The sequence below is a fragment of the Paraburkholderia sp. GAS348 genome, from assembly GCF_050434205.1.
Taxonomy (GTDB): domain Bacteria; phylum Pseudomonadota; class Gammaproteobacteria; order Burkholderiales; family Burkholderiaceae; genus Paraburkholderia.
Genome location: NZ_JBNPVT010000031.1, coordinates 1 through 56,519, shown reverse-complemented (window position 1 = coordinate 56,519; position 56,519 = coordinate 1). Strand labels below are relative to the sequence as shown.

At 61.9% G+C, this 56,519-nt stretch carries 44 protein-coding genes and 4 pseudogenes; 34 read left to right on the top strand and 14 right to left on the bottom strand.

Annotated elements, in window-relative coordinates; genetic code table 11:
* A pseudogene (locus tag P3T22_RS30420) lies at positions 1-198 on the top strand (RND transporter); the annotation flags it as partial.
* A gap of 72 nt (positions 199-270) precedes the next feature.
* On the top strand, positions 271-1,344 hold the full coding sequence (locus P3T22_RS30415) for a zinc-binding dehydrogenase (protein ID WP_429326963.1): 1,074 nt from the start codon (positions 271-273) through the stop codon (positions 1,342-1,344).
* A 51-nt stretch (positions 1,345-1,395) separates the two neighbouring features.
* Here the strand turns inward: P3T22_RS30415 and P3T22_RS30410 are convergent, their stop codons facing one another.
* Entirely contained in the window at positions 1,396-1,980 is a 585-nt protein-coding gene (locus tag P3T22_RS30410) for a hypothetical protein (RefSeq protein ID WP_429326962.1), read from the bottom strand.
* Between the two features lie 13 nt (positions 1,981-1,993).
* On the opposite strand from P3T22_RS30410, the gene P3T22_RS30405 reads away from it, so the two are divergent.
* The 6 genes and pseudogenes from P3T22_RS30405 to P3T22_RS30380 all read left to right on the top strand — a co-directional run bounded on the left by P3T22_RS30405 (position 1,994) and on the right by P3T22_RS30380 (position 6,633).
* Positions 1,994-2,152, top strand: a complete 159-nt coding sequence (locus P3T22_RS30405; RefSeq protein ID WP_158515338.1) for a hypothetical protein — start codon at positions 1,994-1,996, stop codon at positions 2,150-2,152.
* A gap of 79 nt (positions 2,153-2,231) precedes the next feature.
* A pseudogene (locus P3T22_RS30400) lies at positions 2,232-2,456 on the top strand (IS6 family transposase); the annotation flags it as partial.
* 593 nt (positions 2,457-3,049) lie between these two features.
* The gene (locus P3T22_RS30395; protein WP_063499304.1) at positions 3,050-4,234 is read left to right on the top strand and encodes an acetyl-CoA C-acyltransferase; all 1,185 of its coding nucleotides are present in this window, start codon (positions 3,050-3,052) and stop codon (positions 4,232-4,234) included.
* A gap of 34 nt (positions 4,235-4,268) precedes the next feature.
* A complete protein-coding gene (locus P3T22_RS30390) occupies positions 4,269-5,243 on the top strand; it encodes an NAD(P)H-dependent flavin oxidoreductase (RefSeq protein WP_063499303.1) in 975 nt (324 codons plus the stop codon).
* 170 nt (positions 5,244-5,413) lie between these two features.
* Positions 5,414-5,860 (top strand): MaoC family dehydratase, encoded by a 447-nt coding sequence (locus P3T22_RS30385; RefSeq protein WP_063499302.1) that lies wholly within the window; start codon positions 5,414-5,416, stop codon positions 5,858-5,860.
* A gap of 56 nt (positions 5,861-5,916) precedes the next feature.
* Positions 5,917-6,633, top strand: coding sequence for a hypothetical protein (locus tag P3T22_RS30380; RefSeq protein WP_063499301.1), 717 nt, complete (start codon positions 5,917-5,919; stop codon positions 6,631-6,633).
* A gap of 146 nt (positions 6,634-6,779) precedes the next feature.
* Here P3T22_RS30380 and P3T22_RS30375 read toward each other — a convergent pair whose 3' ends face one another.
* The gene (locus P3T22_RS30375) at positions 6,780-7,349 is read right to left on the bottom strand and encodes a TetR/AcrR family transcriptional regulator (RefSeq protein WP_063499300.1); all 570 of its coding nucleotides are present in this window, start codon (positions 7,347-7,349) and stop codon (positions 6,780-6,782) included.
* 230 nt (positions 7,350-7,579) lie between these two features.
* Here P3T22_RS30375 and P3T22_RS30370 point away from each other — a divergent pair, with 230 nt between their 5' ends.
* From P3T22_RS30370 to P3T22_RS30355, 4 genes are all read left to right on the top strand, one after another.
* Positions 7,580-8,323, top strand: coding sequence for an SDR family oxidoreductase (locus P3T22_RS30370; RefSeq protein WP_063499299.1), 744 nt, complete (start codon positions 7,580-7,582; stop codon positions 8,321-8,323).
* A 50-nt stretch (positions 8,324-8,373) separates the two neighbouring features.
* Positions 8,374-8,970, top strand: a complete 597-nt coding sequence (locus P3T22_RS30365; RefSeq protein WP_063499298.1) for a 2-hydroxychromene-2-carboxylate isomerase — start codon at positions 8,374-8,376, stop codon at positions 8,968-8,970.
* 144 nt (positions 8,971-9,114) lie between these two features.
* Positions 9,115-10,764, top strand: a complete 1,650-nt coding sequence (locus P3T22_RS30360) for an AMP-binding protein (protein ID WP_063499297.1) — start codon at positions 9,115-9,117, stop codon at positions 10,762-10,764.
* Between the two features lie 34 nt (positions 10,765-10,798).
* Positions 10,799-12,586 carry an acyl-CoA dehydrogenase C-terminal domain-containing protein gene (locus P3T22_RS30355; protein WP_429326961.1) on the top strand — a complete coding sequence of 596 codons (1,788 nt, stop codon included), beginning with the start codon at positions 10,799-10,801 and terminating at the stop codon, positions 12,584-12,586.
* Between the two features lie 1,154 nt (positions 12,587-13,740).
* Here the strand turns inward: P3T22_RS30355 and phaP are convergent.
* A complete protein-coding gene (gene phaP / locus P3T22_RS30350) occupies positions 13,741-14,316 on the bottom strand; it encodes a TIGR01841 family phasin (protein WP_063499295.1) in 576 nt (191 codons plus the stop codon).
* 893 nt (positions 14,317-15,209) lie between these two features.
* Between phaP and P3T22_RS30345 the strand changes: the two genes are divergently transcribed.
* The 8 genes from P3T22_RS30345 (at position 15,210) to P3T22_RS30310 (ending at position 22,767) form a co-directional block, all read left to right on the top strand.
* Positions 15,210-15,482, top strand: a complete 273-nt coding sequence (locus P3T22_RS30345; protein WP_063499293.1) for a helix-turn-helix domain-containing protein — start codon at positions 15,210-15,212, stop codon at positions 15,480-15,482.
* Between the two features lie 451 nt (positions 15,483-15,933).
* On the top strand, positions 15,934-16,674 hold the full coding sequence (locus P3T22_RS30340; RefSeq protein ID WP_063499292.1) for a 3-ketoacyl-ACP reductase: 741 nt from the start codon (positions 15,934-15,936) through the stop codon (positions 16,672-16,674).
* 488 nt (positions 16,675-17,162) lie between these two features.
* Positions 17,163-18,017 (top strand): MurR/RpiR family transcriptional regulator, encoded by an 855-nt coding sequence (locus P3T22_RS30335; RefSeq protein WP_429326960.1) that lies wholly within the window; start codon positions 17,163-17,165, stop codon positions 18,015-18,017.
* Between the two features lie 306 nt (positions 18,018-18,323).
* Positions 18,324-19,652: an aspartate aminotransferase family protein gene (locus tag P3T22_RS30330; RefSeq protein ID WP_429326959.1), complete on the top strand. Its 1,329-nt coding sequence runs from the start codon at positions 18,324-18,326 to the stop codon at positions 19,650-19,652.
* Between the two features lie 28 nt (positions 19,653-19,680).
* Positions 19,681-20,235 (top strand): carboxymuconolactone decarboxylase family protein, encoded by a 555-nt coding sequence (locus P3T22_RS30325; protein WP_429326958.1) that lies wholly within the window; start codon positions 19,681-19,683, stop codon positions 20,233-20,235.
* Positions 20,236-20,494: 259 nt separating this feature from the next.
* Positions 20,495-20,920 (top strand): OsmC family protein, encoded by a 426-nt coding sequence (locus P3T22_RS30320; protein WP_063499288.1) that lies wholly within the window; start codon positions 20,495-20,497, stop codon positions 20,918-20,920.
* A gap of 213 nt (positions 20,921-21,133) precedes the next feature.
* Positions 21,134-21,988 (top strand): isocitrate lyase/PEP mutase family protein, encoded by an 855-nt coding sequence (locus tag P3T22_RS30315; protein WP_063499287.1) that lies wholly within the window; start codon positions 21,134-21,136, stop codon positions 21,986-21,988.
* A 503-nt stretch (positions 21,989-22,491) separates the two neighbouring features.
* Positions 22,492-22,767: a YodC family protein gene (locus tag P3T22_RS30310; protein WP_429326964.1), complete on the top strand. Its 276-nt coding sequence runs from the start codon at positions 22,492-22,494 to the stop codon at positions 22,765-22,767.
* Positions 22,768-22,780: 13 nt separating this feature from the next.
* On the opposite strand, the gene P3T22_RS30305 is transcribed toward P3T22_RS30310, so the two are convergent.
* The gene (locus P3T22_RS30305) at positions 22,781-23,092 is read right to left on the bottom strand and encodes a superinfection immunity protein (protein WP_429326957.1); all 312 of its coding nucleotides are present in this window, start codon (positions 23,090-23,092) and stop codon (positions 22,781-22,783) included.
* Positions 23,093-23,267: 175 nt separating this feature from the next.
* Between P3T22_RS30305 and P3T22_RS30300 the strand changes: the two genes are divergently transcribed.
* Both P3T22_RS30300 and P3T22_RS30295 read left to right on the top strand, forming a co-directional pair.
* Positions 23,268-24,731: a M20 family metallopeptidase gene (locus P3T22_RS30300; protein WP_063499284.1), complete on the top strand. Its 1,464-nt coding sequence runs from the start codon at positions 23,268-23,270 to the stop codon at positions 24,729-24,731.
* A gap of 474 nt (positions 24,732-25,205) precedes the next feature.
* Entirely contained in the window at positions 25,206-26,093 is an 888-nt protein-coding gene (locus P3T22_RS30295) for a crotonase/enoyl-CoA hydratase family protein (protein WP_063499283.1), read from the top strand.
* Between the two features lie 144 nt (positions 26,094-26,237).
* Here the strand turns inward: P3T22_RS30295 and pdeR are convergent, their stop codons facing one another.
* Positions 26,238-28,241: a cyclic di-GMP phosphodiesterase gene (pdeR, locus tag P3T22_RS30290; RefSeq protein WP_429326956.1), complete on the bottom strand. Its 2,004-nt coding sequence runs from the start codon at positions 28,239-28,241 to the stop codon at positions 26,238-26,240.
* 209 nt (positions 28,242-28,450) lie between these two features.
* Positions 28,451-32,998 (bottom strand): DEAD/DEAH box helicase, encoded by a 4,548-nt coding sequence (locus tag P3T22_RS30285; RefSeq protein ID WP_429326955.1) that lies wholly within the window; start codon positions 32,996-32,998, stop codon positions 28,451-28,453.
* A gap of 321 nt (positions 32,999-33,319) precedes the next feature.
* On the opposite strand from P3T22_RS30285, the gene P3T22_RS30280 reads away from it, so the two are divergent.
* Positions 33,320-34,369: an aldo/keto reductase gene (locus P3T22_RS30280; RefSeq protein ID WP_429326954.1), complete on the top strand. Its 1,050-nt coding sequence runs from the start codon at positions 33,320-33,322 to the stop codon at positions 34,367-34,369.
* 109 nt (positions 34,370-34,478) lie between these two features.
* On the opposite strand, the gene P3T22_RS30275 is transcribed toward P3T22_RS30280, so the two are convergent.
* Together P3T22_RS30275 and P3T22_RS30270 are read right to left on the bottom strand one after the other, a co-directional pair.
* Positions 34,479-35,798 (bottom strand): cation:proton antiporter, encoded by a 1,320-nt coding sequence (locus tag P3T22_RS30275; protein ID WP_063500741.1) that lies wholly within the window; start codon positions 35,796-35,798, stop codon positions 34,479-34,481.
* A 95-nt stretch (positions 35,799-35,893) separates the two neighbouring features.
* On the bottom strand, positions 35,894-36,349 hold the full coding sequence (locus P3T22_RS30270; RefSeq protein ID WP_429326953.1) for a PRC-barrel domain-containing protein: 456 nt from the start codon (positions 36,347-36,349) through the stop codon (positions 35,894-35,896).
* Between the two features lie 303 nt (positions 36,350-36,652).
* On the opposite strand from P3T22_RS30270, the gene P3T22_RS30265 reads away from it, so the two are divergent.
* The 3 genes from P3T22_RS30265 to P3T22_RS30255 all read left to right on the top strand — a co-directional run bounded on the left by P3T22_RS30265 (position 36,653) and on the right by P3T22_RS30255 (position 38,259).
* Positions 36,653-37,216 carry a DUF4142 domain-containing protein gene (locus P3T22_RS30265; protein WP_429326952.1) on the top strand — a complete coding sequence of 188 codons (564 nt, stop codon included), beginning with the start codon at positions 36,653-36,655 and terminating at the stop codon, positions 37,214-37,216.
* Positions 37,213-37,557, top strand: a complete 345-nt coding sequence (locus P3T22_RS30260) for a DUF1488 domain-containing protein (protein ID WP_429326951.1) — start codon at positions 37,213-37,215, stop codon at positions 37,555-37,557. The genes P3T22_RS30265 and P3T22_RS30260 overlap by 4 nt, the downstream gene beginning before the upstream one ends.
* 96 nt (positions 37,558-37,653) lie before the next feature.
* The gene (locus P3T22_RS30255) at positions 37,654-38,259 is read left to right on the top strand and encodes a hypothetical protein (RefSeq protein WP_429326950.1); all 606 of its coding nucleotides are present in this window, start codon (positions 37,654-37,656) and stop codon (positions 38,257-38,259) included.
* A 104-nt stretch (positions 38,260-38,363) separates the two neighbouring features.
* Here P3T22_RS30255 and P3T22_RS30250 read toward each other — a convergent pair whose 3' ends face one another.
* Positions 38,364-38,702 carry a BON domain-containing protein gene (locus P3T22_RS30250; RefSeq protein WP_063499276.1) on the bottom strand — a complete coding sequence of 113 codons (339 nt, stop codon included), beginning with the start codon at positions 38,700-38,702 and terminating at the stop codon, positions 38,364-38,366.
* A gap of 382 nt (positions 38,703-39,084) precedes the next feature.
* Between P3T22_RS30250 and P3T22_RS30245 the strand changes: the two genes are divergently transcribed.
* The 8 genes and pseudogenes from P3T22_RS30245 to P3T22_RS30210 all read left to right on the top strand — a co-directional run bounded on the left by P3T22_RS30245 (position 39,085) and on the right by P3T22_RS30210 (position 48,723).
* Positions 39,085-40,566: an RNA polymerase factor sigma-54 gene (locus tag P3T22_RS30245; RefSeq protein ID WP_063499275.1), complete on the top strand. Its 1,482-nt coding sequence runs from the start codon at positions 39,085-39,087 to the stop codon at positions 40,564-40,566.
* Between the two features lie 187 nt (positions 40,567-40,753).
* Positions 40,754-40,894: pseudogene (locus P3T22_RS30240) on the top strand (arginine--pyruvate aminotransferase AruH); the annotation flags it as partial.
* A gap of 113 nt (positions 40,895-41,007) precedes the next feature.
* Entirely contained in the window at positions 41,008-42,795 is a 1,788-nt protein-coding gene (locus tag P3T22_RS30235) for a S10 family serine carboxypeptidase-like protein (RefSeq protein ID WP_063499273.1), read from the top strand.
* A gap of 74 nt (positions 42,796-42,869) precedes the next feature.
* A pseudogene (locus P3T22_RS30230) lies at positions 42,870-43,118 on the top strand (hypothetical protein); the annotation flags it as partial.
* 79 nt (positions 43,119-43,197) lie between these two features.
* Positions 43,198-43,623, top strand: coding sequence for a type IV toxin-antitoxin system AbiEi family antitoxin domain-containing protein (locus tag P3T22_RS30225; protein WP_063499271.1), 426 nt, complete (start codon positions 43,198-43,200; stop codon positions 43,621-43,623).
* Entirely contained in the window at positions 43,586-44,542 is a 957-nt protein-coding gene (locus P3T22_RS30220) for a nucleotidyl transferase AbiEii/AbiGii toxin family protein (RefSeq protein ID WP_063499270.1), read from the top strand. The genes P3T22_RS30225 and P3T22_RS30220 overlap by 38 nt, the downstream gene beginning before the upstream one ends.
* Positions 44,543-44,647: 105 nt before the next feature.
* The gene (locus P3T22_RS30215) at positions 44,648-46,450 is read left to right on the top strand and encodes a VRR-NUC domain-containing protein (RefSeq protein WP_429326949.1); all 1,803 of its coding nucleotides are present in this window, start codon (positions 44,648-44,650) and stop codon (positions 46,448-46,450) included.
* The gene (locus P3T22_RS30210; RefSeq protein ID WP_429326948.1) at positions 46,447-48,723 is read left to right on the top strand and encodes an ATP-dependent DNA helicase; all 2,277 of its coding nucleotides are present in this window, start codon (positions 46,447-46,449) and stop codon (positions 48,721-48,723) included. The genes P3T22_RS30215 and P3T22_RS30210 overlap by 4 nt, the downstream gene beginning before the upstream one ends.
* 22 nt (positions 48,724-48,745) lie before the next feature.
* Here the strand turns inward: P3T22_RS30210 and P3T22_RS30205 are convergent, their stop codons facing one another.
* The 5 genes from P3T22_RS30205 to P3T22_RS30185 all read right to left on the bottom strand — a co-directional run bounded on the left by P3T22_RS30205 (position 48,746) and on the right by P3T22_RS30185 (position 55,647).
* Complete coding sequence (locus P3T22_RS30205) at positions 48,746-51,310, bottom strand: mechanosensitive ion channel domain-containing protein (protein ID WP_429326947.1); 2,565 nt, start codon at positions 51,308-51,310, stop codon at positions 48,746-48,748.
* A gap of 208 nt (positions 51,311-51,518) precedes the next feature.
* Entirely contained in the window at positions 51,519-51,869 is a 351-nt protein-coding gene (locus P3T22_RS30200) for an NIPSNAP family protein (RefSeq protein ID WP_063499266.1), read from the bottom strand.
* Between the two features lie 116 nt (positions 51,870-51,985).
* The gene (locus P3T22_RS30195) at positions 51,986-53,647 is read right to left on the bottom strand and encodes an MFS transporter (RefSeq protein WP_429326946.1); all 1,662 of its coding nucleotides are present in this window, start codon (positions 53,645-53,647) and stop codon (positions 51,986-51,988) included.
* A 144-nt stretch (positions 53,648-53,791) separates the two neighbouring features.
* Complete coding sequence (locus P3T22_RS30190) at positions 53,792-55,228, bottom strand: sigma-54-dependent transcriptional regulator (protein ID WP_063499264.1); 1,437 nt, start codon at positions 55,226-55,228, stop codon at positions 53,792-53,794.
* 248 nt (positions 55,229-55,476) lie between these two features.
* Positions 55,477-55,647, bottom strand: coding sequence for a hypothetical protein (locus tag P3T22_RS30185; protein WP_158515337.1), 171 nt, complete (start codon positions 55,645-55,647; stop codon positions 55,477-55,479).
* Positions 55,648-56,519: the final 872 nt, after the last annotated feature.

Here is a 56,519-nt window from a genome sequence, read left to right as displayed (position 1 = left end):
ACCCAGTACAAGGACGGCGCCGTCAATTATCTCGACGTGATTGACGCCGAACGTACGGTACTTCAGTCGCAAACGACGGCGGTCCAGCTTTCCGGTGTTCAGGCGGCTGCTACCGTGAACCTGATTCGCGCGCTGGGCGGTGGATGGGGTGATGCGGTAACCGTCGGATCCGCCGGTCCGCAACCACAGACCAGGTAGGTTCCGGGTTGAGTGTGCGCGCGGTGTATCAGGCATGCATGGCGCACATGGCGTTTTTAATCAGGAGATGCGATGTCATCAGATCAGAAAGAAGCGGCAAATGTGGGCGTTTTCACGGCGATCGAACATGCGGAATATGGTCACCCCGCTTCGGTCCTGCGCCTTGTAGAGCGTCCGATGTCCGAGGTTGAACCCGGACCGCACGACGCACTGGTACGCGTCTCAAAGCGCCCAATCCATCCGGGAGACCTGCTGATGATTGCCGGCGACAAACGCGGCGGAAGGGCGGCCCCGATCCCGGCGGGCGCGCCCCGTACGCCGGGTTTTGAAGGCGTTGGCGTGATCGAAAAGCTGGGGAGCAATGCCGCGCATCAAGGGCAGTTTGCTGTTGGGCAACGAGTGATGTTCCTTTCCGGAACGGGGCGAACATGGGCAACATATTCAAAGGTTCCTGTCACTTCGCTGGTCGCGGTTCCGGACGAAGTGAGCGACGCCGTAGCGGCGCAAATTCTCATCAACACCATGACCGCCCAGGTCGTGCTTCGCGCCGGGCACAACGCGTTGCCGGTCCCCGAATTGCCCGTTACGGTAATCCAGACGGCGGCAGGCTCATCGGTGATGCGTATCGTGACGGCCCTGGGGCAGAAGATCGGCCTGACCATGATCCGGCTTGTCCGGACACGGGCGGGCGCCGAACTTCTTGAGGCGTCTTTGCCAGGCACGCCGGTGATCGCGACAGAGGCGAGCGGGTGGCAGGAACAGGTGCGCTCCGCGATGGGGTCCAGGCCGGTGCACGTCATCTTCGACGCGGTCGGCGCAGCGCTGGTCGATGACCTGACATCGCTTCTTTCGGATGGCGGAACGGTTGTCAACTTTGGCTGGCTGGGGACGGGCGCGCCGGATCTGTCCGGGTTTGCGCCGAGAGGCCTGGCGTTTAAAGGCGTGGTCTTTACCGAATGGATGAACTTCTCTTTGGCGGAGCAGAAGCAACATCGCGATATGGCCATGCAACTCGCTAAAGAAGCGCCTCATGTTTTCGCGATTGCGGGCGAGTATCCTCTTGCTGATTTCAGAAAAGCAATCGAACATGCGAGTGGGCCCGGGAAGAATGGTGTGGTTCTTCTGACGAGCCAGGTCGGACTATAGCCCGATGCGATTGGCAGGCTGCCTGGCCTGCTAGAACTTATCGCATGAGCTTCAGGGATTGCGGTCATGAGTGTGACTGTCGTCGTCGACCCGTTTGCCTATTCCACGCGGCACGATACATCGTGAAAAATCGATGGAAACCAGCAGCGGGTTGTCGACCTTTTGACCCGAGTCGTCGTACGCGTACACACGACGTTCCGTTGGGACGATGATTCCTCCGATGTCACGGTAGTTCGACGCATAGTTTGCCCCACTCGCGCCGCCCATTACATCTACCGTATAGTCGTGCCGACGCAACAGACCGTCTTCCCCGAAGTAGGAAATCTGTTCGCGGCTATGGATGACAATCGATTCGGGGAAAGTGACCTTCAGCCTTCGCCAGACCTGGCCGTCTTCTTCCCATTCGGGCAGCTCCTCAGTCTTGAAACCTGGGAGAGTGTAGAGAAAAGGGATCGTGGCGCCGGAGATATCGAGCGTCGCGCAAACGCTCCGAAACTTGTTCCAGTTGTCGATCCCGCCATGGGCCAGAACGGCTTTCTCTAGTAACGTACTAATTGTTTCGTGATCCAAATGAATTAAGGTTTTGCGGCGCGTGTTGGCGCTCGTGCTGAAAGGTGTCGCTGAACGCGTCGGCACTCGAAAAGTTGCTGTGTCGACCCTGTACCAGGACGAAGGCGTTGCTGGCGATGATCATCCCGTACTCAAGGCCCACACTGGCAAGCATGCATACGTGGTCGAATGGCCACCCAGAGCCCAGCGAAACATGTCGATTACGCCGGATGTGGGGTTCGGCCGCGGACTGCTCTGAATAGTTTAGTCATTTTTGTTGGCCAGGTTGCCCAAAGTGTCGAGAGCGAGCGCGTCGAAGGGGGCGTTCTACGGCCATTATCGACTTCCTGCTGTGCGCCCATCGTGACGAGACTGCAGCCCTGCGTTACCTTGAAAATCGATCGCCCAGAAGGGCGTCCCCGAGAGGGTGACCATCGACAAGCGCGGCGCCAATTTCGCCGCGCTTGAAGCGATCAATGCTGATCGTGAAACGCCTATCGATGAAGTGCGCACGCGGAACTCATCCGTCCGCCGCTGATCAATTCTATGATCTAGAAATATAGGCAGCGCTTCGCATTTCGATCTCGTTCCTCACTCGATCCCTATCGCGACAGAACCTTCATGCCCCATCTTCGGCAGGCGAAGCCTTTGCAACGCTGCGGCCGTTACGTCGATACCTACTGGCCCATTTCATACCTCAGATCCTGCGCAGGTTGAGCGCGCGCAACGCTTGCAGGAGCGCAGGTATTACGCACCGGCCGTCCGGATATCGATGAGGGTTTTCCCATGGTCGCCAAGGGTAAGTCAATGTTCAGTAACGTTAACGGGGACTTTGGTCGTGCCGTGACATGGGTTCGCTCGTCTTGACACGTCCTGGAGGTTGGCATAAGGTTATAGACAAACGTTCGTTTATTAAAAGAGTGTGCGCGGAGCAGGCGAATAACTGCATTGGAAGGCGACTCTGCCAGCCGGCAAGTGTACTGGCGGCGCTGTTCGTATGACTGCACGGTACGTTGCTGCTGGGCCGACATGCTTATGTTGGCTGGTTGTCACCGTTACCGTGAGGTCATCAGCCCGACGCGATCTTGTTCGTTGAGCATTTTTTTGACACCTGCGGGCTATCACCGCCCGCCTCCTGGAGGAACTGATACACATCATGAGAGAAGCTGTCATCGTTTCTACGGCTCGCACGGGAATCGGCCGGGCCTACAAGGGATCGCTGAACATGACGAAATCACCGGCTATGGTCGGCCACGTGGTTTCGCATGCTGTCCAAAGAGCCGGAGTCGACCCGAGCGAGGTCGATGATGTGGTAATCGGTACGTCGATGGCCGCAGGTACCTCTGGCATGAACGTCGCGCGTTTGGGAGCGCTTGCAGCGGATCTGCCGTTGACCGTTGCGGGTCAGACTGTCGATCGACAGTGCGCCTCCGGCCTCATGGCGGTATCGATCGCCGCCAAGCAGATTATTGTCGACGGTATGGATGTCGTTGTTGCTGGCGGACAGGAGAGTATTTCGCTGGTACAGAACAAGTTCGTAGACTGGGTCGGCGCTGACGCCGACAGCGCGTTGGTCGAGCGTGTGCCTAACGCTTACATCCCGATGCTTCAGACAGCAGAGATCGTTTCAAGGAAATATGGCGTGTCTCGGGAGGCGCAGGACATCTACGCTGCGGAGTCGCAACGTCGTACTGCTGTGGCGCAACGTGAAGGGCGTTTCAGTAAGGAAATTGTCCCGATGAAGGTCACCATGGCAGTCGCCGACAAGGAAACTGGGACGATTGGCTATCGCGAGGTGACGTTGGATCGCGACGAAGGAAATCGTCCGGACACCACAGTAGACACGTTGGCACAGGTCAGACCTGCCATTCCTGACGGGGTCACGACTGGCGGAAACGCAAGCCAGTTATCCGACGGTGCATCAGCCAGCGTCTTGATGGACAGCAGGTTGGCGCAGCGGCGTGGCCTGCAACCGTTGGGTGTGTATCGCGGTATTGCAGTGGCGGGATGCGCACCGGAGGAAATGGGTGTCGGGCCCGTCTTTGCCGTGCCCAAACTGCTGGCGCGTCACGGACTGAAAATCGACGACATAGGTCTCTGGGAATTGAACGAAGCGTTTGCGTGTCAGGTGATCTATTGCCGGGACAGATTGGGTATCGATCCGGAGAAGCTGAACGTGAATGGTGGTGGCATTTCAATCGGCCATCCCTATGGCATGACCGGGGCGCGCCTGGTGGGTCACGCCCTGCTCGAGGGGAAGCGTCGCGGCGAAAAATATGTCGTTGTCACCATGTGCATCGGAGGCGGTATGGGTGCCGCCGGCCTGTTCGAAGTTGTTTGAAATTCAAGTCACGTTTGCATCAAAGGAAACCCTCATGAAGACACGTATCACCGAGCTGTTTGGCATTGCGCATCCGATTATCCAGGGCGGCATGCACTTTGTCGGCCTGGCAGAGCTGGCGTCAGCGGTCTCGAACGCAGGCGGTCTTGGGCTGATCACTGCGTTGACACAGAAGACCCCGGAGCTGCTTTCCAAAGAGATTGCGAAGTGTCGCGAGATGACAGACAAGCCCTTCGGCGTGAACGTCACATTCCTTCCTACATTCTCGTCGCCCCCCTATCCGGAATACATTGCTGCGATCGCGGAAGGGGGAGTGAGGATCGTCGAAACGGCGGGACGCAGTCCTGAACAATATATGCCGCTGTTCAAAGCCGCGGGCATCAAGGTGATCCACAAATGCACGTCTGTTCGCCATGCGCTCAAGGCGGAAAAGATCGGTTGCGACGCCGTCAGCGTGGACGGATTTGAATGCGGCGGACATCCGGGCGAGGACGACGTGCCCAATATGATCCTTCTCCCGCGCGCAGCAGACGAACTCAAGGTTCCGTTTGTGGCATCGGGAGGCATGGCAGACGCTCGCAGTCTCGTCGCCGCGCTCGCAATGGGAGCCGATGGGATGAACATGGGCACGCGCTTCGTTGCGACCAAAGAAGCGCCCGTGCACGAAAACGTCAAGAAGGCGATCGTGGCTGCGACGGAGCTGGATACGCGGCTGGTCATGCGCAGCCTGAGAAATACCGAGCGCGTCCTGAAGAATACCGGCGTCGATCGCCTGCTCGAAATCGAACGGGAGAGAGGCGGCGACCTGCAGATCGAGGACATCGTCGAACAGGTTTCCGGTGTCTATCCCAAGGTCATGCTCGATGGCGAAATGGATGCAGGCGCGTGGAGCTGCGGGATGGTGGCGGGTCTGATCGACGACATTCCTACTGTGAAAGAACTGATCGATCGCATCATGTCCGACGCCACGAGGCTGATCCATGGGCGGCTGGGACAACTGCTCGGCTGATCGAGGCGGCAATGGTCGGTTAGTACCCGGTCTGCGTGTTTCGCGCGCGGGCATTTTTCAAAACGTGGGGCACGCCGATGTCGAAATGACGACATCGGCGCTGTCGGTCGCCTATCCGCAGTCCGGGGAGGCTTGCCGCCGTTATCGCAGGTACAACGGGATTGATGAATATGGAGCTACTTTATCTGGAAGACCTCTCTGCCGGGATGCGCTTCGAATCCGGCTCCTTTGCCGTTGACGAAGAAGACATGAAGCGATTCGCTCAACAGTTCGATCCGCAGCCCTTCCACCTTGACGAGGAGGCCGGACGCTCGACGTTCTTCGGCGGACTCGTCGCCAGCGGCTGGTATACCGCTGCGATCACAATGCGACTCTGGACTTCGGGTGGTCTTCCGTTCGCCTGCGGCGTCATTGGCATGGGTGGCGAAATCGGTTGGCTGAAGCCGGTCAGGGCGGGGGATGTGCTGCGTGTCGTCAGCACGATCGTTGATGTGACGACGTCGAAGTCGAAGCAGGACCGAGGCATTGTCGCCGTATCCGCCGATACGCTGAATGAGGCGGGTGACGTGGTGTTCAATGCTCGTCCGAGATTTTTGGTGTTCGCTCGTCCGCGTTGAGCGCACGAGCTACGAACGAATTCGAATCACTATCCGAGGAAACAGGAGTTTTTTCGATGAATCAATTACTGGCATCCGTCCTTCGGGCGCATGGCGGGGTTGAGCGCTGGAATAGCTTTAGCAACGTTGCCGCGACGATTGTCAGCGGTGGTCAATTGCTCGATCGCAAAGCGCCACAAGCTCCTGAGCCACGCCGTGTGATGGTTTCCACGCACCGGCAAGCGAGTTCGATCACACCGTTTGGCACGGCAGACAGGCTTGCGCGCTTCACGCCGAACCGCGTGACCGTGGAGACGCTCGATGGCGACATGCTGAGCGAGCGGACGAATCCGCGCGAGCACTTTGCTGGGCACGATCTGGATACGGCGTGGGATCCATTGGACCGGGCGTATTTTGGCGGCTATACGCAGTGGATCTATCTCAACGCGCCGTTCATGTTTACGTTACCCGGGGTGACGGTCGAGGAAGGGGCTCCGCTTCGACATGGAGACGAGACGTGGCGTGCGCTGCGCGTGACCCTCCCGCCGGATATCGTCAGCCATAGCGCCGTCCAGACGTTCTACTTTGGCGATGACTTCCTGCTGCGCCGCCAGGACTACACGCTGGATATTGCTGGAGGTTGTAACGTTGCGCATTACACGTCCGATTTAGCGGAATCGAACGGCCTGCTGATTCCGAATCGAAGAAGGGCCTATCTCTGTGACGACAACTACAATGTCCTGGAAGATCGGCTCCTGATCTGGATCGACTATACGGACATTCAAATCAGCTAGGACTGTAGCAAGTCGGGAACCGGCCGTCGCCAGGAAGATGACGACGTCGGTTTGTCGATATGGAGGCGGCGAAGATGGCTGGCGAATGTATCTACGCCTTGGGTGGCGACGAGTGGAAATATCCGCCGACATCTCACCGCCGCCACTCAGCGCAGCGAATCCATCGCGAGGGCTTTGGCCAGAAATCGGCGGCTGGCCGCCAGGATCTCCTTTCGTGTGCGCTCGGTCTCGACGGCACGCGCGAGCACCAACGCCCCCACACACTGAGCGATGAGTGCCCACGCCGCGTCGGAATCGCCGGTGCGATTGCTCCAGCTCTTCTGGATGCGTTTGACTGCGTCCTCAACGGCCTCGCGCACATCGGGTGCTGCGCGGGCGATCTCCGGCCCGAGCGTGGGAAGGACGCAGCCTTCCTCGGGGTGCAATGCGTGAAAGGAGCTCAAGTAGTTTCGTAGGCACTTGGCTACATGATCGACAGGGGAGGTGCCGTCGCCAGCGAGCATCTCGGTGCTCTTTTCAACTTCCTCGGCAACCAGGGCCTCGAAGAGCGCATCCTTGGACGGGAAGTGGTTGTAGAAAGCACCGCCAGTGAGCCCGATCGATCCCATCAGCGCATCGACGCCCGTGGTTGCGAACCCGCCGCGCTTCGCAATGGCTTTGCTGCTGGCTATGAGTCTTTGGCGGGTTTCTGCCTTGTGGGTACTGGAGTAACGCATGTTGAGGCTCCGCTAAATTCCCTCGGTGACAATCCTTACAGGATAGCATAACCGTCGTTTACCAATCATTCAAGCCCGAGTTTCTCCGGGTCTGCCGACGTCGCGCTATATCGCCCCAATCCCTTCGATCTCTCGGTCGTTGTGTGAAAGCGATACTAGGGTAATCAATGACTAGGCATATTCGCGGTGTCGATTTATAAATGAACGTGCGTTAATTAAAGGAGATGAGCATGGCAGGTGAAACAACAAATAAGCGGCCGGCGGCACTGGTGATCGGCGCGGGCGATGCAACCGGAGGGACAATTGCCCGCAGGTTCGCGCGCGAGGGCATGGTTGCTTGCGTGGTGCGTCGGCAGGCCGAAAAACTCGAACCCTTGATCAAGCAGATCGAGGCGGAGGGGGGCACGGCGGTGGGGTTCGGGTCCGACGCTCGCAAGGAGGAAGACGTCATCGATGTCGTGTCGAGGATCGAGCAGGAGATTGGTCCGATTGAGGTGATGGTGTTCAACATCGGCGCGAACGTTCCCTGCAGCATTCTTGAGGAGACCGCACGCAAGTACTTCAAGATCTGGGAGATGGCCTGCTTCAGTGGATTCCTGTACGGGCGGGAAGTGGCCAAACGCATGGTCGCCCGACAGCGGGGAACGATTATCTTTACCGGGGCGACTGCGGCGATTCGCGGATCCGCCAATTTTGCAGCCTTTGCGGGAGCGAAGCACGCGCTGCGTGCCTTGGCTCAGAGCATGGCGCGTGAGCTCGGGCCAAAGAATATCCACGTCGCACACGTGGTTGTGGATGGTGCGATTGACACGGACTTCATCCGGGAGAATTTTCCGGAGCGGTACGCGACAAAAAGCGACGACGGCATTCTTAATCCGGAGCATATCGCGGATAACTATTGGCATCTCTACACCCAGTCGCGTGACGCCTGGACGCACGAGCTCGACCTGCGTCCGTGGCGAGAGACGTGGTGACACGTGGCGAGAAGCGCTGCTCAACCCTATCTGTTATCCAGGAACCGCATATGTCCAAACGCATTGACTTCTACTTCGATTTCGGTAGCCCTACCGCATACCTTGCCTGGACGCAATTGCCGAAGATCGCCTCCGAGTATGGCGCGGAGCTTGCATTGAAGCCCGTACTGCTAGGCGCAATCCATAAGGCTACCAACAACGCGTCGCCGGCTACGGTTCCGGCAAAAGCTGCATGGATGCAGCGAGATCTGGCGCAGTTCGCGGCGAGTTACGGCGTCCGTTTCGAGCATAACCCGTACTTTCCGATTAACACGCTTGTCTTGATGCGCGGCGCAACGGGTACACGGATGCGCGACGAGGGATTGTTCGATCGCTATGTGGACGTGATCTTCCGGGCGATGTGGGAAACGCCCCACAACCTTGGGGACATGGAGACGCTGAAAGCGGTGCTGCGAAACGGAGATCTCGATCCGGAGCTGATCTTCGAAATCGTCCAGGATCCGGCAGTCAAGGAAAAGCTCAAGGCAGACACCGATGCGGCGGTTGCCAGAGGGCTCTTTGGCGCACCGACTATGTTTGTTGGTGAACAGATGTTCTTCGGGCAGGACCGCCTCAATTTCGTGCGGGATGCGTTGCAGTTCGATTGATGCGACTGCTGCGGCCGCAGCGGCTGCGCTTGTGCCGGCGTGTTTCGCGAGCCGGATGGCGCGGCTTCCGGCTGAGCAGCGGTAGCCGCCAATCCGGGCTGCGCAGCAGTTCATTACAGAAAATGCTAACAGGAGACGGGAAACATGGAGCGGATTTGGCAGCCGCAGTATCAGGATGGAGTTCCTTTTGAGATCGACATTGACGGATACCATTCAATCGTCGACTTCCTCGATCGGGCAAGTGCGGAACGCCCCGACCAGACCGCATTCGTATGCGTCGGATCGTCACTTAGCTTCAGGGAACTGGATACATTGAGTCGTGCTTTTGCGAGCTACTTGCTGAATGTTGAGGGACTCAGTGCCGGGGACCGTGTCGCAATCATGCTGCCGAACCTTCTGCACTATCCCATCGTCGTGTTCGGCGCATTGCGGGCCGGTCTGACGCTTGTCAACCTTAACCCGAACTACACGACTCGAGAGATACTCTTCCACATGCAGGACAGCGGTGCGAGCCTGCTGGTGGTTTCCGAGAAGTCGATCGCCGCTGTGCCAACGGAGATCGACGGCAAAGCTCGCAAGATCGTCGTGGTCGCGGCTGGCGAAATGCAGTCATTCAGGGAACTGGCAAAGGGCGTCGAAGCTCCTGACATCGATACGAAGGCTAGCCCCGTGGCGGCGGGAGAACGCCGCTTCATCGATGCGCTCACGATTGGGCGGCGCACGCCGCTTTCGGTGCCGACAGTCACGCTGGATATGATGGCCTTTCTGCAGTACACGGGGGGGACGACCGGCAAGCAAAAAGCGGCTGTGCTCACTCACCGGAACTTTGTCGCGAATATTCAAATGATGTCCGACTGGTTCCGGGCGGGCTTCGGGAAGGCAGACGAGTGCCTGGTGACCATTCTGCCGATGTATCACATCATGGGACTATCCATGGGCTGCATTTTTTCGGTCGCCATGGTACGCAAGAATGTACTTATCCCGAATCCTCGCGATCTTGAGCATTTCGTCAGCGAGCTTCGGGATCACCGCTTCACTTTTCTGCTCGGCGTGAACACGTTGTTTAACGCACTTCTGGAGTATGAGCCGTTCCGAAATCAGGATCTCAGCTGCCTCCGGCAAACTACCGGAGCGGGTGCTCAGGTGGAACCGGAAGTCGCGAAAAGATGGCGCGAACTGACGGGTTGTCGCCTTCAGGGGGCGTATGGGCTGACGGAGGCATCGCCGGGCGTTTGCGCGATGCCGCTTCATTCGGCAGGGCACGAAGGCAGTGTTGGCTTGCCGTTTGCGTCGACTGACCTTGTACTGCTCGACGATGAAGGGAACGAAGTCCCTGCCGGCGTGGCGGGCGAAATTGCGGTCAAGGGACCGCAAGTGATGAGTCGCTACTGGAACCGGCCGGAAGAGACGCAGGCGGCGTTCACTCCGGATGGTTTTCTGCGCACCGGCGATATCGGCATGGTCGATCCGGACGGTTTCCTCACAATCATCGACCGCAAGAAGGACGTCGTATTGGTGTCGGGCTTCAACGTATATCCGAACGAGATCGAGTCGGTCGTGAGTTCGCATCAAGGGGTTCTTGAGTGCGCGTGCATTGGCGTACCAGATGAAAAGACCGGCGAAGCACTCAAAGTATTTGTCGTAGCCCGCGATCGCATGCTTACGGAAGACGCCCTTCAGCAGTTTTCTCGCGAATTCCTGACTGCGTACAAGGTGCCCCGGCAATTCGAATTCATCGACGCCCTGCCGAAGTCGCCGGTAGGAAAAGTGCTCCGTCGCGCGTTGCGCGCCTGAATTGACAACCTAATGGGAAAACTCAGACACGACAATGGGTAAATATAATCCGCCAATACGCGACATGCATTTTGTTCTGCATGAATTGCTGAACGTCGAAGCACGCTTTGCGCAGATGCCGCCGTACCAGGACCTGGATGCAGCCACAATCGACCAGGTGCTCATAGAGGCCGGCAAGTTTTGCAGCGAGATCCTGCAGCCGTTGAATCTGTCTGGCGACCGCGAGGGCTGTACGCGTGAAAGCGCCGGAGAAGTCAGGACACCGTCTGGATTCAAGGAAGCATATCGTCAGTACATGGAAGGCGGGTGGCCGGCGCTCACGTGCTCGGCTGATTTCGGTGGGCAGGCGTTGCCGCAGGCGGTGGGCAACGCGGTTACCGAAATGATGTGCGCTGCGAATCAGGCATGGAGCGCGTATCCGATACTGTCGCACGGTGCATACAACTGCCTGCACGAGCACGCGAGTGACGAACTGAAGCGCTCGTATCTACCGAAGCTCGTTTCCGGTGAATGGGCCGGGACGATGTGCCTGACTGAAGCGCACTGCGGATCGGATCTGGGATTGTTGAGAACACGGGCCGAACCGTCCGAAGACGGCTCTTACCGTATTACCGGCACAAAGATCTTTATCTCGGGCGGCGAGCATGATCTGACCGACAATATCTTGCATCTGGTGCTCGCACGAATGCCAGACGCCCCGCCAGGTTCGAAAGGAATCTCGCTGTTCCTTGTTCCCAAGTTCCTGCTTGATGATCCTGGCAAACCCACGGTGCGCAATTCAGTGCAGTGTGGGGCGATCGAAGAGAAGATGGGAATACACGGAAACTCGACCTGCGTGATGAATTTCGACGGCGCGCGCGGATGGCTTGTCGGGGAGAAAAACAAGGGCTTGAACGCGATGTTCGTGATGATGAACGCATCGCGTCTCGCGGTTACCGTGCAGACGGTCGGCCTGAGTGACTTTGTGTACCAGCAGTCAGCGGCGTATGCAAAGGAGCGGCTCCAGATGAGAAGCGGATCCGGGCCAAAATTTCCGCAATATTCTGCCGATCCCATCATCGTGCATCCCGACGTGCGGCGCATGTTGCTGACTCAAAGGGCTTACACCGAGGGCGGTCGTGCATTGACCGCATGGATCGCCGTTCTCGCTGACGAGGAGGCCTCGCACGGCGACCGTGCAAGGCGTGCCGATGCCGCAGCTCGCGTGGCGCTGCTCACACCGGTGGCTAAAGCGTTTCTGACCGACAACGCCTTTGAAAGCACAAATTTGGGCATGCAGGTGTTCGGTGGTCACGGTTATATCGTCGAGTCCGGCATCGAGCAGTACGTCCGCGATGCCCGCATCAGCCAGCTATACGAAGGGACGAATGGGATTCAGGCATTGGATCTCGTCAATCGGAAAGTCGTGAAAGACGGTGCCACGGCATTGAACCGTTTGTTCGACGAGATTGAGGGCTTCGCGCTGGCGTGTTCGGCCGACGTGGATATGGCCCAATTCTCACGCTCGCTGCTGGTGGCGCTTGCACAAGCGCGAAGCGTGACGGGCATCATTCTCGATGGTGCATCGGAAAATCCGGATTCGGTCGGCGCGGCCGCCGTTCACTATGCGCGCGTAATCGGCCACCTGTTGCTCGGCTATCTATGGGCGCAGATGGCACGGATCGCGCTGGCGCAGACCGGATCATCGGACCGCTTTTACTCGACAAAGTTGGCAACAGCCCGCTTTTACTTTACGAGACTTCTGCCGGAAATCAGTTACCAGATTGAAATTATCGGTACGGGGCCGGAATGTCTGATGGAAGTTGACGGTGAATCGTTTTGATTTCCAAAGAGATTTCACGCGGGAATGGTGTCGCGACCCCGCTGCACGAAGCGGGGTCATCTGCCGCAGCGCCGTTAGCGCTGCGCAATTCTGGCCTGCGGTGCGCGCGCCACAAAACCGAAGTTGCAAACGAATTCTGTCCAGCGATTGCAATCAATGTTGGCCCCGCGCTGCAGTTGGTGGACGGTAGCGTGTCGTCCATGCAAGCGCTCTGGCGATTACGCATGACGCCGGTGCGTTGTGGGTCACATGCAGGAGACGGACTGCATAAGCGAAGGCCTCTAGCCTGCGTCGCGCTGTGCTCCGATTTATACACGGTGGGTATTTCGATATTCCTGCGCCAGGAGCAGGCATAGTGCGCCAAGTGCCTCCAGGTGCGCAGCCTGTTCAGGACTATCTATTTCGCGCGACCCTAGGACATCATCCAACATCGGCGCGAGCAGTCTCAGTCGCGCGAAGGAAGAGTCATCCAACAGCATTTTTCGTCTCCGCTAAAGGGCCGGTGCTCGGTCAAGTGAGTACCGAGAGTCGTTTCTTATCCTGACTTATTTGCCGGGGTGGGCCGTTGGCACAAACTTTTATGCCCCGCCCACGCAGAAGCAAGATCCCATCGAAGCTGACCAGTTATTAGCTCCGGGTCTCACTCGGGCGGGAACACGCGCCAGGCACCGTCATCGTGCCGGAAGAAAAAGAGCGCAACCGGGCCGTCCGGTTGCCGTGCCTCAACGCATACATATCGGCTCCGCTTGGAGCCTGTGCGACCGAATCGGGTTACCCGAACGGGCGTCTCCGAAGTTGGCATCAGCCATTTTTCAACCAGCGAACGCAAGGATGTTTCTGCGGTATTCATCGCTCGTTCCCGTTGGTTCGGCCGCGCCCTGTCGCAATCGCCACGACGCAACTTCGGCCACAAGGGGCCGGCCACTTCGCGTGATTGATACTGCACACAATCGAACGAAGCAGCGGTGGCGACATGGGCGACTTTGCCTGCTAATTTCTAGTTCGGGACGCAGCCCCATGACGGCGTCCGGGGCATACTGGACGCCGCCGGACTTCGAAAGTCCACCCGCTGAAAAAAGCTGGCAGGGAGTGCTTGAAGAAGCAGGGGGCTTGCTTGAAGAACTTGACGTCGGTGGCCGACATCGAAAACGCTACTACTTCTCCACGGCGTCCACTGCTACAACGACCTGTCCGGTCCGCCTGGCCGAGGCGGAAGACGCAGCGCTAACATTGCTTTCGGCAATCGCTACTGCTTGCTTCGTCGCTTTTTTGGCCGTTTCGTATGTCACGCTGGAGGCCTCGTTAGTTGTCTTGATGAATGCCTTCAATGCCGACAAGGCGGTCTCGAATCCTGCCGGGGTGTCCTTCGAGAGACCGTCGAATAACGCTTGTGCATTGTGCTGGTGCTGCTTGAACTGAGCTTCAGCGATCGCGGCGATTTCGGCTTGGGTACCGGATATGATTTCGTAGACGTGTCGCCAGTACGACTGCGCTTTTTCTGTGGCGGGTTGTACCTCACGCGTCTGCAGCGCGTATAGCTCCTGTGGGTCTTTGGCCGAAAACGCCTTGGCGATGATGTCCTGATTTTTGGCAACGGTCGATTTGACCGCTTGCAGGTTCAGCTCAGCCAGCTTCTCAATGCCTTCGAAACCTTTGGTCAGGACACCAAAGGTTGCCTCAAGGGCGGCTTTATGCGCGGCTATCAGTTGTTCGGGCACAGGACTGCTCATTACTAACTCCTTAGGGATGAAGTGGCGAATGTCCGGGAGACCGACGAAGGGAATCACGGATGACGAGCCACAGGTTAGGAAGCGTTGGTGCGGTGCAGCAGAATCGATTCTAAGGTTGCGCACGCGGATGTCAATCGTTTATCGGCTGCTGACGATGCGCGGCGTGCGCCTGCGGCGCCGAATGCCTTGGTGGCATTGAAGCGCAAGGGCTATTTAGGGAGAAACCCTGGTGAGAGTGGGCCGTGTCTGGCATCCGGCCGAAACGTTTTGATTCGGCTTGTGCGGCGCCGCAAAAAAGCGGCGGCCAGGCTGCCGAAACCGTTTTGCCGCGCGACGGAATTCGAGGCGCCAAGTCGTTGCCGCTGGTGCACCAACTCGAGTTCGCCAGCTGGAACGCCACCGCCAACTCGCCGGTCGAACGCCCGCGCGCGTTGCAAGCTGCTCGCGCGTCGATACAGAAACTATGATGAACCGTCCTGCGCCGCGGTCACAGCTTGCAAACGAGACCGTTCCGTGCGCGAAGCGCCTTCGACCACGCCCTTTTGGCACAATCCATTCCGAGAAATCCGAGCAGGCTCTTTCAATCGTCCTGCGAGGTACTGACGGTTTCAAATCGGCCATACGTTCGAGCACAGTTGCCGGCGATAAAACGGAGGCACGGGGCTTAAGGTGGTGCAGCGATTTCCTACGAATTATTTTTCGTTTGACACCAATGTGCAGGCCGAGGAATAGTGAGGTGGTCAACGTACCTGCTGCGTCGTGCTCTTGCAGGGTTACGAGAGACACAACATGGCGTCACGAAGCTGTAATGACGAACGTGTAGCCTCATGCGATGCCACGAGTGAGTTGGCGCTGAATTGTATAAAAATATAAGCTGAGAGACATCAAACAAGATGAACCGGAGTACCGAAAATATCGACCACCTCGAACGTAGCGTCGGGGACAACCGCCTCAGGCACGCTCTCGCCGCACGCCTTGACAGAGCATTTAAACGGGCCGGCGTCAGCTCGGCCCAGGCCGCGAAGTGGTTAGGCGTGAGTGAAGACGACGTGCAGTATTGGCTGCGCGGAATCACGGTTCCGCCGCTAAACGCTTGTACGCGTCTCGCCGCTATCCTCAATCTCGATGTGCACTGGCTTTGCACGGGGCAACCCCAGGTCGCCTAGGCCGCCTTCTTGAGAATCGCGTCCCCCAGTGAGTCCAGATGCGGAAAGTTAACGCACGTTAAATGACGGAAGCTGCGTGAATAAAAATCGACCAGCGCGCCAGGGGAGCCGTCGCTTTGAGCGGCCATCGCGTTAGACCAACGGGGATGCCGTCGACGTGTTGCCCCAAGTGGGTTGGCACTTAATGGGCAACGCAGAGGACTGCTTGTGGAAATGCGTTGGCTATACCGAGGTAATGAACCCGAGAATGGGGTGGGAATGCGGCCACGCTTTTTTTTCACAGGACAAATCGCTCTCACCGTGAAAGAATGGTGCAACACAACGACCCCGGCCAATCAGTCGAATGAGATGGATCGATATTCGTGAGCGGGACTCGCTACGGCGGAAATATTTTGCGGCTTCACTTGCAAGAATTTAGTTCACTAACCGTTACGGAAATTGAGAGCAGAAGATGGCAAAGCGAATTGCGTACGTGACTGGCGGCATGGGTGGTATTGGAACGCTGATATGTCAGCGTCTCTATAAGGATGGACTCACGGTCGTGGCCGGATGCGGGCCCAACTCGTCGCGACGGGAACGATGGTTAGCCGAGCAGGCCGAGCTTGGATTCTCCTTCACTGCCTCGGAGGGTAATGTCGGGGACTGGGAATCGACAGAGGCCGCTTTCGCGAAGGTGAAGAAAGAGGTCGGTGAGATTGACGTGCTGGTGAACAATGCCGGCATCACGCGGGACGGCGTGTTTCGCAAGATGTCGCGGGAGAACTGGAACGCTGTCATTGATACGAACCTGACGAGCCTGTTCAACGTGACCAAACAGGTCATCGAGGGGATGGTTAGCAAGGAGTGGGGCCGAATCATCAACATCTCGTCGGTGAACGGACAGAAAGGGCAGTTCGGTCAAACCAACTACTCGACTGCCAAGGCGGGCATCCACGGTTTCACGATGTCGCTTGCTCAGGAAGTGGCGACAAAGGGCATCACGGTGAATACGGTTTCACCCGGGTACGTCGGAACCGATATGGTTCGTGCCGTACGTCCCGAAGTACTGGATGCAATCGTCCAGAGCATTCCTGTGCGTCGGCTAGGCGAGGCGTCGGAGATTGCCTCGATTGTCTCGTGGCTTGCGAGTGACGAAGCGGGCTTCGCTACTGGGGCGGATTTCTCGCTCAACGGTGGCCTGCACATGGGTTAAGAATCGGCCCGGGGCGAGAAGGGCACGGCCCTAAAGGTCATGGCTCTAGCGCCCACGACAAGGCGCTAGAGCATTTGAAAGAGAGACCCGGCCGATGACCTTTCACGAAGGCGCGACGCAGGGGACTTGCGAGATGCATAGGTTGTACCGATACCAAGACTTCACCATCGAGGTGAATGCGGAGTCCATCGACGGAAATCCCAGATGGAAAGGTTCTTTCCATACCGGTCGGATACGTCGCGGTCGTTCACATTTCATGCGGAAAGCTCCACAACAATTCAACGGTTGAGCGTCGGTCAATGCGATGGTCGACCAGTCGCTAGCGAGGCCGAAGCCTTGATGCGAGGCTAACTGTCTGGGACAACAATGTTTGCGGCAGGCCAGAAGTCGTTTGCAAGCCACCAACACGCTGGAAGTTCTGTTGGATGCGATGCACCGGGTGGTAACATTTGTTGTCATCCTTATCGGCCGCTCACCCGGACCATCGCATGCCCGACAGTTTTGACCAGCTCGCCGCCCTGATCCGGGCGCGCTTTTCCGAACTGAGTCCGCAGTTCCAGATGGGAGCCGGGTTCCTGCTCGATCATCCCGACGAAGTCGCGGTCTCGTCAATGCGCAAAGTGGCCGAGCGGGCGCAGGTGCAACCGGCCTCGCTGGTACGCCTGTCGCAGCAATTGGGTTTCCCCGGCTGGAACGAATTGCGCAACCTGTTCGTCGCGCGCGTGCGCACGCGGCCCGAGCCGCTCGCGAGCCGCGCCCGCTCGCTCGTCAAATCGAAAGACGCGCTGGCCAACGACCTGCTGGTCGCGCAACAACACAATCTCGACGTCACTGCCGCGCATAACGGCCGCGTGATCGTGGAAACGGCGCGTCTGTTGCGGCGCGCGCCGCATGTGCATGTCGCGGGTTTTCGCTCCTGTTATGCAGTGGCGTTCGGCCTTGTCTACGGCTACCGGCTGTTCCGCCCGTCGGTGTCGCTGCTCAACGGCGAAGCCGGCACGCTCGAGATGCAGTTGCGCACGCTCGAGCGTGACAGCGCCACCATCGTCATCAGTTTCGCGCCGTATTCAGTCGAAGCGGCACGCGTGGCCGAAGCCGCGCTGGAAAAGGGCAGCAAGCTGATCGCGATCACGGACAGCGCGGTCTCGCCGATCGCGTTGAACGCCGATAAGGTGCTGATTTTTTCGCACGAAAGCCCGTCGTTCTTTCCTTCGCTGGTGGCTGCCACGGCGATTGCCGAATCGCTGGTCGCGCATCTGCTCGCGCTGGAAGGGGCGGGCGCCGTCGAGCAGCTCGGCATTGCCGAGCAATCGCTGCATGACAAGGGCGCGTACGTGCCTTGATGTTCGTGCTCTGAGCGAGGCAGGCATCCGCGGCGGAGCAGAGTCGCTCCGTTTGCTTCGTTCTCGTACCGTTTGACAACAAATGTTGTTTAGACGTATAAATGCGTACCGCTTGTTGAATAGGTGCGAGCCGTGGCGTCGAAGCAGGATTGGAGTCTCAGGTGAGCGGTGAGCCGTATGACATCGGCTACCGGCTGGGAATGACGATGGCGATCCCTTTTTGCACGAACGTTGCGCTCTGGTTGAGGTTCAATCTGCAGCCTCGCGCCTGAGCAGCCGTCGCCCATAGAAAGGAAAGGGAAAACCATGTCCACCGTATTCCATCGCTCGCCGAAGCAGTCACTGCCGGTGGCTGTCGCCGGCGACGGTATCGAAATCGTCGATTCCACCGGCAAGCGCTATATCGATGCCTCGGGTGGCGCGGCCGTCTCGTGCCTCGGCCATAGCAATCAGCGCGTGATCGACGCGATCAAGCGTCAGGCGCAGCAACTGCCGTATGCGCACACGTCGTTCTTCACCACCCAGGCCGCGGAAGAACTCGCTGACCGTCTGGTGGCGAGCGCGCCGCAAGGGCTCGAACATGTGTACTTCGTCTCGGGCGGCTCGGAAGCGATCGAGGCGGCGCTCAAACTGGCGCGGCAATATTTCGTCGAGAAGGGCGAGTTGCAGCGCCGTCATTTCATCGCGCGTCGCCAGAGCTATCACGGCAACACGCTGGGGGCGCTCGCGATCGGCGGCAATGCGTGGCGGCGCGAGCCGTTTCTGCCGATCCTGATCGAGGCGCATCACGTGAGCCCGTGTTACGCGTATCGCGAGCAGCGAGCGGACGAGACCGAAGAGCAGTTCGCGCAGCGTCTCGCAGATGAACTCGAACAGAAGATTCTTGAACTCGGCGCCGACACGGTGGCCGCATTCGTGGCGGAAACGGTGGTGGGCGCAACGGCCGGCGCCGTGCCGCCGGTGCGCGAGTATTTCCGCAAAATCCGCGCGGTGTGCGATCGCTACGGCGTATTGCTGATTCTCGACGAAATCATGTCGGGCATGGGCCGCACGGGCTACCTGTACGCGTGCGAGGAAGACGGCGTCGCGCCGGACCTGCTGACCATCGCCAAGGGGCTCGGCGCCGGCTATCAGCCGATCGGCGCGACGCTGGTGAGCGAGCGGATTTACCAGACGATCGTTGGCGGCTCGGGCTTCTTTCAGCACGGGCATACCTATATTGGCCATGCCACCGCCTGCGCCGCGGCGCTCGAAGTGCAACGCGTGATTGCCGACGACCATCTTCTGCCGAACGTGCAGGCGCGCGGCGAGCAGTTGCGCGGCCGGCTGCGCGAGCACTATGCGCAACATCCGCATATCGGCGACGTCCGCGGGCGAGGCCTCTTTGTCGGCGTCGAACTGGTGCAGGACCGCATCGCCAAAACGCCGTTCGACGCGAAGCAGAAACTGCACGCGGCGATCCGGCGCGAGGCGTTCGCGCGTGGCTTGATGGTGTATCCGATGGGCGGCACGGTCGACGGCAAGATCGGCGATCATGTGCTGCTGGCGCCGCCGTTTATCTGCACCGCACGCGACATCGACGAGATCGTCAATCGTCTGACGGATGCGATCGAAGGCGCGCTGACCGCCATCTGACACCCTTTCCATTTCTGCGAGATCTGCGATGAGCGAGCGTTTGCCTCACTTCGAACTGTCCGATGCCACGCCCGAACAGAAGGCCGTGCTCGACGAGATCCTGTCGGGTCCACGCGGCAATCTGAACGGACCGTTTCTGGGCTGGATTCATAGTCCGGAGCTGGCGCAGCAGGCGCAGCGGCTCGGCGCGTTCTGCCGCTATCGGACCGGCTTGCCGCTGCGTTTGTCGGAGCTGGCGATTCTGGTGACCGCGGCGCGCTGGCAGGCGCAGGCCGAGTGGCATATCCACTATCCGATCGCCCTGGAAGCCGGCGTGGCCGAAGCGGATGCCGAGGCGATCCGTCAGGGTCATCGCCCGCCCTTCGCGGACGCCGATGACGCCTTGATCCACGACTTCGCGAGCGAACTGTACGACACCAGGCGCGTCTCGGATGCCACTTATGCGAAGGCGGTCGGGCGCTTCGGCCATCAGGTGGTGATCAACCTGGTCGGCCTGCTCGGCTACTACGCCCTCGTGGCGATGACGCTGAACGTGTTCGACATGCGCGCAATGGGACAGGAGAGCTTGCCGTTCGCCGAGTAGGCCGGAGCAGCCTGGTTTCGCTCCGCGCGCATCATCGAACCGTACGCCGGCATCGTCACGACATTGGCACACGGAAGCGCCTATGATGAAGTTCGGTCCACGCCTGCGCCTCTCGCGCCGCGCGGCACGCCCCGAAGGGCATCTCCTTTGGGGCACTCGCGACCGATGCCGACACCACGAAATCCGGGCTGGGCCGTTGCGGGCGGCATCACGTAGGGTTGAGGAGCGGCGCGAAGCAGGGCACAAACAGGAGAGAGCGATGAAGCGCAAGGCATCAGCAGTCTGGCAAGGCGGCCTGCAAGACGGCAAGGGCTCGATTTCCACCGACAGCGGCGTCCTCAAGGATACTCAATACTCGTTTGCCACACGCTTCGCGGACGGCATCGGCACGAATCCGGAAGAACTGATTGCGGCCGCGCACGCGGGTTGTTTCTCGATGGCACTGTCGGCGGAACTGAGCAAGGCCGGCATCACACCTGAACGTATCGGCACTACGGCAACCGTCACGCTCGACAAGGACGGCGGCGGCTTTACGATCACCGCGGTACATCTCGACGTGGCGGTGAAAATCCCCGGCGGCGACAAAGCCGCTTTCGAGAAGGCCACCGCGGACGCCAAGGCGGGCTGCCCGGTGTCCAAGGTGCTGAACGCCACCATTACGATGGACGCGAAGCTCGAAACCTGAGCCCGAGGCTTGTGCACTGCAGACCCATGCGGAGCCGGCTGGCTGGGGTAACCAGGCCGCCGGTCGCCGCTTTCCATTCATTTCCCTCGTTTGTCACTCATTAGCCGCCTATTAACCGCCTATTAGCCACGCATTTTCCAATTAACGAACCTGACGACGATCCGGCCGCGCGTGGGCGCGGCACGCCGGTCGCCGTCGCCCACGGGACCGTCAATGACAACGCAAACCGAAAAAGCACGGCAATTCCAGTCATATCACGCAGCGGGCGAGGCCTTCATCATCCCGAATCCGTGGGACATCGGCACCGCGCGGCTGCTCGCGCTGTCCGGCTTCAAGGCGCTCGCCACCAGCAGCGCAGGCTATGCGTTTTCGCGCGGCCTGCCGGATAACGCCATCGGCCGCGCGCAGATGATGGTGCACCTCGCCGAAATCGCGGGGGCGACCGATTTGCCGGTCAGCGCCGATCTGGAAAATGGTTTTGGCGATGCCCCGGAAGACTGCGCCGAAACGATCGTGCAGGCTGCGGCGGCGGGCGTGGTCGGTGGTTCGATCGAGGATGCGACCGGCCGCGCGGACGAACCGATTTATCCATTCGAAGCCGCCGTGGAGCGCGTGCGCGCGGCGGCCGTTGCGGCGCGCACGCTGCCGTTTCCGTTCACGCTGACGGCGCGCGCCGAGAACTATCTGGTGGGCCGGCCCGATCTCGACGATACGATCCGGCGCCTGCAGGCTTATCAGGAGGCTGGCGCGGATGTGCTTTACGCGCCAGGCCTGAAGACGCGCGAGGAGATCGCCGCCGTGGTCGGCGCGCTCGACCGGCCGGTCAATGTGCTGATGGGGTTGCAGGGCGTGCTGCTCGGGTTCGACGACTTGCGCTCGCTAGGTGTGCGGCGTGTCAGTGTAGGCGGCTCGCTGGCGCGTGCGGCGTTGGGCGCGTTTCTCCGCGCGGCGCATGAAATGCGCGATCACGGCACCTTCAACTACACGAAAGAGGCCGCCAGCGGCAATGAGATCAACCAGCTCTTCACGGCCGCCGCGCAGAAGTGGGGCAAACAACCGGGCGGGTGACGAACGATGGCGGGTTTGAAAATAGCGGGCGGGTAATCGTTTTCAGCGGCGCCCGCAGAAAACGATTGTGCACGTTAAAACAAAACCGGTTTTGAAGTGGGTGCATTTATCGATAAGTTTTCCGTTCACAGGTAATTCCGTTTGCGCGACAATTGGAATAAACCCGAATGGGGTTTCTCGGCGGCAGTTTAGATATGACAAATGGAGACCGCATTTTCTACCTGCGGATCGGGTTTGCTGCTGTAAATCCTACTATCGTGCGGTGCCGCACAGAAGGTGGCCTGGCGCTGTTCTACCGGGTTTTCCCGGTTTTACGGCACTCGCCGGCTTGGCAAAGCTATTCCAGTGCCGGTGAAAACGGTATCAATAAAAAGCACTTGCCGTTATTAATTTCGATTGTTAATCTTGGCAAACTTTTTAGAGTTTTCTTTCGGCAGGTTCTATGTTGCACAGCACGATGCGATGACTTAATTCCGCTCAACGGGTTCCGTAGGGGATTGAATATGCTGACCGCTACCATCGACGTATTCGAAACACCGCCAGCCGCACGCTTCAATGTCGGCGACGTTGTCACGCTGAAGGACGGCGGCCCGCGCATGACGGTGACGTATGCGGGACCGGTGGCGCTCAATCCTGGTGACTGGCTGATTTGCGAGTGGTTCGACGAACAGGGCGAACTGCGCCGCGAGATGTTCGCGCACGAGAGCGTGCGAGCCGAGCCGCGCTCGATTCCTGCTGGCTTGGTGGTGTGGGGCAAAATGGGCCGCCGCGCGGCCTGATTATTTCCTCCCGTTATTTCTCCCTTCGGTCACGCGCCGTAGCACGCCTCTGCACGCGCATCAGGAGCGCCGAGGAAAACGCCCGCATCCCCACGGTCTTTCGTGTCTCTACGATTTCACCTGCCACGTTCTTCGGCGGGTTCGGCTGCAACGCCCAGTAGAGCGCGAGCAGCCAGCCAAAGCCGGTCCAGCCGAGGCACGCATTGAAGAGCGCCAGTGTGAGCACGTCATGACGCTTGCGCCGGTCCGCGAGAATACTCGGCAGAAAATACAGCACCAGCGCGAGCACCGCTGCGATGGCCTGAACCACAACGTTGCCCCCCATAGCCAGGCTCCCCAAGACGCGATGTATGCCGCGATTGTCGCGCGATTGTTGGCTTTGCGCAGCGTCGCTGGAAACGTTCGCTGTCAGCCTGCCTGTACGGCGAGGGGTTCAGCACATCGCGCATCAGGACTATCATGCACGTTTTGACTGAACAGAACCGCCACGGACCGCCACCATGATCTCCGACGACACGACACAGCAGACTCAGCGCATCAACCAGGACACGCTACGCGAATTCGTAGACCGCAAATGGAACGACGAGATCGTGCCTGCGCTCACGGACTACATCGCGGTGCCGGCCAAGAGTCCGGCATTCGATCCCGATTGGGTCAAGCATGGCTACCTTGAACGCGTCATTACCGACGCGGCGCAATGGGCCGAGCAGCAACCCGTGCGCGGCCTGAAACTTGAAGTGGTCCGCTTGCCGGGCCGCACGCCGGTGATTTTCTTCGAAACGGCCGCAACCCGATCGGGCAGCGAAGAAACCATCGTGCTGTACGGCCACCTCGACAAGCAGCCTGAATTCGACGGCTGGCGCAACGACCTCGGCCCCTGGACGCCGAAGCTCGAAAACGACAAGCTATATGGCCGAGGCGGCGCCGACGACGGCTACGCGATCTACGCGAGCCTCACGGCACTGGCCGCGCTGGACGCGCAAGGCATCGAGCGTCCGCGCTGTGTCGGTCTGATCGAAACCTGCGAGGAATCGGGCAGCTACGATCTGCTGCCGTATGTCGACGCGTTGCGCGAACGGCTCGGCAAAGTCGGTCTCGTCGTGTGTCTCGACTCGGGGGCGGGCAACTACGATCAACTGTGGCTCACTACGTCGTTGCGCGGGCTGGTCGCCGGCGACCTAGAAGTCCAGGTGCTCGACGAAGGCATTCACTCGGGCGGTTACGGCGGCATCGCGCCGTCGAGCTTCCGCATCATGCGGCAACTGTTCGACCGTCTCGAAGACTCCGCCAACGGCACGCTGTTGCCGAAGGGGTTTCATGTCCAGATCCCCGCGGACCGGTTGCGCGAAGCGGAAGCAACCGCCCGGATTCTCGGCGACGATGTCTGGAAGAAGCTACCATGGGCCTGCGGGCAGGACGGCCGTCAGGTGCTGCCTACCACCACCGATCCGCAAGAAGCCTTGCTCAACTCGACGTGGCGTCCGTCGTTGTCGGTGACCGGTGCGGCCGGCTTGCCCGCGCTCGCCGACGCCGGCAACGTGCTGCGCCCGCGCACGGCGTTCAAGCTATCGCTGCGCCTGCCGCCGCTGATCGAAGCGGAAAAGGCCGTCGCCGAACTGAAGGCGCTGCTCGAATTCGACCCGCCTTACAACGCCAAAGTCACCTTCAAGCCGGATGCGGGCGCGGCGAGCGGCTGGAGTGCGCCCGATCTCGCCCCGTGGCTCGCCACCGCGCTTAACGATGCGTCGCGCGCGCATTACGGCGCGGACGTTGCGTATATGGGGCAGGGCGGCACGATTCCGTTGATGAACGTGCTGAAATCGGGCTTCCCGAAGTCGCAGTTCATGGTGTGCGGCGTGCTTGGGCCGAAGTCGAACGCACACGGACCGAACGAGTTCCTGCATGTGCCGTACGGCAAGAAGCTGACCGCGGCCGTTGCGCAGGTGATCGCCGCGGCGCCTTGACGAGCGTGTCGCCTTGACGTTTCCTGCAACAGCGTTGCGGGTGAGTTGCAGGTGAATCAGCGGGCGCTCTGGGGCGCCCGCGTTTGAATATGCAAATTGAATACACCTGAATACACCGTCTGTTAGCCCACAAATAGAAAACAACCGTCGGCAAGCTCTATTTTCGATTGCATTGCCTAATCGAAGACTATTTCTTTTTCTTTCAAATCCGGCAAGAAATTCAAGCTTTGCTGGTTCGCTAATCGATGGCGGCGACATGCCCATTTGCGGGCAAATTTCGCCGGTCTTCGGTGCGCTAGCATTTGCGTTCGCAGCATCTCTCGACCCGCGGCATACCGTCCCGCGACGCGCCGTCTGGCAAGGCTTCGCGCGCGCGTTGCATTCATCTGTTGCTTATCCCGCTCCCATCCGATTCCGGTCTGCTTTAGGCTCGCATTGCAATACCAGTGTTTAACCTTAAAAGGACCGATCAAAATGAATCTACATAATCACCACGCCTGCCGCCCGTTCCTCGAGGCCGGCAATTTGTCGCAAGTCTCCGCTTATTACGAAGAAGGCCGCAACATCATGTGGATGATGCTGCGGGCGCAGCCGCGGCCCTGTTTCAATCTCGATCTGGTGCATGACATTCTGGGTCTCGCGCAGGCAGCACGAGAGTCCGGCTTGCCGATCGACTTCTGGGTGACAGGCTCGTTGATTCCGAGCATGTTCAACGTCGGGGGCGACCTCGATTTTTTTGCTGACTCGATCCGCTCGGGCAAGCGTCAGGCGTTGATGGCGTATGCGCGAGCCTGCGTCGATTGCGTGCACGCGGCGGCACGCGGCTTCGATACGGGGGCGATTTCGATCGCGATGGTTGAGGGTACGGCGCTTGGAGGGGGCTTTGAGGCGGCACTGGCGCACCATTTCCTGCTGGCGCAAAACGATGCGCGCATGGGCTTTCCGGAGATCGCGTTCAATCTGTTCCCGGGCATGGGCGGCTATTCGCTGGTCGCGCGCAAGGCGGGCATGCGTCTGGCCGAGGAGTTGATCGGCATGGGCGAATCGCATACGGCCGAATGGCACTTCGGCAGGGGGCTGGTCGACCAGTTGTTCGAGCCAGGCGACGCCTATATGGCGACGCGTACTTTTATCGACACGCTCAGGCCGAAGATGAACGGCATCCGCGCGATGCTGCGGGCGCGTCAGCGCGTGCTGCAACTCTCGCGCGCCGAGCTGATGGAGATTACCGAGGATTGGGTGGACGCAGCCTTCACGATCGAGGAGAAGGACCTCGCCTTCATGGAGCGGCTGGTGATGCTGCAAAACCGCCGTACTTCGAACCTGCGCCAGACCGCCTCCAGCGCGGCCAATTTCGCCTGAACCAATCTGGGTCTTGACGGCGTCGAGCCGCAGCGGGCGGCCCCCAATCCCCCAATCCCCCAAGGGGACTTCCTTCGGGGCGGGGGACTTTCTTCGGGCCGCCCCCCAAGGGGACTTCTTTCGTCTTCGGGGGCGCGCGCAAGCTCAGGCAATCAGTCTGAGCTTCTGTCGATCCTGCAGCCAGCGTTCGAATTCCGCGGCCGGCATGGCCTGGCCATACAGGAAGCCCTGCACGTAGTCGACGCCCAGCCCCTTCATGAACATCTCTTCCGATTCGGTTTCGATCCCTTCGGCGACCACCTTGAAATTCAGTTCCTGTGCGACCACCACCATCGAGCGCACCAGTGCTTGCGCTTTGGTGTCGACGTTGATCGAGCGGACGAAACTGCGGTCGAGTTTGATGACGTCGAGCGGAATGCGGCCCAACTGCGAGAGCGACGAGTAGCCGGTGCCGAAGTCGTCCAGATGAACCTGAGCGCCGAGCTGGCGGAACTGCTTGATCAGATCGATCGCAGCCGCTTCGTCCTCGATCAGGCAGCTCTCCGTGAGCTCCAGGTCGATCAGGCAGGGGTCGAGATTCGCGCGCTGCAGCGCTTCGCTGAAATGCCGCACCACGGCTGTATCGACCAGCTGCCGTGCCGACACGTTGATCGCGACGCGCAGGTCGTAGCCGTCCGCCTTCCATTTGGCGGCCTGTTTGGCCGCCGTTTCCATGACCCAGCGGCCGAGCACGCCGATTAGCCCGGATTCTTCCGCATAGCGGATGAACTCGGCCGGCATGATCTGCCCGCGCTCCGGCGAGTTCCAGCGTACCAGCGCCTCCACGCCCTGCACCGCGCCGGTGGCGAGCACGAGCTTGGGTTGATAGTGCAGCGTCAGCTGGCCCTCTTCGAGGCCGCGCCGCAGATTGGTGTCGAGCCACATGTACTCGGCGACCTTGCGGTCCATGTCGGGCGAGAACACGCGATAGGTGCGCTTGCCTTCATCTTTGGCAACGTACATCGCCGTGTCCGCGGAACGGATCAGCGATTCGAGGCCGTCGCCGTGTTCCGGATACCGCGCGATCCCGATCGAGCAGCCGGTGTAGACCTCGACGAGCCCCAGGCTGAACGGCGTGCGCAGGCGTTCGAGAATGCGCTGCGCGGTGGCTTCGAGATCGTGGGCGGTGCCTTTGGCGGCGAGCACGATGAACTCGTCGCCGCCGAGGCGCGCGAGCGCATCGCCTTCGTTCAGGCAGGTGCTGATGGCCGCCGACACGTCGCGGATCAGCCGGTCGCCGAAGACGTGGCCGTAGTGGTCGTTGACCTTCTTGAAGTTGTCGAGATCGAGGAACAGCACGCCGACCGATTCGCCTGGGTCGGCTTCTTCGATCGCGGTACTGATCTTGTCCTTGATCGCGTTGCGATTGGCGAGGCCGGTGAGCGAATCGGTGTTCGCCAGTTCAGTGAGCCGTTCCTGCGCGAGCCGCTCTTCGGTGATGTCGGTGCCCGAGCAGATCAGAAACTGTTCTTCGACGCCGCTGCCGCTGTGGACAAATTTGTTGCGGAACAGAAAGAGCCGTTCGCCGTGGAGGGTTTTCACGCGCCGCTCGACTTCGTACGAGACGCCGCGATTGAAGAAACCGGTGATGTTCTGGCTCGATGCCGCACCGGATTCGGTGGTCATGAACAGCGCCCACACATTGCGGCCGACGATGTCTTCTTCCTTGACGCCGGTGAGTTCCTCGGCGAGACGGTTGAAGCGTTGTATACGACCATGCCTGTCGACGATGACTACGACCGAATTGACTTCGGAGACGACCTGTTCGGCGAAAGAGAGACCGTGGACCAGGTCGCGCGCGACGGATTCCGTGTCGTCATAGGCCGAGGCGGTGCCGGCCCACGCATTGCTGGCAAGTTTTTTGCCGACGAGGTGCAGGCGCAGCGGTTCGCCGAACAGCCGCACGTCGAGGACGAGGTGCGAGGTGATGCCGGTGAGGCAACGGATTTGCGTGGCCTGCTGGGGATTCAGCGGAATGGCGACATTGGCCGGCACGTCGCCGGTGACAGGCGTGAGTTCCAATGCGTTGCTGTCGTTCGACAGACGCCAGCAAGGGCTGCTTGTGCCGAACTGGGCATAAAGCACCTGGTCGTGTTGGTCGTCGTTCATGAGATCCCCGGGCGATGTGTGCCGATAGGCCCCACCGTAAAGGCAGGTTGGCGGCAAACAGTCTTCATCATACTTAAAGACTGGCCTCATTGTAGCGAAGCGGCTGACGTTCGGGCCCATAAACATTAACGGTCACGATGGTCTTCGGCTTTAGGCGTTTGTTTCGGGCGCGCGCCGGCGCGGAGCGTCGAAAACGCCTCAAAATTGCCTCAGAACCGCCTGGTCAGCATGCTCCGGGCGCGCTCACGCTCCGCGGGAATCGCTTCCACGGGGGCGGCGAACCAGAAAGCCCCTGCTACAAGTGTCGCGACAACCACACCATCGCAATACAAAACCCGATTCCCCGCAACCGCAGGCACCCGTTCGCCGACCAGCAACGTGCCGGCAAGATTCAAAGGATCGGTCCCGGCGACACACACAAAAGCACTATCGTTCGCATGCCGGCGAACCTCCCGCAATAACGGAATTGCTTCCGGTAACGCAAATTGTTCCCCGGCGAGGCCGTTCACAAATCGCCCGCCGCGAACCATGCCGCGCGCTTCGAGCCGCTGAAACACGCGCAACAGATCTCGCCACGGCGGCAACCATTCGGCCTCGCGTTCGAGCAAACGCCAGAACACCACGCCATAACGGCGCAGCAAAGTCATCGCGACATGTTCGAGTACGTCGGGGGCGAACTGCTGACGGCGCGCCGGCGAGGTTTCCGCTGCGCCCGCAACGGGCCGCCGGTTGACCAAGGCCCAGCGCCCCGCGTCGTCCATTCCTCCGATCAATGCGCTCGGCCGGACACGCCGGCTGCTCGCGTTAGCACGATAAGCACTGCGTTTGGCGACGGGTTTCAACAACGCCCGCAAGCCGGCGAAACTGTCGGAATTCACGAGGCCGGCTGCAACCAGCTCGCCCAGCGCGTTCTCCAGTTCCATGCGCAATCCGCCTGTTTCGGTCCGCAATTCGTCGAAGAACATTGCGCCATGTTGCGATAACGTGTCATGGACGCTCTGCGCGCGAGCCGATAGCTCCGCTTGTCTCGACGGGTCGATCAGCGCGCTCCATACGCGCACCTGAGCGCGGGGCAACAGCACGATCGGCGTGCTGCGCACCGGTCCCGCAGCGCTGCGGGACCGCTCGGTCAGACGGGTCCAGACGATCTTGCCGGTACGGCATAGTTCGTCTAGCGAAATGTTCGCGTACGCCTTTACGCGTGCCGGCAAAATGTCTTCTTCCCATGCGCCCGCCGCGGCCTGAAAACCCTCCAGCTGGTCGAGCACGGCGGCCAGTGCGTCGCGTCCGTCGCTGCGTGTGTCCGGCGTCAAATGCTGCCACTCGAATAGAAAGCGCATGAAGTCATGCCGCTCCACCGGCTCGATCTCGCGTCGCAAGCGTTTCACTGTGTAGCGGTGGATCCGCGCAAGCAAATGACGCTCGCACCATTCTTCTTCGGTGGCGCCCGGCGAGAAGCGGCCGCGCATCACGTAGCCTTCCGCTTCGAGACGCGTCAACGTTTGTTCAATGGATGCCACGGGCAAGCTCAGTGCCTCTGCAATCGCGCGCACCGGCAGCGGGCCGAAGCCGGTCAGCCGGGCGCGCAGCACGTCGAGCAGGGCGTCGTCGGCGCTCCAGGTGTCGGCGTAGCCCTTCGGCGCGGTGAGCGGTGGTTCAAACGGGGCGGCCGGATAGAGGGCCTGGAAACAGGTCAGGCGCTCGGCGGGCAGCCACAGCGCGTCGCCGGCAGAGATCCGCAGGCGGGTCGCGCGGCCTGATTCGGCGAGCGACGCGAGCCATGCCGGCCAACCTTCATCGTTGCGCGCGTCGGCATCGGTGATGCAGGCGAGGCCGGTCAGCGCTTCGTGCATCTCGTCGACGGTGCGCGCCTGCGGCCACGCTTCGTCGCGCACGCTGTCGATCGCATCGGCGTCGAGCGCGCCGAGGTCGTCGGCGCTCGACGGATCGGTCCAGCGGCGATTCAGCACGGCTTGCGTGCGGCGCTCTTCGATCGGTGCGTCGTCGAGATAGGCGTACGGCCTGGCGTTGAGGATTTCGGCGGCAAGCGGCGAGGGCGCCGGCAAATCGCGGGCGATCAGCTGCACGTCGCCCTGTTCGATGCGGCGCAGTAAAGCCACCCAGCTTGCGCTGTCCATCGCTTCGTGCAGGCAGTCGTCGACGGTTTGGTCCACTAACGGATGATGCGGAAGTTCGCGCTCGCCGACGATGTTCTCCAGACACGCAGCCTGCTCGGGAAACACGCTCGCCAGCAGATCTTCGCTACGCATGCGCTGCAATTGCGGCGGGGTCTTGCGCCCGCCGGTGTAACGCGGCAGGCCGAGCGCGATGGTCGCGTTCCAGCGCCAGCGCACGCCGAAGAGCGGCGCGTCGAGCAGCGCCTGGATCAGCAGATGCTCGGCGCTGTTCGAATGCAGGTAGCGCCACACTTCATCGAGTACGACCGAATGGCTGCCAGTCAGCGAGAGCACGATTGCGTCTTCGGTGGCGGCGGCTTGCAGTTCGAAGTTGAAGGTCCGGCAAAAACGCTTGCGCAACGCGAGGCCCCACGCGCGGTTCACGCGGCTGCCGAACGGCGCATGGATCACGAGTTGCGTGCCGCCCGATTCGTCGAAGAAGCGCTCCATCACGAGCGTGTTTTGCGTGGGCAGCACACTGAGCACGGCGCGTGCGCGGGCGAGATAGTCGACGATCTGGCGGGCGGCGGCTTCGTCGAGATCGAGGGTGTCGATCAGCCAGTCGGTTGCGCGTTGGAGGCGCGCGGTCATGACGTCGGCATCGGCCTCCTTCCCATCGAGCAGGTGCCCAATCTGCTCACGCAAGCGCGCGACGCCGAACGACAGTTCATCGCTGCGCCCCGGCGCCTCGCCGAGCCAGAACGGAATATTCGGCGGTTGCCCCTGCGCGTCCTCGACCCGCACACGGCCGCTCTCGATCCGCAAAATCCGATATGACGCGTTGCCGAGTTGAAACACATCGCCGGCCAGACTCTCGACGGCGAAATCTTCGTTGACGGTGCCGATATTGATCGCCTGCGGTTCAAGCACCACCGCATAGTCGGCGTTCTCGGGAATCGTGCCACCTGACGTCACGGCGACCAGTTTGCCACCGCGCCGGCCACGCAAGGTGCCGCTCACCACGTCGCGATGAATATAGGCGCCGCGCGGGCCGTTGCGGCTCGTATAGCCAACGGCCAGCATGCGCAGCACGGCGTCGTATTGCTCGCGTTCGAGGCCGGCGTAGGGGGCTGCGCGCCGCATCATCTCGAACAATGCGTCTTCGCCCCATTCGGCGCTCGATACTTCGGCCACGATCTGTTGGGCGAGCACGTCGAGCGGTGCGCGCGGAATCCGTAACGCGTCGAGTTCGCCACGCCGCACACAGTCGAGCAGCGCCGCGCATTCGATCAGATCGTCGCGCGAGGCCGGAAAAAGCCGGCCCTTGGGCATGCCGCCGACATGGTGGCCCGAGCGCCCTACGCGTTGCAAAAATGGCGCGATCGCGCGCGGCGAACCCATCTGGCAGACCAGATCGACGTCGCCGATATCGATGCCCAGTTCCAGCGAGGCGGTGGCGATCAGCACCCGCAACTCGCCGCGTTTCAGGCGCTGCTCGGCGTCGAAACGATGCTCTTTGGCGAGGCTGCCGTGATGCGCGGCGACCACGTCCTTGCCCAGACGCTCGGTCAGATGGCGCGCAGCGCGTTCGGCCATGCGGCGCGTGTTGACGAAGATCAGTGTGGTGCGATGCATCGCCACCAGTTCGGCGAGCCGGTCGTAGACGCGCTCCCACACTTCGTTGGGCATGACCGCTTCGAGCGGCACGGGCGGAATCTCCAACGCGAGATCGCGCTCGCGGATGTGCCCCACGTCGACGATCGCGCAGTCTGCGGGAATACCGCTTTCGATGCTCGCGCCGCCCACCAGAAAGCGCGCTACAGCGCTGACCGGCTTTTGCGTCGCCGACAGGCCGATCCGCGGCAAGCGCCGCTGACACAGCGCGTCGAGCCGTTCGAGGCTGAGCGCCAGGTGACTGCCGCGCTTGCTGCCGGCGAGCGCATGTATTTCGTCGACGATCACCGTGCGCACCGTCGACAGCATGCGGCGGCCGGAATCCGAGCCGAGCAGGACGTACAGCGATTCCGGCGTGGTCACGAGAATATGCGGCGCGCGTTTTTTCAGCGCGTTGCGTTCCTGCTGCGTGGTGTCGCCGGTGCGCACTGCGGTGCGGATGCCGAGCGGCGGCAGGCCGCGCGCGTCGAGTTCCGCGGCGATGCCCTGCAACGGCACTTCCAGATTGAGGCGGATGTCGTTGGAGAGTGCTTTCAGTGGCGAGACGTAGACCACCAGGGTTTCGTCGGGCAGGACGCCGCCGTTGGCAAGGCCTTGGTGGACCAGTTCGTCGAGCGCAGACAGGAAGGCGGTGAGGGTTTTGCCCGAACCGGTGGGCGCGGCGACCAGGGTTGAGCGCCCACGGCGAATCTGCGGCCAGGCGGCAGCCTGGGCGTCGGTGGGGGCAGGGAAGGTCTTCAGGAACCAGCCGGCGACCGCCGGATGGAAGTTTTCCAGCGCGCTAGCCGGTAAAGGGTTAGAAGCGGGGTTAGAAGCGGGGTTAGAAATGGGGTTGGAAGCGGGGTTGGAAGCGGGGTTAGAAGCGTGATCCGAAGCGGCATCTGGACCCGCTTGCAATACCGGGTCGAAGCCCGAAGAATCAGAGCGCGCGCCTAAGGCGGTGGCGGATGTCGAGGCCGAAGTCATGTTGGCACAGATGGGGGCGCGGTGTGGCATATCCAGAGGGCGGCAAGCGCCGGCCTGTTACGACGATCAACGATCAGTCTGGCAGGTTTTTACCGGCTTTGCCGACGCTTGCCGGAAACCCGTAAGGCGCCTCGCTTGCAGAGGACCAAGGCGTTTTTTCGAGCGGATTTTGCGGCCACAGTTGCCGTGCGAACCATAAGGGGCTGAAACATGCGTTCGCCGGGTGGCCGCTCAGAACCCACGCCGGCTCCTGCCGAAACTTGCCAGGTGCAGTACTCTATATGGCTCACTCATCCACGAATCCATGACGGAGTCTCGACGATGCGATACAACCAGTTAGGCCGTACCGGTGTGTTTGTTTCGGAGCTATGCCTGGGCACGATGACCTTCGGCGGCGGCGAGGGCATATGGAAGCAGATCGGCGATCTGCAGCAGGGGGACGCGGAGCGGCTGGTCGGCCGGGCGCTCGACGCGGGCATCAATTTCATCGACACGGCCGACGTCTACGCGGAGGGCCTGTCCGAACAGATCACGGGCCAGGCGCTGAAGAACCTTAAAGTGCCGCGCGACAAAGTTGTGGTCGCAACCAAAGTATTCGGCCCGACGGCAGAATTCCCGAACGCACGCGGCGCCTCGCGCTATCACATTATCGACGGTGTCAAGGCTAGCCTGAAGCGCCTGCAACTCGATCACGTCGACCTGTATCAGATCCACGGTTTCGATCCGGCCACGCCGATCGAAGAAACCGTGCGCGCGCTCGATACGCTGGTTCAGCATGGCCATGTGCGCTATGTCGGCGTGTCGAACTGGGCCGCGTGGCAGATCGTGAAGGCGCTGGGCATTTCGGAACGCCTCGGCCTCGCGCGCTTTGAAACGCTACAGGCGTATTACACGCTGGCGGGCCGCGACCTCGAACGCGAACTCGTGCCGATGCTGCGCAGCGAAGGTCTTGGACTGATGGTGTGGAGTCCGCTCGCGGGCGGCTTGCTGAGCGGCAAATATGGGCGCGAACACCAGGGCGAAGCCGGTAGCCGTCGCACGACGTTCGATTTTCCGCCGGTCAATCGCGAGCGCGCTTATGACTGCATCGACGTGATGCGTGGTATCGCGGAGGTGAAGAAGGTGTCGGTGGCGCAGATCGCGCTCGCGTGGCTGCTGCATCAGCGCGTGGTCACCTCGGTGATCGTTGGGGCGAAGAAAATCGAGCAACTCGATGACAACATCGCCGCCACTGGCGTCACGTTGGCCGCCGACGAGCTTGCGAAGCTCGATCAGGTCAGCATGCTGCCGGCCGAGTACCCAGGCTGGATGCTGGAACGCCAGGGCGAGGCGCGCCGCAAGCAGTTCGAGGAGGCGCGTCATCCGCTATGACGCGTGTCGGAGGTTGCCTCGCCAGCGGGGCCTTGTCCCATGGCGAACCGACGCCCGGGACCAATAGCATGAAGGACTCGTATTCTAGCGAGGTCGACTGCGGGCATCGCTACTTTTCGCTGCGGCGCACCCTGTGATACCAGTTCATCAGAGGCGTAGCCGAGACGCCATGAATCACGACCGAAGCCGCGACGACCGCCAGCGCGAGCGGCGCCAGTGGCGCGACGTCGGACGCCGGGCCCTGTTCTAGTGCGTACGCCAGGTAGTAAAACGAACCGATACCACGGATGCCGAACCAGCTCATCAAACGCCGCTGCGTATGCGTCGCGTTAGACCCCAGCAGCGACAACTCCACCGACACCGGCCGGACGAAGGCGAACAGCGCAACCGTGAGCGCAACCGTCTGCCAGGTGAACAGCGGCGCTTGCAGCGTGGCGAGCACATTGCCGACCATCGCCATCACCGCGACCTCGGCGATGCGTTCGAGCTCGATTGTGAAGCCGAGTACCGACTCCGTCATATACGCGTGCGCTTTGCTCGGGTTCGCCGCAGTCGCTTCGACGTCTTCGGAATCGACCGTGCCGATCGCCTGGCGCGGTGAAGCGCCGCCGCTCGCACGATGTTCGACGCGGCGCATCGCGACGCCCGCGGCGAACACTGCCAGAAAGCCATACGTATGCACGAGTTGCGCGGCGCCGAATGAGAGCTCGATCAGCCCTAACGCAAAGAAACCCTCGAGACCGAGCGCCTGCGCGTGACGCGTACGCAACCAGGCGACCGCATGCGTCGTGACCCAGCCGAGCAGGCCGCCGATTGCAAGCGCACCGACCACGCCCCATATCATGCCGCCGGCGAGCCTGAAGGTCAGCACGTCGCCGGCCTGAGCGGCGGGCGCCGCGCACAACGCGAGGCCGAGCATGACGAAGGGAAGTGCGATGCCGTCGTTCAGTCCGCCTTCGCCGGAGAGCGCGAAGCGCAGCAGGTCGTGATCGCCGGGATTGTGGACCTGGACCTCGTGAGCCAGCACCGGATCCGTTGGCGCCAGCATCGCCGCGAGCAGCAGGGATGGCCCCCAGCCAAGCTGCAATCCGTACACGCCGAACAGCGCGAGCAGCGCAATGGTCGCGAGCATGGCGAGGAAGCCGAGACGCAGCGGCACGGTCCACAGCTTCTCGAGTACGCCGAGGCGCAAACGCAGGCCGATGGCGAACAGCGAGACCAGCAGAGCGACTTCGGTGATGATTCGCAGCAGACGTGCATCGGCGACCATATCGAGGCGCAACAGGTCCATGCCTGGCGGCCCGAGCGCGTAGCCGATGGTGAGATAGAACATGGCGGCGCTAACAGGCAGCCGCCGCAGCGTCGTCGCCGCCACGCCCATAAAAACGAGCACGGCGCCGACGATGAGAAACCACAGTGTTTCGTGCATGAACATCCGTTGGGGCCGGCATGCGAACAACGCATGCGCGGCCGGTTGAGGGGCACGCGCCCGAATGCGTCACTTCAAGGCGTGCGTCCGAACGCTCACCGATGGTACGGATCGCGTCCCCAGTAAGGCTCGCTGCCGTAGTACTGGTGTACCGACGTGGCCCATGTCTGGTCCGCCATGGCAGGCCAGTGGTCCTTATCGAACCCAGGTGCGTTTTTCACGCGCTCGGCCGTCATATCGAGGACGAAGCACTTCTGTTGCGTATCGAGCGTCAGGGCGCTCCACGGAATCGCCAGCAGCTTGTCGCCGATGCCAAGAAAGCCGCCGCTCGACAGCACCACATACGCAATGCGACCGGAGCGGACGTCAAGCATGATGTCCTTAACCTTGCCGATGTCCTCTCCATCGCTGCTGACCACCTTGTTGCCGTCGAGGGTGGCTGCCGCCATGACGTCGGGGCCGGGACCGTCGGCGGTCACGCCGCCTTTGCCGACGATACGTGCACCCTGGGCCTGGCGCATGCCACCTTGGGTTTGTGTCTGGTTGACCATGATGTTCCTCCTTACCAGTTCGATGTACGGATGACACTGAGCAACCGGCGTGCCTCCGGTTTGCAGCACCGCTCGCACAGCGCAGGTACTACTCGTTGATATCGGCCGAGCCGATGCTGCGCCGGTGTCGGCCCGCGAGCAAAGGTGATGCTCAGTGGCAGGCGTGGCGTGGTTTGTGGCGCACGAAACTCATGGGTCTCGAATCGGTCGTCGGAGATAGGCACAGCTTTTGCTGATTCGACGTATCAAAGGGCAGGCCGCTCAATGTGCGCGGTCCCCGCACTAACGTGAGGGAGAAAACGCATGAGATTCCGCTATTCGCTACAAGTGATGACAGTTGCGCTGGGGCTTGGCGCAACGTCGATCGGCGCGGTGTACGCGCAAGCCAGTGACGCTCCCGCGAGCGATGCGCCAATGAGCGACACAAAGCTCTCGCCCGCAGACCAGCAGTTCGTGCAGGATGCCTCACAATCCGACGCCACGGAAATCGCGGCAAGCAAAATCGCGCTCAAGAATTCGAGCGATCCACACGTCAGGAAATTCGCGCAGCAAATGATTGCTGACCATACGAAACTCTCGCACGGCATGGCCGCACTCGCCGCGAAGAAGGGACTCGCCACGACGCCGTCCGCCGATTCCGCGCTGGTCGGCAAACTGCAGACGCTCAAGGGTCGCGAATTCGACCAGGCCTACGTGGAGCAGATCGGGGTGGAAGCGCACCAGCGGGCGGTCGACCTGTTCCAGCAGGAGAGCCAGAGCGGCACCGACTCGCAACTGAAGGCGGCGGCTACGCATGCGTTGCCGACCATCAAGCATCACCTCGCGATGGCGCAACAACTCGCCGGCGCAATGAAGGATTCGTCATGAACGCGATCCTGCCGCGGCCGGCCTATGAGGACTCCCTTATGCACATCACTTTTCCCGGCGACAAGCCGGTCTTCGACGGAACGAATCTGACCGTGCGCTTCATGGCGCAGGTCGACGGCGAAGCGCTTGTTTGCGCGATCACCGCCGAGGCGCTGGAAGATCATTTCGGCGCCGATTCGGCGCTCGAATCCACCCTGATGGCCGCTTTCGAGAAGGGTCGCAATCGCATCCGTTCGGTTTGCGCGGAAGCACTCGACCAGAACGGTGGCAATGGCGTAGTGTTGCATAGTGGACTGTTCAGAGTGGAAGGCATGGAACCCGATCGCGGCGCCACCGCGTAGTCCGGACACGTGCCTACCGCCTGCGCGTGTTTTTTTACGCGACGCTGTGCGGCGGCACGGTCCGCAAAACGCGGTTCAACGATGCAAGGAGGCCTCATGTCACTCATCGTCGCAGCACGGTTTACGACTTTCCCAACCGCTGAAAATGCGGCGCAAAAGCTCTTCGACGCAGGTTTCGTCGAGGAAGACGTCACCCTGTTTTTTGTCAATCCGCGCGGCCAGCACGCGCGTTATCCGATCGGCGGCGATACCCATACCGATCCGGCAGCGAGGGCAGCGCCGAAAGGCGCAGGCATGGGCGTCACCATCGGCGCGGTAGTGGGGGCGGTGGTCGGCGTCGCGATATTTGCGGCGTTTGCGGCGCCGCTCCTCGTCTCGCTGATCGCGGCCGGCGTCGGCGCGTACATCGGCTCGTTGGTCGGGGCGATGGCGCACACTCGCGAAGGCGGCCATGTCGGCCACCATTTGCCATTTCATGAGGAAATGCGCGATTCCGGCGTACTGGTTGCCGTGCATGTGTGCCCGGACAATCAGTTCGACGCTGCCCGCGTATTGCGCGAAGCAGGGGGGCTGGCGATCGAACGCGCGAGTGGACGCTGGCAGCAGGGGCGCTGGGCCGACTTCGATCCGCGCAAAACGCCCGAGCCGCTCAACGAACCGCTCAACGAACCGCTCAGCGAATTCAGCGAGAAGCATGCCTGAGTGAGGTGAACACTTTCATTTGAAGTCCAGCGCTGCACCCACGACTATCCCACCCAAAAGAGGAGCCGGCCGAAGCCGGCTCCCTTCTATCGGATCCCCCGCTCTTACTCCGCTGCGATCTTCAGATGGTTCCTCACGCTCGAGACGCCATCGACGCCTTTCACGACTTCTCCCGCCGCAGCCTTGTCATCGGCCGATGGCACCGAGCCCGTGAGCCACACCACGCCCTTGCGGGTCTTCACATGAATGTGAGTCGACTTGACGTTCTTCGCGCCAAGCAGCTCGGCCTTGACCTTGGTGGTGATGGTGCCGTCGTCGACGTGCTGGCCGATGGATTCGGATGCCGCCGACGGGGCCGAAGCGCTCGTCTGCGCCGTCGCGTTCAGTGCGAATGCAACACATGCGATGCTGCCTGCGGTCTTCAGAAGTTGGATGGTCTTCATGGTTTCTCCTTAAGGTGTTGATGAAACATGGGGTCTTGTTGCCGATCCGCATCCGCGTGCAAAGGCCTACGTCCGTCCCACATGGTGCTTGTCCGCAAGGTATGTGCCCGGCATGCCGCACAGATGCTCGATGCCGGGCAAAGCCGTCACGGTAGCTGAGGAATAGCGGGGCGGGTACGGTCGGAGCGCCGTCCGGCGGGCCGCGAGGCCCACGGCCGGAAATTGCCGGGTTCTTGTAAAAATGGCGCTCGCCGATTGCGCAATCGGCGGGCCCGAAAAGGCAAAACTCAGGAAAAACAGTGTATTGGGCGAACTGGTATGACAGTTGCTCTATTGAGGAGGCCACGTACCATTTCTCAGCTATTAACGGGACCTCACTACAATGCCGTCAATCGAACTACGCACAAGGCAGTCGCTCGCTCTCACGCCGCGTCTGCAGCAATCGGTGCGGCTGTTGCAGTTGTCGTCGCTGGAGTTCCAGCAGGAGTTGCGCACCGCGCTCGACACCAATCCGTTCCTCGAGTACGACTCGACAGACACGGAAGACGTGGCGCTCGCCACCACAACGCCTGGCGATGATGCCGGCGCGGCGCCCGCCACGGACACACTCGCCGCGGCCGAACCTGACTCGTCGCCGGCTGAATCCAGCGGCAGCGACACGCCGGAGAACGCGGGGCAGGATGACATGCCTGGCGACTTTTCGGGTGACTACAGCAGCCGTGGTTCGATGCGCCAGAACGGCGACTCCGACAGTAGCGATCCAGCCGAATGGGCGCGTTCCCAACCAAGCTTGCGCGAGCAGCTGCACGACTCGCTGCGTCTGTATCGACTCGACGAGCGCGACCGCGCGGTGGCCCGCTTCATCATCGAGGCGCTCGACGACGATGGTTATCTGCGCCAGACGCTCCGCGAGCTTGCGGATAGCGTCGACCTTGAACCTGAATTGACCGAAGAAGAATTGCAGGTCGCGCTGCGCCTCGTGCAGTCGCTAGATCGTCCCGGTCTCGGCGCTCGTTCGCTATCCGAGTGTTTGTCTCTGCAGGTCAATGCGTTGCCCGCCGACACGCCGGGCCGCGATGTGGCGCGGCAAATCGTCGAGCATCATCTTGAACGCCTCGCGCGCCGCGAACAGGCTGAACTGCAAAAGCAGATCGGCTGCAGCGCCGAGGAGCTGCGGGTGGCCTGCGCGCTGGTGCGCAAGCTCGACCCGAAGCCAGGCAACAGCTACGGCCGCGCCGACGACAACTACGTGGTGCCGGACGTGATCGTGCGTCAGGTGCGCAACAAATGGGTGGTGACAATCAATCCGGCAGTGCAGCCGCGTGCTCGCATTCACCGCATGTATGCCGAGCTGTTCGCACAGTCGGCCGGTGCAAGCCGCTCGCCGCTCGCGCAGCAATTGCAGGAAGCGCGCTGGCTGATCCGCAATGCGCAGCAGCGCTTCGATACGATTCAACGCGTGGCCGAATGCATCGTCGCGCATCAGAGGGCCTTCTTCCAGTACGGTGAAATCGCGCTCAAACCGATGGTGCTGCGCGACGTGGCCGATGAACTCGGGCTGCACGAGTCCACCATCTCGCGCGCAACCGGCAACAAATATATGGCCACGCCGCGCGGCATTTTCGAGTTCAAGCACTTCTTCCCGCGTGAGCTCGGTACGGAAAGCGGCGGCACCTGTTCGGCGGCGGCCGTGCGCGCGCTGCTCAAGGAAATGATCGCCGCGGAGAACACGCGCGACCCTCTGTCGGATGTGACGCTCGCCAGGATGCTCGCGGAACAGGGGGTGCTGGTGGCACGGCGCACGGTGGCGAAATACCGCCATCTGATGAAGGTGCCGCCGGCCGAACTGCGGCGCCAGCTTTAAGCGTACTTCGCTCCCGTTAAAGCCGGGATTCATCGAAGGGTCACGCGAGACTGACTGCTCGCGTGACCCTTTTTCGTATCTGGACGTTGCGGGCGCGCCCCATCACATCGGCGGCTCAAGTCGAACCGGGGTGAGTCACATCCAGCAGGCTGCGTTGACGGCCATGCCGAACAAGGCGCAGATTGTCGTGTCACTGCTCGACGCGAGCCCATTCGGCGAGACGGCGAAGGGTTTCGTGCGGCTGGGTTTCGTGGTCGACGAAGCGAGCCTGATCGATGCGTGTGAACGGATTGCCGCGTTCTTCGGCGGATTGCCGCTGCGCAGTTAGAGCCAGTTTTCGATTGACGGCTTCGATGCCTGGCGTCAAGAATTGTTCGCCGAGTTCGTCTTAATCTGGACAGCCGGAACATCGGCGCCTATCGACTCGCAGCCGGAAACCCCATGGCCCTTCGCTTCTATCTCTCGTTGCGCCGCTCGCTGGTGGCAGGATCCATAGCGGCGGCTCTGGTGGCGATGGCGCTGGTCCTCGCCACCGTCGCCGCGTTCAGTCAGATGTGCGCGGCGGCCGAACTGGACGACTCATCCGCTGCACCGGCCAGCACGGAAACCGCCACGTCGCCGGCCAGCCCGGTGAGCGTGCCTGGCGCTCAGGCAGAGGCTGCCGGCCAGGCCGTCGATGCGAACGGCCAGCCCATCAAGGAGCCGCGCACCAATCCGGCGCGTGCCGTCCGTCCGCCACGGGTTGCCGCCGCCAGCCAGAACGAATCGCAAGATAACCCGCCGCACAGCGTCAAACCCGAGACCACGGCGATTCCCGTGCCGCCGGAAAGCGCCGCGGTGACCCAGCATTCGATCCGGCTCGACGGCCGCAAGCTTGACTACACGGCGACCGCCGGCAACCTGCTGCTGCGTGACAAAACCGGCCAGGCCAATGCGAGCGTTTTCTATGTCGCCTACACCGTCGCCGCGAAAAATCCTTCCACGCGCCCCGTCACGTTCCTCTTCAATGGCGGACCGGGTGTGGGCACCGTGTTCCTGATGATCGGCTCGATCGGGCCGAAGCGGGTGCGCACGGCGAGTCCCGCGAGCACGCCGCCCGCGCCGTATGTGCTGGACGACAACCCCGATAGCCTGCTCGACACCACCGATCTGGTCTTTATCGATGCCGTGGGCGCGGGCTTGTCGAGGGTCGTCGGGCGTGGCACGGGCAAGGACTTCTGGGGCGTCGATAAAGACCTCGACGCGTTTTCGCAATTCATCGATCGCTATCTGACGGTGAACCAGCGCTGGAATTCGCCGAAGTATCTGCTTGGCGAATCGTACGGCACCGCGCGCGCCGCGATGCTCGCGTATCAACTGGGGCAAAACAATATCGCGATCAATGGCGTGATCCTGATGTCGTCGGTGCTCAATTCCTCAGCGTTTTCGCCTGGGTCGGACTTCCAGAGCGAAAGCTACTTGCCGAGCTTCGCGGCCATCGCGTGGTATCACGACAAGATCGTTCCGAAGCCGGCCAATCTGCCCGCTTTTCTCGACGAGGCCCGCGCATTCGCACGTGGGCCGTATGCGCAAGCGCTCGCCCAGGGCGATGCGTTGCCTGACGCGCAGCGCGACGAGATTGCCGCGCGCGTCGCACAGTTCACCGGGCTCGACGTCGATTACGTGAAGCGAAGCCGCTTGCGTCTCTATCCGTCGCGCTTTCGCAGTCAATTGCTGCGCGATCAGTCGCGCAGCATCGGCCGTTTCGACGCACGTTTCGAAGGAATCGACTATGACGGCGTGACCGAGCGTCCCGATTTCGATGCATCGGTGAGCAGCGTATCGAGCGTATTCGACGCCGCGTTTCATCAGCATCTTGCGCAGGACCTGCACTTCACGCCAGCCGACACTTATCGTGTCTTCAACGACGATGCGTTGACGCAGTGGGACTGGAAACACACCGAGTGGTGGGGGGAACACGTGTCCGTGCCGTATGCGGCGGGCGATCTTGCCGAAGCGATGCGGCAGAATCCGCAACTGCGCGTCATGTCGCTGAACGGCTACTTCGACCTTGCCACGCCGTTCTATGCGACCGAGTACGCGCTCGCGCATCTGGGTGTCGATGCGCCGCTGCGCGCCAACGTGCGCATCACCTACTACCCGACCGGCCACATGATTTATCTCGACGATGCCGCGTTGCATGCACTCAAGCGGGATCTGACGAGCTTCTATGCGGCAGGCGCGGGTTAGCTTTCGTAAGCAGCGGCAAGTCGCTTGCGCTGATCCGTGAACGCTTCGGCGATGCGGCGTCGGTGGCGCCGGCGACGCTGGTGGTGCTGCTCGATCCGGCGCAATTGCTCGACGGCTTGCAGGACGTATACCGTCGCGACGACTTCCGCGATGCTCGCTGAGCGGCGCGGGTCACCGGCCCCTCGGCCACTGCGGCTATCGAAGGGGCGCTGATTCGCGGCGCGCAAGGGGTCGTTGACGGCGGTGTGGGTGGCCGAACCATACCTGGGCTCCGGGAAGCAATGCCTGCTCTCTTCCAAGTGCGTGCTATACTAACTCGGTGATCGATGTTGGTTTATGTTTTTTTATTAAAATCATTGGGTTATGAGGCATTCTAGGCGAACTTGATGAGCGGAGTTTGTTATGGTCCTCGAAGACCGGCTAAAGATAGCAATTGCCAAGCGGGCGTCCGACGTGTTCCTGCGGACCGAGCTCGCTCGCCTTGGCAGTGAAGCCCAGGTCGGACGGGCGCTTCGTAAGCTACTCGAGAGTGGGGTCATTGTTAAGCTCGGCGTCGGCGTATATGCAAAAGCCAAACGCAGCGTTTTGTCAGGCGCGCCGATTCCTGTCCAGCCAGTCGAAGTCCTGGCCGAGGAAGCTCTGACCAGGATGGGCGTCAAGGTCTACCCGAGCAGGCAAGTCGAGCTATACAACGCTGGCGAAACGACTCAATTGCCGGCCGGAACCGTGATCAATACCGGCAATCGCCGCATTGTGCGGAAATTGGGTTTCGGCAAGAAAACGGTTCAATATGAAAATAATCTCGGAAGAACAGAAAGAGCTTATTGATTCGATTACGGCGGAGGGGCTGGCCGGAAACCTCTCCGCCTTTATCCTCGAGAAAGATATCCATGTCACTGACGCCTTGCACGCGTTGGCGAAACTTCAGCATCAGCACATTCAACTCGTGTTTTGCGGCGGCACGAGCCTGTCCAAAGCGCATGGCTTGATCGAGCGGATGTCCGAGGACGTCGATCTTAAGGTGGTGCTGAGTGCGGATCACGGGCTTACGCAAAGCGGCATGAAGACCCATCTTGGCAAGCTGAAAAGCGCCGCAATCGATACGATGAAAGCGTTGGGCTTCCACATCATCGAAAGGGAAAAACTGGCTCTCAACGCGAACCGTTACTTCGCGTCCGGTTGGAGTTATAAAACGCGCTATACGGCTCACACCAGTTTGCGACCTCATTTAAGCCTTGAATTTACGGTGCGCACGCCGAGCTTTACCGTTGCGCAAAAGCCCATTGGGTATCTGATCGACCGTTTGGCAAGTCGAGCAGGGGCGCCGGTCCGCATGCCGTGCGTCGCTGTCGAAGAGACGCTCGCGGAAAAGGTTCTGTCATTTTTGCGCCGCCATGCGGAACACCGGGCGGGTGTGCGGGAAAAGTGGGATCAAGCACTGGTGCGCCACATTTACGACACCTACTGCATCGTCGGCTCGAACGCGGCATTCGTCGATCGAGCGGCGGCTCACTTCAAGGATTGCGTCGAATACGATCGCGGAGAGTTCCACCATCACACGGCGTTTGTCGAAGATCCGAAGCAATCCATGGCAGCGGCCCTGGCGGCTGCGGAAACAGAAGCGCAGACGAAACGTGAGTATGAGCAGGTGCTGCTGCCGCTCGTCTATGGGGCGACGAGGCCGACCTTCGGAGAGGCCTTCGCGGTATTCAAGTCGACGGCGTTGAAGCTTCTGGCGACACTTTGACAAACGCCGGGTCTCACGCCACTACCGACCAGGCGTTTGTCAGCTGTCCCTCCCTCGGATTTTGATATGATCACTGTATAAACATACAGGTTTCGTGAAAACCCCGTGGTGACAGATGCTTCGTCGGACATCCGCTCTGATGTCCCTTATTACCTGCTGAACTTCGAACGTGCGCTGGCCTGGCTCGCCGAGCGCTACGACGATCTGCTGGACGCGCACGAACATGGCTTCCTGCGCGATTTCGCCGCTTTGCCGCAGCCGTCGCGTGCGCTGCTGGTTCGCATGCTGATGCGCAAGGGCACGCTGTTCCGTGCCAGCCGTCTTTCTTATGACGAGATCGGTTGCCCCTTGCAGGCGGTTGCGCCTCTGGCCGAACTCGGCTGGGTCGACATCGAACCGGGCCTGACGCTCGACGATCTGTTCGCGCTCACCACCCGTCCCGAGTTGCTGCTGATCTTTGCGGACGTCATCGCGTTGATTCCCGGCGCGAAGGGCTTGCGCAAACCCGATCTGCTGGAAACGCTGCGGCCGTTTTACGAACGTGAAGGTGAAGGTGAAGGTGAAGGCAAGAGCGAAGGCGAGGACCGAGGCGCCACTGCACATCCGTTGTCCACATGGCACAGCCAGACCACCGACCGCGTCTTCCACGTCGCCATCGCGCCGCTTTGCGAGCGTCTGCGCCTGATGTTCTTCGGCAACCTGCAGCAGGACTGGTCGGAGTTCGTGCTGGCCGATCTCGGGGTGATCCAGTACGAGAAGGTTGCATTCGCTGCGTCGTCGCGCGCATTCCAGCAACGCGTGGACGTGGACGTATACCTTGCGCTGCATGCGTGCCGCGAAGCACTCGAATGGCTGCCCACGGGTGACGCTGACGCCGAAGCCGAAGCCGAAGCCGAAGCGATCGACGAACTCCTCGCCGCGATCGCAGCGATCGAAACCTCCAACCCCTGGCTCGAAACGCGTCGCGCGAAACTGCTGTTTCGTATCGGCCAGCATTGCGAGCGTCAACAGAACTGGCCCGCTGCACTTGCCGTCTATGAGCGTTGCGCGTGGCCCGGCGCGCGCCATCGGCGCTTGCGCGTGCTGGAGCGCAGCGAACGATTCGACGAAGCCTTCGCCCTCGCTTCGCAAGCCGCTGCCAGGCCTGAAAGCGAAGAGGAAATGCAGCGTGTCGCGCGCATGCTGCCGCGTTTGCAGCGCAAGCGCGGCGAGCGGGTGGCGCGTGTGCCTGCCGCACGGCCGGTCGAGCGCAGCACACTGGTGCTGCCGCGGCCTGAGGCGCCGCAGCCGGTCGAATACGTCGCCCGCGATCATCTAACTAGCGAGTCGGCGCCGGTTCATTACGTCGAAAACGCGCTGATCAACTCGCTGTTCGGCTTGCTGTGCTGGGAGCCGGTGTTCGCGGCGCTGCCTGGCGCGTTTTTCCATCCGTTCCAGCGCGGGCCGGCCGACCTGCATGCGCCGGATTTTCATGCGCGCCGCGCGCAGCAATTTGCTGCGTGTCTGGCGCAACTCGACAGCAGTGCCTATCGCGAGACGATTCTGCGGCATCTGCACAGCAAGGCGGGTCTGCAATCGCCGTTCGTATTCTGGGGCTTGCTGACGCCGGAACTGGTCGCGTTGGCGCTCGATTGCCTGCCTGCCGCACATCTGAAACTCTGGTTCGAGCGTCTGCTGCACGACATCCGCGGCAACCGCTCGGGGCTGCCGGACCTGATTCGCTTCTGGCCGGCCGAGCGCCGTTATGAGTTGATCGAAGTCAAGGGTCCCGGCGACCGCTTGCAGGACAACCAGATCCGCTGGCTCGCATACTGCGCGCAGCACGACGTGCCGGTGCGCGTGCTCGACGTGCAATGGGCCGATGAAGACGTCGCCGTGTCCGACGTGGCGGCGGAGATCACCACATGACCTACGTGGTCGCCGTGCGGGCGATGTGCGAATTCACCGCGAGGCGCGGCGATCTGGATCTGCGCTTCACGCCCGCGCCCACTTCGCTGGAAGGCATGGCCGGCCACGTGACGGTCGCCGGGCGGCGCGCGAGCGGCTACGAAACCGAGATCACGCTGACCGGCATGCATCGCGGTTTGACCGTGCGTGGCCGCGCCGACGGTTACGACCCGGCGTCGAACCGGCTGGAAGAGGTCAAGACCCATCGTGGCGCGCTCGAACGGGTGCCGGCCAATCATCGCACGCTGCATTGGGCGCAGGCGCTGGTGTACGGCCATCTGCTGTGCCGCGCCCGCGGGCTCGCCGAATTGACGGTCGCGCTGGTCTACTTCGATATCGGCAGTCAGAAGGAAACGTCGCTGACTGAAACGCACACCGCGCGTGAGCTGGAGATTTTCTTCGTCGAGCAATGCGAGCGCTTTCTCGATTGGGCCGTGCAGGAAGCGGCCCATCGCGCCGCGCGCAATGCCGCGCTCGGCGCCTTGCAGTTTCCGCATGGCGAGTTCCGCAGCGGGCAGCGCGAACTGGCGGTGTCGGTGTATCGCGCGGCGCGCGACGGCAAGCCGTTGATGGCGCAGGCGCCGACCGGCATCGGCAAGACGCTGGCGACGATTTTTCCGCTGCTCAAGGCGTGTGCGGCGGACCAGATCGACCGTGTGTTCTTCCTCACTGCGAAGACGCCGGGCCGCGCGCTTGCCCTCGATGCGATCGAAACGCTCCATCGAAGCGCCGCGCCGCCGCTTGCCCGGTTGCCGCTCAGAACGCTGGAACTGGTCGCGCGCGACAAGGCCTGCGAGCATCCCGACAAGGCCTGCAACGGCGAGTCCTGTCCGCTTGCGCGCGGCTTCTACGACCGGCTCGATGCAGCTCGCAGCACGGCGTTGGCCGGGCCGCGGCTCGACCGGGCGTCGGTGCGCGAAGCGGCGCTCGAGCACGATGTCTGCCCGTACTATCTCGCACAGGAGCTGGCGCGCTGGTCCGACGTGGTGGTCGGCGATTACAACTACTACTTCGACAGCAGCGCGATGCTGTACGCGCTCACGCAGATCAATCAGTGGCGTGTCGGCGTGCTGGTCGACGAGGCGCACAACCTGCTCGAGCGGGCCCGGCGCATGTACAGCGCGTCGCTCGACCAGGCGGCGTTCCGGCTCGCCCGCAAAACCGCGCCTGCGACGTTGAAGAAGCCGCTTGAACGGCTGCAGCGCGAGTGGAACGCCGTCAAGCGCGCGCAGACCGACACGTATCAGGTCTATGCCGACGTACCCGGAAAACTGCTTTCTGCCGCCCAGAATCTGATCGGCGCGGTGACGGATCAACTGGCCGACGCACCGCTTTCAATCGACGAAGCATCGCTGCGGTTTTTCTTCGACGCGATGCATTTCGTCGCGCTGGCGGAACAGTTCGGCGAGCATTCGATTTTCGACATCACGCTCACCACGGATCGCTACGCGCCGCGCGATAAAACGAGCGCCACGCTATGCGTGCGCAACGTGATCCCGGCACCGTTCCTCGCGGGGCGCTACGCTGCCGCGCGCACCACGGTGATGTTTTCCGGCACGCTCAATCCGCATCATTTCTATCGCGACACGCTCGGTCTGCCTGAGCAGACGAACTGGCTCGACGTCGAAGGGCCGTTCCGCGCCGAGCAGTTGCAGGTGCATGTGGCGGGCCATGTATCGACGCGCTGGCGTGACCGCGAACGTTCGCTCGTGCCGATCGTCGAGCTGATCGCGAAGCAGTACGCGGCGCAGCCGGGCAACTATCTCGGATTCCTGAGCAGTTTCGAGTATCTGCAGCGGGTGGTGGCGTTGATGCGCGAGCGTCATCCGGCGCTGCCGGTGTGGGCGCAGGAACCGGGCATGGACGAGGCGGCGCGCGACGCGTTCCTCGCGCGCTTTCGCACCATGGGTCAGGGCGTGGGCTTCGCGGTGTTAGGCGGCGCGTTCTCTGAGGGCGTCGATCTGGTCGGCCAGCAGCTGATCGGCGCCTTCATCGCCACGCTCGGCCTGCCGCAGATGAACGACGTCAACGAGCAGATGCGCCGCACGATGGACGCGAAGTTCGGCAGCGGCTACGACTACACGTATCTGTATCCCGGCTTGCAGAAGGTCGTGCAGGCCGCGGGCCGGGTCATTCGCACGGAGCAGGATCAAGGTGTGGTGCATCTGATCGACGACCGCTACCGGCGGCCGGAAGTGCGCCGGTTGTTGCCGCGCTGGTGGCAGGTGGAGTAGGGCAATCAGCACGGCCTGTACTTCACTCATGCGGAGAAGTCGAACCAGGATTTGCTGGCGTTCCCGGGCCGCCGGCCGGCTTAGGGTCGACGGGCAGTTGATCTTCAACCGGCGCGTCGGCCTTCCCGGCAGCCGCCTTCAGCGAAGCGTCGGCAGGCGGCGTTGAAGGCGGTTCGTCCTTCGCTGGGGCCGTGGGGGCGTCATTCGCTGCGCCGCTCGATTCGATTTTGGCCGCTACGCTCTCCGGATCCCAGGTCAGCAAATGCCGTTGCGGGTTTGCGATTTCGATGCCGCGCGCGCTGAACTGGTCGAGAATGCGCCGGTTGAATTCGCGCTGCACCCCCCAGCGCGCGCTGTCGCGGCATTGGATCTGGCCGGCCAGCGTCACCGCCGAGCCATCCACCCCATCCACGCCCCAGAAGCTGAAGTCGGACAGGATGCCGTCCTTGAACTTCTCATCCTCGCGCAGCGCGGCGCCGATTTCCTTCAGCGTGTCGATCGCCAGATCGACATCCTCGCCGAACACGATATTCACCTTTACTGCGGCATTGCCGAGTCCGCGATTCGTGTTGTTCACCGTCGAGACCGAACTGAACGGCACCGTATAGAGCGACCCGTCGCCGCCGCGCAGGCGCACGGTGCGGATCGACAGATATTCCACCGTACCGGACACGCCCGCGAGCGTGACCCAGTCGCCGACCTGCATGGCGTTTTCCATCAACAGGAACATGCCGGTGATGAAATCCTGCACCAGCTTTTGCGAGCCGAAGCCGAGCGCCACGCCGAAGATACTCGCGCCCGCCAGCAGCGGCCCGATGTTCACGCCGAGTTCGCTCAGGCCGGTGAGCACCACCACCAGCGCGATCACGCAGAAGAGCACGCTGCGCAACATCGGCAGGAGGGTACGCAGACGCGCGGCGCGCACCAGGTCGCCGCTCGTGGTCCAGCGGTCCAGCCGCTGTTCGATCGCCACGTTGGCGGCTTCCCATACCACCAGCGCGATCGCGGCAGCGACGCCGATCGTGACCAGCGCCGAAGCCAGCCGATGGCCGATCGACCCGGCCTGGAACAGCTCGCCCACGTCGACGCCCCATACCTGCAGCAGCACGAGCGCGGTGACGATGCAGATGATCCACGAGACGACCCGCCGCAGCAGTGGGTAATAGCGGTAGGCATGCTGTTGCACGAGCGACTTTTCCGCGTCGCCCTGTACATTGAACAGCCGTGCCATGGCGCCGAAAATCACGATCGCGATGACCCGCGCGCCCACCAGGATCGCCAGCGTAATGCCGCCGAGATGCAGCAGGGTGCGATAGCCGTTCTGCACGTCGAGCGCCCAGATGAACCATAGTGCCATCACCACGAACACCGCGAACCATGCCCAGGCATCGGCGAGCGCATTGCCGAACATTGCCAGCGATTTGCTCGCGGCAAAGCGCTTGCGGATCAATTCGCCGACCGGCTTCGCGCAATGCAGGATCAGGATCGAGATCATGATGTGGCCGGCGAGCGCGACCACCTTCAGCAGCGCGAGATGCGCCGCGTCGTTCAGGCCGAGCGACTGCGCGATCTCCGCGATCGCCGACCCTGCGCCGACCACGGCGACGATCCGCACGATCCAGCGCTGCACGAAAACGGCCCACGCATCGCTCATGCGCAACAGACGCAGGCGCGGCGCGGAAGGCTGCAGGAAGAAGCCGCTGCCTATCACGATCAGGCGGCACAGCACGTAGATGTCGATCAGCGAAGCGAGCGCCCGGTCTTGCGGCGTGCCGTCGTCGGTGAAGATCGACATCAGCGCGCTCGCCGCGGCGACGAACACCGCCAGCGGCAACAGGCGCAGCACCACCGTCAGCAGCGCGCGCGGCAGACGCTGCAGGAGCGTCAAATGATGCACGGCCTTCTGCTTGCCTTTGGCTTCGGTGGCCTGGCTGGCGGCAGGCGTGGGCGTTGTTGTGGACGCGCCGGGCAGGTCGGCTTGCGGCGCAACGTCGTCATCGCCACGTTCGCGACGCGCGGCAAGCGCCGCATACGCGCGGCGCAATAAGCGGCGCGCGAGCCATTCGAGCCCGAGCGCGGGCAGCAACGCCGCCAGCAGCGACCATACGACATGACCCAGCACGCTAAGCGCTTGCGGGCTGGTCGATTGCCAATGCCACCAGGCACGCACCGACGTTACGTCGAGCAGCGCGGCGACCGAACCGCGCAAAGACTTGCCGAGATGCGCGGCCCAATGCGCGCCCTGACGCGCCAGCTGTGAGGCGAGCCCATTGGACTGGAACGTGGCTGGAACGAGCGCGGCGGCGCTGCTGGCCGCGGCGGGAGCAGAAGCCGCCGCAACCACCGCAACCGCCGAGGCAGGCTGGGCGCTGAGTGCGCCCGCTGCGGCGATTGCCCGGAGCGTGTCGCTGACTTGCGCGCGGCGGACGGGGTCATTGAGGACGCCAAGAGCCTGGCGGGCCTGTTCGGGGGTCAGGGTGAGCGCGGCGCCGGATGCCGCGGCGGCGGGTTGCGCCACGGCGGCAAAGACCGGCGAGGCGCTCAGGATGAGAAAAACGAGAAACCAGGCGTGAAGTATTTTGCGCATAGGGTGTAAAGCGGGGTACCAGATACTGACGGTGGTGCCGGGATACGTGGATCGGTTCGGCGGCGTGACCCTGAACCGACACCGGTTGGACCGTACAAGTTCCATCCGTAGCCGCTTTCGGTGGCCGCGCGCGGGTTCGGCCAGCCGGTTCGAATTGTAATGTCCAAAAGCAAAAAGCCTGCCTGTTAGACGGTGCCCCTGTCGACGCCTATTCCGTCGCGTCCACCGCGCCCGTCGCCGCCACCCCAAGCGTGCCTTCGACCACCTCGGTGAAGGTGCGCTCCTCGCGCAGAATGAAGCGTTTCGTCTGCGCGAGCTGGAAATTTTCCCGCGCTTCGGCGTCGCCGCGCAGCCGTGCCCGATAGGCTTCATAGGCGGCGAGGCTGTCGAACGCAATCAAGCCCCACGCGACGTCGTTGGTCCCTTCGTGGGGCAGAAAGTAGCCGATCAGATGACCGCCGCAGCGGGGAATGATGCGGCCCCAGTTGCGAGCGTAATCGTTGAAGGCATCGCGTTGGAATGGGTCGATCTGATAACGGATAAAGCAGGTAATCGTCATGGGGAAGCTCCCGATTGGGCCGTGGTGGTCTGAGGTGCCTGAATAACAGTATGGCGGCCGGTTGTTCGCGACGTTTCACTGTTTTCCGAACTGTGGGTGAGACAGGGCGACCCGCTTTACGGCTCGCGGTGCGAGCGGATCGTCAAAGCCGCCAGCGCCGCGCCGGCCAGCGCACAAAGGGCCGACACCAGCGTCACCGCCCGCAGCGCCGCACCCAATGCCTCCGCTTGGGCCCGGGTCACTTCGGCACGCGAAGCGCCTGGCGCGGCGCCGGATGGCGGGGCGGCTGCATCCATGCCGGCTTGGGCCAGGTGCGCCGCCTGACGTGCCGCTTGAGGGATATCCAACGTATCGAGCCGCGCGTCGAGCGCCGCGTCGTGCGACCACACGAACACGATCCCGAGCACCGCAATCGCCAGCAGACTCGCCACCCTGGCGACGGCGTTATTGATGCCCGAGGCGACGCCCGTGCGCGCGGCGGATACGGATGTCATCACGGTCGTCGTCAACGGTGCGACGGTAATCGTCATTCCTAGCCCGAGCACGGCAAGCGCAGGAAAGAAGCCGCGCCAATATTCACCGCGTACCCAGGGTAGCGCGAGCATCGCAAAACCGATCGCCGCGACCACCGGCCCGATGCCCAGCAGGGCCCGCGCGCCGTAACGGCTTGTCAGGCCGCCGGTAAAACGCGACAACAGGCCGATCGTGACCGGCACCGGAAGCAGCGCGGCGCCTGCCTCGGTCGCGCTGTAGCCGTACGCGCGGATCAGCGTGAACGGCAGGAAGAAGAGTGCACCGCCCAGCCCAAAGTAGAGCAGCAGCGTAACGAGGTTCGCGCCGACGAAGTCGCGCGAACGGAACACGTCGAGCGGCATCATCGGATTGCGGGTCTTTGCTTCGAGCGCGACGAAGCCGGTCAGCACGAGCAGGCCGCCGAGGATCAATGCCAGCACCCCGCGGTCGCCGAAGCCGCGTGCTGCGGCGAGGGTCAGGCCGTAAGTCAACGCGGCGAGCCCTGTGGCCGCGGTGACGGCGCCGGGCCAGTCGAGGCTGGGCAGCGTATGCGCGTTGAGCGCAGGGTGCGGGCCGGAGGGATCGTCTTCCTGCCGGCTATCCGGCACGGCGATGACCGCCAATGCGATGGTTGCGCACGCAATCGGTACGTTCAGAAAGAAAATCAACCGCCACGAAAACGCATCGACGAGCCAGCCGCCTGCCACCGGCCCGAGCGCCGACGTGATCGCGCCGACGCCGGCCCAGGTGCCGATCGCCTGGCCACGCTCCTTGTCGTTGAACACCGCGCCGATGATGGCGAGACTGCTCGGCACCAGCAGCGCCGCGCCGATGCCTTGCACGGCGCGCGCCGCGATCAGGGCGCCGGCGCTGGGCGCTACGCCGCAGCCGATCGAAGCCAGCGTGAACAAGGCGATTCCCGCAATAAACACGGTGCGCCGGCCGAGCTTGTCGCCGAGCGAGCCGCCCACCAGCACCAGCGCACCGAGAAACAGCAGATACGCGTTGACCACCCACTGGATCGCCGCGACGCTCGCGCCCAGTTCGGTCTGGATCGACGGCAGCGCGACATTGACCACGGAGCCGTCGATGAAAGCCATGCTCGAGCCGAGGATGGTCGCGGCAAGCGCGAGCTTTTTGCGCCGGCACGGGTGATCGAAGCTAAGCGGCTGAGCGCGGATGGCGAGCGCGTCGCACGGGCTCGCCTGGGCGGGGAGGACGGAGGAGGGGCGGCGCACAGGCGCCGGCGTGTGCTGATCGGCCAAGTCCCCTCCCGGATGGATGAGCGGCTTTCAGCATAGCAACGCTACGGGTGATCCGATAGGCGCTTGCGACATCCGGCGCGCTGGACCGCAGCAACCGGCGCGGCAATCCTGGCGGCAGTCTGCCCGCTCAGGCGGCCTGTGAGATCAAGCCAGCGACGGCGCCTGCCGCTCCGATTCCTCGTCAGCATCCGTGCCGCCATTGGCATTCGACGCATGCCCGGTTGCCGGTTCCTGATGCAGCCGGTTCGCATGCATCAGGCGATATAGCGTAGCGCGTGAAACGCCGAGTTCGGCCGCGGCCTCGGACAATTTATAGCCGTGCCGCTGCAACGCATGCTCGATGGCGTCCTTTTCGGCCTTGCTGCGGATCTCCGCCAGCGTCACGGCCGGTCCGTTATCGGCTTCCGGCAAGCCGAGGTCGCTCGCCGTGATAAAGCGCCCCTCGCTCATCACCACGGCACGGCGCACGCAGTTGATCAGCTCGCGCACATTACCGGGCCACGAATAATTCGACATGGCGACGATCGCGTCGCTCGACAGTCCGCGCAGTTTGCGCGCGCCGTCTTGCCGGTACATGCTGAGCGCATAGTTGGCGAGCAGCTTGATGTCGCCGCCGCGCTCGCGCAATGGCGGCTCGATGAGCCGCAGCACACACAGGCGGTGATACAGGTCGGAGCGGAAGCGGCCATCTTCGACGGCTTTGTCCAGATCGACGTGGGTCGCTGAAATCACCCGTACGTCGACGTTGATCGGCCCATTGCCGCCCAACCGTTCAATGGTGCCTTCCTGCAGGAAGCGCAGCAGCACCGCCTGGCACTCGTGCGGCATGTCGCCGATCTCATCCAGAAACAGGGTGCCCTCGTGAGCGCTTTCGATCCGGCCGATCTTACGTTGCAACGCGCCCGTAAAGGCGCCGCGCTCGTGGCCGAACAATTCGGCTTGCAGCAGGCTCGGCGGAATCGCCGCGCAATTGATCGCGACGAACGCCCGGCCGGCGCGCGGCGAGCGCTCGTGAATCGCACGGGCGGTCAGCTCCTTGCCGGTGCCCGATTCGCCGGCGACGAACACCGGCGCTTCGGTCACCCCGCATTTGTCGATGCGCCGGTACAACTGCTGCATTGCCTCGCATTGCCCAACCATGCCGTGCCGGCCGAGCGAGGGCTCCGGTGCGGCTGGCGCGTGCCGCAGGCTCGACAGCCCGTGCGCGTGGCCGAGCGCGAATACCAGCCGCTCGTTCAGCCAGGGCCGGGTAACGAAATCGAAGCAATAATCGAGGATGAAGCGGCTGACCAGTTCGTTTCCCGACTGGCCCGGCGCGATCTGCGCGACCCAATTGGTTTCGACACGCCGCATGCAGGAGGCCAGCGCGGACAAATGCTGGGACGTGCAGTCACCAGGCAATTCGACGAGGCCGACCTTGATATTGCCGCGCTCGATCATGCGCTCGGCGATCGCCGTGCTTTTGGCGTGCACCGCTTGCCAGCCCGATGCGGCCAGGAAGCTGGCGAGATCCTGATCGGGCGAGTTCGATACGTACAGAACAGTGCGTTCGGCGTCGACAGGCGTGCAAGTCGTATTCATGTAACCCCCGGATCGTTGCTGCTCTCGGAACTGCTTTTCGACGAATTGGACAGACCGGCAATGACAAATTCACGGTGGCGGCAATGGCGGGGGCATGGAGCGGCGATGTGCGCCGCGATGCGTTACACATCGGATGGCTGGCAGAATAACGTTCAACGCTGAGACTGCCTGGCTATTTCACCCCCGGATCACAACAGCCGTTCTTTTTCCTCGGTGGCCTGACACAGGCGCTCTACGCGGCGCATGGCTTAACGATAAGCGAAAGCGCTTTCGAGCGCCATACAAACAAATCTGGATTCAGAAACGTTTTTCTCGCTGCGGCGCGTCAGCTTGCCGTTCAAAAATAGCGGGTCAATCCCAAATATGCGAGCAATACCACACAGCGTTGCAAACTGTATGGCGGCAATCGTGCCACGCATACCGCAACGTCGAATCACTGTGTCTCAAGCTTGCGACACATTGGGCAACGGCTGCGAGCGCTGCTTCGTGACCCGAAGCATCGGCACATTTGACCGGGCCACGTTGCAAAGCGCGGCCGGACGGGGTCCGATCACGCGCGCGACCCATCGTGCAAACGGGTAGATTCCTCCGCAATGCATAAAGGCTAAACCCACTGCGTATCGAATCCGAATCAAGCGTGACGTGAGGCAGGGTGCGGCGAGGTGCGTCGCAGCAAAAATCACCGTGCAGTAAGCGATTGAAGGTGCCTGGCACAGCCATTGCATAAGGAACCTCACAAACGAATGCGTTGCCGCCTGGTTCCTGAGGCACGGGGAAGCAGCAGCCGGAACCCGGCGGCAAACACGGTCTTCGTAAGCGCGGCCGGGGAAGCCAAGGTGTCTTACGAGGGTGCGGCGGGGCCACTGAAAAATGGATGTCAAAAAAACGGGGTGAATGACCGATACGAAGTATCGGTCATTCGTCACCGGACGACGTGAAGCACTGACCTCGCCACTTTTTCCGTCAAATTGGACGGACTCGAAGTTCACGGTCGAAGTGAATGGCCGAAATGGATAGCAATGACGACAGGCACCGCGCTCGAGCAATTCGCGAGCGTGCGACGCACAGAACAGGGACGGGGCAGCGTACGGTAAGGACTGGCCGGCGCGAAGAAGCGGGGAGAAATGGCCTGAGTCTCCACAGAGGGGCGCGTGCTACGAGGTGGACCGGGCGCGGGGGGGGGCGCCCCCGGGCGGGCCCGCGCGGGCGGGGGGGAGGGGGGTTATGTTAATGGGCCGTGAAATGGAAAAAAAAAAGGGGGGGGGGTGTTAAAGAGAAAAAACACCCCCCC

Coding starts and splice junctions, on each gene's coding strand:
- P3T22_RS30355 (WP_429326961.1), top strand. CDS start 10,799: ATGGGTAAATATAATCCGCCAATACGCGACATGCATTTTGTTCTGCAT.
- P3T22_RS30295 (WP_063499283.1), top strand. CDS start 25,206: ATGAATCTACATAATCACCACGCCTGCCGCCCGTTCCTCGAGGCCGGC.
- P3T22_RS30255 (WP_429326950.1), top strand. CDS start 37,654: ATGTCACTCATCGTCGCAGCACGGTTTACGACTTTCCCAACCGCTGAA.
- P3T22_RS30315 (WP_063499287.1), top strand. CDS start 21,134: ATGACAACGCAAACCGAAAAAGCACGGCAATTCCAGTCATATCACGCA.
- P3T22_RS30345 (WP_063499293.1), top strand. CDS start 15,210: ATGAACCGGAGTACCGAAAATATCGACCACCTCGAACGTAGCGTCGGG.
- P3T22_RS30225 (WP_063499271.1), top strand. CDS start 43,198: ATGGTCCTCGAAGACCGGCTAAAGATAGCAATTGCCAAGCGGGCGTCC.
- P3T22_RS30380 (WP_063499301.1), top strand. CDS start 5,917: ATGAATCAATTACTGGCATCCGTCCTTCGGGCGCATGGCGGGGTTGAG.
- P3T22_RS30200 (WP_063499266.1), bottom strand. CDS start 51,869: ATGACGATTACCTGCTTTATCCGTTATCAGATCGACCCATTCCAACGC.
- P3T22_RS30360 (WP_063499297.1), top strand. CDS start 9,115: ATGGAGCGGATTTGGCAGCCGCAGTATCAGGATGGAGTTCCTTTTGAG.
- P3T22_RS30390 (WP_063499303.1), top strand. CDS start 4,269: ATGAAGACACGTATCACCGAGCTGTTTGGCATTGCGCATCCGATTATC.
- P3T22_RS30305 (WP_429326957.1), bottom strand. CDS start 23,092: ATGGGGGGCAACGTTGTGGTTCAGGCCATCGCAGCGGTGCTCGCGCTG.
- P3T22_RS30205 (WP_429326947.1), bottom strand. CDS start 51,310: ATGCGCAAAATACTTCACGCCTGGTTTCTCGTTTTTCTCATCCTGAGC.
- P3T22_RS30220 (WP_063499270.1), top strand. CDS start 43,586: ATGAAAATAATCTCGGAAGAACAGAAAGAGCTTATTGATTCGATTACG.
- P3T22_RS30245 (WP_063499275.1), top strand. CDS start 39,085: ATGCCGTCAATCGAACTACGCACAAGGCAGTCGCTCGCTCTCACGCCG.
- phaP (WP_063499295.1), bottom strand. CDS start 14,316: ATGAGCAGTCCTGTGCCCGAACAACTGATAGCCGCGCATAAAGCCGCC.
- P3T22_RS30185 (WP_158515337.1), bottom strand. CDS start 55,647: ATGCGTGGCACGATTGCCGCCATACAGTTTGCAACGCTGTGTGGTATT.
- P3T22_RS30265 (WP_429326952.1), top strand. CDS start 36,653: ATGAGATTCCGCTATTCGCTACAAGTGATGACAGTTGCGCTGGGGCTT.
- P3T22_RS30280 (WP_429326954.1), top strand. CDS start 33,320: ATGCGATACAACCAGTTAGGCCGTACCGGTGTGTTTGTTTCGGAGCTA.
- P3T22_RS30275 (WP_063500741.1), bottom strand. CDS start 35,798: ATGCACGAAACACTGTGGTTTCTCATCGTCGGCGCCGTGCTCGTTTTT.
- P3T22_RS30310 (WP_429326964.1), top strand. CDS start 22,492: ATGCTGACCGCTACCATCGACGTATTCGAAACACCGCCAGCCGCACGC.
- P3T22_RS30270 (WP_429326953.1), bottom strand. CDS start 36,349: ATGGTCAACCAGACACAAACCCAAGGTGGCATGCGCCAGGCCCAGGGT.
- P3T22_RS30235 (WP_063499273.1), top strand. CDS start 41,008: ATGGCCCTTCGCTTCTATCTCTCGTTGCGCCGCTCGCTGGTGGCAGGA.
- P3T22_RS30260 (WP_429326951.1), top strand. CDS start 37,213: ATGAACGCGATCCTGCCGCGGCCGGCCTATGAGGACTCCCTTATGCAC.
- P3T22_RS30375 (WP_063499300.1), bottom strand. CDS start 7,349: ATGCGTTACTCCAGTACCCACAAGGCAGAAACCCGCCAAAGACTCATA.
- pdeR (WP_429326956.1), bottom strand. CDS start 28,241: ATGAACGACGACCAACACGACCAGGTGCTTTATGCCCAGTTCGGCACA.
- P3T22_RS30370 (WP_063499299.1), top strand. CDS start 7,580: ATGGCAGGTGAAACAACAAATAAGCGGCCGGCGGCACTGGTGATCGGC.
- P3T22_RS30285 (WP_429326955.1), bottom strand. CDS start 32,998: ATGACTTCGGCCTCGACATCCGCCACCGCCTTAGGCGCGCGCTCTGAT.
- P3T22_RS30250 (WP_063499276.1), bottom strand. CDS start 38,702: ATGAAGACCATCCAACTTCTGAAGACCGCAGGCAGCATCGCATGTGTT.
- P3T22_RS30190 (WP_063499264.1), bottom strand. CDS start 55,228: ATGAATACGACTTGCACGCCTGTCGACGCCGAACGCACTGTTCTGTAC.
- P3T22_RS30300 (WP_063499284.1), top strand. CDS start 23,268: ATGATCTCCGACGACACGACACAGCAGACTCAGCGCATCAACCAGGAC.
- P3T22_RS30395 (WP_063499304.1), top strand. CDS start 3,050: ATGAGAGAAGCTGTCATCGTTTCTACGGCTCGCACGGGAATCGGCCGG.
- P3T22_RS30340 (WP_063499292.1), top strand. CDS start 15,934: ATGGCAAAGCGAATTGCGTACGTGACTGGCGGCATGGGTGGTATTGGA.
- P3T22_RS30335 (WP_429326960.1), top strand. CDS start 17,163: ATGCCCGACAGTTTTGACCAGCTCGCCGCCCTGATCCGGGCGCGCTTT.
- P3T22_RS30210 (WP_429326948.1), top strand. CDS start 46,447: ATGACCTACGTGGTCGCCGTGCGGGCGATGTGCGAATTCACCGCGAGG.
- P3T22_RS30365 (WP_063499298.1), top strand. CDS start 8,374: ATGTCCAAACGCATTGACTTCTACTTCGATTTCGGTAGCCCTACCGCA.
- P3T22_RS30415 (WP_429326963.1), top strand. CDS start 271: ATGTCATCAGATCAGAAAGAAGCGGCAAATGTGGGCGTTTTCACGGCG.
- P3T22_RS30330 (WP_429326959.1), top strand. CDS start 18,324: ATGTCCACCGTATTCCATCGCTCGCCGAAGCAGTCACTGCCGGTGGCT.
- P3T22_RS30325 (WP_429326958.1), top strand. CDS start 19,681: ATGAGCGAGCGTTTGCCTCACTTCGAACTGTCCGATGCCACGCCCGAA.
- P3T22_RS30320 (WP_063499288.1), top strand. CDS start 20,495: ATGAAGCGCAAGGCATCAGCAGTCTGGCAAGGCGGCCTGCAAGACGGC.
- P3T22_RS30385 (WP_063499302.1), top strand. CDS start 5,414: ATGGAGCTACTTTATCTGGAAGACCTCTCTGCCGGGATGCGCTTCGAA.